Origin of the sequence: Rhizobacter sp. Root1221, assembly GCF_001425785.1 — a bacterium.
GTDB lineage: Bacteria > Pseudomonadota > Gammaproteobacteria > Burkholderiales > Burkholderiaceae_C > Rhizobacter.
Window position 1 is genome coordinate 110,272 of sequence record NZ_LMDI01000075.1, and the last position, 56,132, is coordinate 166,403.

52 protein-coding genes (1 of these 52 running past the window's edge) are annotated in these 56,132 nt (G+C 68.8%); 27 read left to right on the forward strand and 25 right to left on the reverse strand.

All coding sequences use genetic code 11. The features are described from left to right. Positions 1–36: 36 nt before the first annotated feature. Positions 37–972 (forward strand): LysR substrate-binding domain-containing protein, encoded by a 936-nt coding sequence (locus tag ASC87_RS28930; RefSeq protein WP_056671381.1) that lies wholly within the window; start codon positions 37–39, stop codon positions 970–972. Positions 973–1,064: 92 nt separating this feature from the next. Next, on the forward strand, positions 1,065–1,328 hold the full coding sequence (locus ASC87_RS32335) for a hypothetical protein (RefSeq protein ID WP_157604443.1): 264 nt from the start codon (positions 1,065–1,067) through the stop codon (positions 1,326–1,328). Positions 1,329–1,392: 64 nt separating this feature from the next. Here the strand turns inward: ASC87_RS32335 and ASC87_RS28940 are convergent, their stop codons facing one another. From ASC87_RS28940 to ASC87_RS28955, 4 genes are all read right to left on the reverse strand, one after another. Beyond that, complete coding sequence (locus ASC87_RS28940; RefSeq protein ID WP_056671385.1) at positions 1,393–2,520, reverse strand: DUF1615 domain-containing protein; 1,128 nt, start codon at positions 2,518–2,520, stop codon at positions 1,393–1,395. Positions 2,521–2,558: 38 nt separating this feature from the next. Then, positions 2,559–3,806 (reverse strand): serine hydrolase, encoded by a 1,248-nt coding sequence (locus ASC87_RS28945; RefSeq protein WP_056671387.1) that lies wholly within the window; start codon positions 3,804–3,806, stop codon positions 2,559–2,561. Positions 3,807–3,885: 79 nt separating this feature from the next. After that, entirely contained in the window at positions 3,886–4,287 is a 402-nt protein-coding gene (locus tag ASC87_RS28950) for a VOC family protein (RefSeq protein ID WP_056671389.1), read from the reverse strand. Between the two features lie 3 nt (positions 4,288–4,290). Further along, entirely contained in the window at positions 4,291–4,692 is a 402-nt protein-coding gene (locus tag ASC87_RS28955; RefSeq protein WP_056671391.1) for a hypothetical protein, read from the reverse strand. 143 nt (positions 4,693–4,835) lie between these two features. Between ASC87_RS28955 and ASC87_RS28960 the strand changes: the two genes are divergently transcribed. Further along, complete coding sequence (locus ASC87_RS28960) at positions 4,836–5,450, forward strand: TetR/AcrR family transcriptional regulator (RefSeq protein ID WP_056671392.1); 615 nt, start codon at positions 4,836–4,838, stop codon at positions 5,448–5,450. A gap of 320 nt (positions 5,451–5,770) precedes the next feature. Here the strand turns inward: ASC87_RS28960 and ASC87_RS28965 are convergent, their stop codons facing one another. Both ASC87_RS28965 and ASC87_RS28970 read right to left on the reverse strand, forming a co-directional pair. Further along, positions 5,771–6,598 carry an arylamine N-acetyltransferase gene (locus ASC87_RS28965; RefSeq protein ID WP_056671394.1) on the reverse strand — a complete coding sequence of 276 codons (828 nt, stop codon included), beginning with the start codon at positions 6,596–6,598 and terminating at the stop codon, positions 5,771–5,773. A 44-nt stretch (positions 6,599–6,642) separates the two neighbouring features. After that, entirely contained in the window at positions 6,643–7,056 is a 414-nt protein-coding gene (locus ASC87_RS28970; RefSeq protein ID WP_157604444.1) for a hypothetical protein, read from the reverse strand. 70 nt (positions 7,057–7,126) lie between these two features. On the opposite strand from ASC87_RS28970, the gene ASC87_RS28975 reads away from it, so the two are divergent. Next, a complete protein-coding gene (locus ASC87_RS28975; RefSeq protein ID WP_056671398.1) occupies positions 7,127–7,591 on the forward strand; it encodes a hypothetical protein in 465 nt (154 codons plus the stop codon). Between the two features lie 24 nt (positions 7,592–7,615). Next, positions 7,616–8,086, forward strand: a complete 471-nt coding sequence (locus ASC87_RS28980) for a hypothetical protein (protein ID WP_235582340.1) — start codon at positions 7,616–7,618, stop codon at positions 8,084–8,086. On the opposite strand, the gene ASC87_RS32340 is transcribed toward ASC87_RS28980, so the two are convergent. Next, positions 8,070–9,293, reverse strand: a complete 1,224-nt coding sequence (locus ASC87_RS32340) for an MFS transporter (protein WP_157604445.1) — start codon at positions 9,291–9,293, stop codon at positions 8,070–8,072. The two genes, ASC87_RS28980 and ASC87_RS32340, sit on opposite strands and share 17 nt — an antisense overlap. A gap of 81 nt (positions 9,294–9,374) precedes the next feature. Here ASC87_RS32340 and ASC87_RS28990 point away from each other — a divergent pair, with 81 nt between their 5' ends. From ASC87_RS28990 to ASC87_RS29075, 18 genes are all read left to right on the forward strand, one after another. After that, positions 9,375–10,688 carry an alpha/beta fold hydrolase gene (locus ASC87_RS28990; protein WP_162255224.1) on the forward strand — a complete coding sequence of 438 codons (1,314 nt, stop codon included), beginning with the start codon at positions 9,375–9,377 and terminating at the stop codon, positions 10,686–10,688. A gap of 1 nt (position 10,689) precedes the next feature. Beyond that, entirely contained in the window at positions 10,690–11,385 is a 696-nt protein-coding gene (locus tag ASC87_RS28995) for a pseudouridine synthase (RefSeq protein WP_056671402.1), read from the forward strand. A gap of 62 nt (positions 11,386–11,447) precedes the next feature. Further along, positions 11,448–12,359, forward strand: a complete 912-nt coding sequence (locus ASC87_RS29000) for a LysR family transcriptional regulator (RefSeq protein WP_056671404.1) — start codon at positions 11,448–11,450, stop codon at positions 12,357–12,359. 176 nt (positions 12,360–12,535) lie between these two features. Next, entirely contained in the window at positions 12,536–13,369 is an 834-nt protein-coding gene (locus tag ASC87_RS29005) for a putative hydro-lyase (RefSeq protein WP_056671407.1), read from the forward strand. A gap of 48 nt (positions 13,370–13,417) precedes the next feature. Continuing rightward, complete coding sequence (locus ASC87_RS29010; protein WP_056671409.1) at positions 13,418–14,686, forward strand: ABC transporter substrate-binding protein; 1,269 nt, start codon at positions 13,418–13,420, stop codon at positions 14,684–14,686. 22 nt (positions 14,687–14,708) lie between these two features. Further along, positions 14,709–15,575 (forward strand): branched-chain amino acid ABC transporter permease, encoded by an 867-nt coding sequence (locus ASC87_RS29015; RefSeq protein ID WP_056671411.1) that lies wholly within the window; start codon positions 14,709–14,711, stop codon positions 15,573–15,575. A 10-nt stretch (positions 15,576–15,585) separates the two neighbouring features. Further along, positions 15,586–16,638 (forward strand): branched-chain amino acid ABC transporter permease, encoded by a 1,053-nt coding sequence (locus tag ASC87_RS29020; protein ID WP_082569043.1) that lies wholly within the window; start codon positions 15,586–15,588, stop codon positions 16,636–16,638. Beyond that, positions 16,635–17,348 (forward strand): ABC transporter ATP-binding protein, encoded by a 714-nt coding sequence (locus tag ASC87_RS29025; protein WP_056671412.1) that lies wholly within the window; start codon positions 16,635–16,637, stop codon positions 17,346–17,348. Before ASC87_RS29020 ends, ASC87_RS29025 begins: the two co-directional genes overlap by 4 nt. Before the next feature lie 23 nt (positions 17,349–17,371). After that, positions 17,372–18,076, forward strand: coding sequence for an ABC transporter ATP-binding protein (locus ASC87_RS29030; protein WP_082569054.1), 705 nt, complete (start codon positions 17,372–17,374; stop codon positions 18,074–18,076). 88 nt (positions 18,077–18,164) lie between these two features. Beyond that, positions 18,165–19,154 carry a TRAP transporter substrate-binding protein gene (locus ASC87_RS29035; RefSeq protein WP_200954577.1) on the forward strand — a complete coding sequence of 330 codons (990 nt, stop codon included), beginning with the start codon at positions 18,165–18,167 and terminating at the stop codon, positions 19,152–19,154. Between the two features lie 8 nt (positions 19,155–19,162). Continuing rightward, positions 19,163–22,822, forward strand: coding sequence for a hydantoinase B/oxoprolinase family protein (locus ASC87_RS29040; RefSeq protein WP_056671417.1), 3,660 nt, complete (start codon positions 19,163–19,165; stop codon positions 22,820–22,822). A gap of 157 nt (positions 22,823–22,979) precedes the next feature. Next, positions 22,980–23,222: an AbrB/MazE/SpoVT family DNA-binding domain-containing protein gene (locus tag ASC87_RS29045; protein WP_056671419.1), complete on the forward strand. Its 243-nt coding sequence runs from the start codon at positions 22,980–22,982 to the stop codon at positions 23,220–23,222. A gap of 404 nt (positions 23,223–23,626) precedes the next feature. Beyond that, positions 23,627–24,631, forward strand: a complete 1,005-nt coding sequence (locus ASC87_RS29050) for a bifunctional riboflavin kinase/FAD synthetase (protein WP_056671422.1) — start codon at positions 23,627–23,629, stop codon at positions 24,629–24,631. A gap of 85 nt (positions 24,632–24,716) precedes the next feature. Next, complete coding sequence (gene ileS, locus ASC87_RS29055) at positions 24,717–27,548, forward strand: isoleucine--tRNA ligase (RefSeq protein WP_056671423.1); 2,832 nt, start codon at positions 24,717–24,719, stop codon at positions 27,546–27,548. A gap of 28 nt (positions 27,549–27,576) precedes the next feature. Then, positions 27,577–28,083 (forward strand): signal peptidase II, encoded by a 507-nt coding sequence (lspA, locus tag ASC87_RS29060; RefSeq protein WP_056671425.1) that lies wholly within the window; start codon positions 27,577–27,579, stop codon positions 28,081–28,083. Between the two features lie 136 nt (positions 28,084–28,219). Beyond that, positions 28,220–29,743, forward strand: coding sequence for an ATP-binding protein (locus ASC87_RS29065; RefSeq protein ID WP_235582342.1), 1,524 nt, complete (start codon positions 28,220–28,222; stop codon positions 29,741–29,743). Further along, positions 29,740–30,663 (forward strand): DMT family transporter, encoded by a 924-nt coding sequence (locus ASC87_RS29070; protein WP_056671430.1) that lies wholly within the window; start codon positions 29,740–29,742, stop codon positions 30,661–30,663. Before ASC87_RS29065 ends, ASC87_RS29070 begins: the two co-directional genes overlap by 4 nt. A gap of 13 nt (positions 30,664–30,676) precedes the next feature. Next, positions 30,677–33,007 (forward strand): response regulator, encoded by a 2,331-nt coding sequence (locus ASC87_RS29075; protein WP_056671432.1) that lies wholly within the window; start codon positions 30,677–30,679, stop codon positions 33,005–33,007. 119 nt (positions 33,008–33,126) lie between these two features. Here the strand turns inward: ASC87_RS29075 and ASC87_RS29080 are convergent, their stop codons facing one another. The 11 genes from ASC87_RS29080 to ASC87_RS29130 form a co-directional block, all read right to left on the reverse strand. After that, positions 33,127–33,909, reverse strand: a complete 783-nt coding sequence (locus ASC87_RS29080; protein ID WP_056671435.1) for an SDR family oxidoreductase — start codon at positions 33,907–33,909, stop codon at positions 33,127–33,129. A gap of 34 nt (positions 33,910–33,943) precedes the next feature. Continuing rightward, positions 33,944–34,873: a DMT family transporter gene (locus ASC87_RS29085; RefSeq protein WP_056671437.1), complete on the reverse strand. Its 930-nt coding sequence runs from the start codon at positions 34,871–34,873 to the stop codon at positions 33,944–33,946. Between the two features lie 62 nt (positions 34,874–34,935). Beyond that, a complete protein-coding gene (locus tag ASC87_RS33640) occupies positions 34,936–36,825 on the reverse strand; it encodes a hypothetical protein (RefSeq protein WP_056671439.1) in 1,890 nt (629 codons plus the stop codon). Between the two features lie 140 nt (positions 36,826–36,965). Beyond that, complete coding sequence (locus ASC87_RS29095; RefSeq protein WP_056671441.1) at positions 36,966–38,591, reverse strand: gamma-glutamyltransferase family protein; 1,626 nt, start codon at positions 38,589–38,591, stop codon at positions 36,966–36,968. Between the two features lie 75 nt (positions 38,592–38,666). Further along, entirely contained in the window at positions 38,667–40,193 is a 1,527-nt protein-coding gene (locus tag ASC87_RS29100; protein WP_056671443.1) for a tripartite tricarboxylate transporter permease, read from the reverse strand. Between the two features lie 40 nt (positions 40,194–40,233). Next, positions 40,234–40,698 (reverse strand): tripartite tricarboxylate transporter TctB family protein, encoded by a 465-nt coding sequence (locus ASC87_RS29105; protein WP_056671445.1) that lies wholly within the window; start codon positions 40,696–40,698, stop codon positions 40,234–40,236. Between the two features lie 118 nt (positions 40,699–40,816). After that, the gene (locus tag ASC87_RS29110) at positions 40,817–42,616 is read right to left on the reverse strand and encodes a GspE/PulE family protein (protein ID WP_056671447.1); all 1,800 of its coding nucleotides are present in this window, start codon (positions 42,614–42,616) and stop codon (positions 40,817–40,819) included. Then, positions 42,613–43,395 (reverse strand): spermidine synthase, encoded by a 783-nt coding sequence (locus ASC87_RS29115; protein ID WP_056671449.1) that lies wholly within the window; start codon positions 43,393–43,395, stop codon positions 42,613–42,615. The genes ASC87_RS29110 and ASC87_RS29115 overlap by 4 nt, the downstream gene beginning before the upstream one ends. Positions 43,396–43,492: 97 nt before the next feature. Then, entirely contained in the window at positions 43,493–43,999 is a 507-nt protein-coding gene (locus ASC87_RS29120) for a DNA-deoxyinosine glycosylase (protein WP_056671451.1), read from the reverse strand. Further along, complete coding sequence (locus tag ASC87_RS29125) at positions 43,996–44,823, reverse strand: TatD family hydrolase (RefSeq protein ID WP_056671453.1); 828 nt, start codon at positions 44,821–44,823, stop codon at positions 43,996–43,998. Before ASC87_RS29125 ends, ASC87_RS29120 begins: the two co-directional genes overlap by 4 nt. 28 nt (positions 44,824–44,851) lie before the next feature. Further along, positions 44,852–45,562 (reverse strand): glutathione S-transferase N-terminal domain-containing protein, encoded by a 711-nt coding sequence (locus ASC87_RS29130; RefSeq protein ID WP_056671455.1) that lies wholly within the window; start codon positions 45,560–45,562, stop codon positions 44,852–44,854. A gap of 160 nt (positions 45,563–45,722) precedes the next feature. On the opposite strand from ASC87_RS29130, the gene ASC87_RS29135 reads away from it, so the two are divergent. Then, positions 45,723–46,742, forward strand: a complete 1,020-nt coding sequence (locus ASC87_RS29135; protein ID WP_082569045.1) for a DUF2628 domain-containing protein — start codon at positions 45,723–45,725, stop codon at positions 46,740–46,742. Between the two features lie 10 nt (positions 46,743–46,752). Here ASC87_RS29135 and ASC87_RS29140 read toward each other — a convergent pair whose 3' ends face one another. From ASC87_RS29140 to ASC87_RS29155, 4 genes are read right to left on the reverse strand one after another with little or no spacing between them, the layout of a single operon-like run. Further along, positions 46,753–47,985: a M20/M25/M40 family metallo-hydrolase gene (locus tag ASC87_RS29140; RefSeq protein WP_056671459.1), complete on the reverse strand. Its 1,233-nt coding sequence runs from the start codon at positions 47,983–47,985 to the stop codon at positions 46,753–46,755. Beyond that, a complete protein-coding gene (uraD, locus tag ASC87_RS29145) occupies positions 47,982–49,757 on the reverse strand; it encodes a 2-oxo-4-hydroxy-4-carboxy-5-ureidoimidazoline decarboxylase (protein WP_056671461.1) in 1,776 nt (591 codons plus the stop codon). Before uraD ends, ASC87_RS29140 begins: the two co-directional genes overlap by 4 nt. After that, positions 49,754–50,716 (reverse strand): allantoinase PuuE, encoded by a 963-nt coding sequence (puuE, locus tag ASC87_RS29150; RefSeq protein WP_056671463.1) that lies wholly within the window; start codon positions 50,714–50,716, stop codon positions 49,754–49,756. Before puuE ends, uraD begins: the two co-directional genes overlap by 4 nt. Positions 50,717–50,720: 4 nt before the next feature. Beyond that, entirely contained in the window at positions 50,721–51,470 is a 750-nt protein-coding gene (locus ASC87_RS29155; RefSeq protein ID WP_082569046.1) for a GntR family transcriptional regulator, read from the reverse strand. A 76-nt stretch (positions 51,471–51,546) separates the two neighbouring features. On the opposite strand from ASC87_RS29155, the gene uraH reads away from it, so the two are divergent. Together uraH and ASC87_RS29165 are read left to right on the forward strand one after the other, a co-directional pair. Next, positions 51,547–51,900: a hydroxyisourate hydrolase gene (gene uraH / locus ASC87_RS29160; protein ID WP_056671465.1), complete on the forward strand. Its 354-nt coding sequence runs from the start codon at positions 51,547–51,549 to the stop codon at positions 51,898–51,900. Between the two features lie 42 nt (positions 51,901–51,942). Continuing rightward, positions 51,943–53,136: a urate hydroxylase PuuD gene (locus ASC87_RS29165; protein WP_056671467.1), complete on the forward strand. Its 1,194-nt coding sequence runs from the start codon at positions 51,943–51,945 to the stop codon at positions 53,134–53,136. 167 nt (positions 53,137–53,303) lie between these two features. Here the strand turns inward: ASC87_RS29165 and ASC87_RS29170 are convergent, their stop codons facing one another. The 3 genes from ASC87_RS29170 to ASC87_RS29180 are packed head-to-tail and all read right to left on the reverse strand — an operon-like array spanning position 53,304 to position 55,251. Continuing rightward, positions 53,304–53,690 carry a group II truncated hemoglobin gene (locus ASC87_RS29170; protein WP_056671469.1) on the reverse strand — a complete coding sequence of 129 codons (387 nt, stop codon included), beginning with the start codon at positions 53,688–53,690 and terminating at the stop codon, positions 53,304–53,306. Further along, a complete protein-coding gene (locus ASC87_RS29175; RefSeq protein WP_056671471.1) occupies positions 53,690–54,496 on the reverse strand; it encodes a MinD/ParA family protein in 807 nt (268 codons plus the stop codon). Before ASC87_RS29175 ends, ASC87_RS29170 begins: the two co-directional genes overlap by 1 nt. Then, positions 54,493–55,251 carry a GGDEF domain-containing protein gene (locus ASC87_RS29180; RefSeq protein WP_369820810.1) on the reverse strand — a complete coding sequence of 253 codons (759 nt, stop codon included), beginning with the start codon at positions 55,249–55,251 and terminating at the stop codon, positions 54,493–54,495. The genes ASC87_RS29175 and ASC87_RS29180 overlap by 4 nt, the downstream gene beginning before the upstream one ends. Positions 55,252–55,442: 191 nt before the next feature. Between ASC87_RS29180 and ASC87_RS29185 the strand changes: the two genes are divergently transcribed. After that, positions 55,443–56,132, forward strand: the 5' portion of a protein-coding gene (locus tag ASC87_RS29185; protein ID WP_056671475.1) for a CheR family methyltransferase. The gene runs 183 nt beyond the window's last position; only the first 690 of its 873 coding nucleotides appear in the window; it begins with the start codon at positions 55,443–55,445; the stop codon falls past the right edge of the window.

The following is a 56,132-nucleotide window of genomic DNA, read 5'->3' on the forward strand; positions in this document are numbered from 1 at the left end:
CCCTTCGCGTTTTGAGAAGTCCGTAGAATTCCCCGGATGGACAGGCTGATCAATCCGGCGCGAGTCGACTTCGTCACGCTGCGGCTGTTTTGCGCGGTCGCGCAATCCGGCAGCATCACGAAAGGCGCGCAGGCCTGCAGCCTCGCGCTGTCGGCTGCGAGCCGGCGCCTGGCCGACTTCGAGAGCGCATCGGGCACACGGCTGCTAGAGCGGTCCGCGCAAGGTGTGTCGCTGACACCGGCCGGTCATGTGGCGTTGCAGCACGCCGTGCGCCTGTTCCAGGGCTTCGAGCAGCTCAGCAGCGAACTCGGCGACTACTCACGCGGCGTCCGCGGCCACGTCCGCCTGTGGGCCAACATGTCCTCGTTGACCGCGTACTTGCCCGCCTGCCTGAGCGCCTTCATGGAAGAGCAGCCTGACATCCGGGTGGAGGTTGAAGAGCAGCTCAGCGGAGACATCACGCGCGCGCTCGTGGAGGGCCTGGCAGACATCGGCATCTTCGCGGACAACACCCCGACGCACGGGCTCTCGGTGGAGCCATTCCGGGAAGACCTGCTCGTGGTGCTCTGCTCGCGCAAGCATGCATTGGCTCGACGCAAGCGGGTGTTCTTCGCCGAGTGCCTCGATCACGAGTTCGTCGGGCTCAACCGCGGCAGCTCGCTCCTGGAGTTGACCTCGCGGGCGGCGCAGCTTGCTGCCAAGGCCATGAAGCTCCGCGTTCAAGTGCGAAGTTTCGACGCCATGTGCCAGATGATCGAAGCCAACCTGGGCATCGGCGTGTTGCCTGCCGGTGTTCTCAAGCGCCCCTTGCCGAAATCGCTCGCCGTGATCGAACTCAACGAACCTTGGGCGCGCCGACACCTCCTTCTCGGCACGTCGACGGGCCGTGAGCACTCTGCGGCCGCCTCATTGCTCAGGACGCGCCTGCTCGAGTCGGCCCGGGAGACATCATTGCCTGCCCGGCCGATCTGAGCCCTGCCCTTGCGCGCGATGCTGCAGAATCCTCCCTGGGGACCCGCGCACGCAAGCCGGGCCGAGCCTCTCAAGTCAAGCACAGGAGCACCATGTCCGTACCCGAGATCTGCCCCAAGTGTTTCTCCGACTTTTCGGCCCGGAAGGCGCTCCTTTCCGGCGGCGTCCGCTTTGGGTACAGCGCGTTCTCGGACAAGGGTCCGGCGGTCCGGTGCCCGAACTGCTGGCACGTCTTTCCTTCGCGCAACCTGCGACTGTTCGGGTTCCTTCCAACCGATTCCCTTCGCTGGGTGGTGCTGGGCATCCTGGCCGCGTGCTTCATCTTGTCTTTTCTTCTCAAACGCCACGCGTCGTGAGGACCCGGCAAGGATCGGCTTCTCAGCGGTCGCCCCCTCCAGAGTCGGTGGCCCGCCAAGATGCCTAGCGTCGTGTCAGCGTGGCCAAGCGCTCGATGCAACGCCCATGCCGTTCGTCGACGCGTGACGCGAACCATTGTGTCGTGAGCTTGCGCGTGATCTTCGGGCTCTTGAGGTCGATCCGCGGCACCACGGCACGAGGCAGCTTGCGGGCATCGAGTTCCTCTGCATAGGCGAACGTCCGCTGGTACAGCGCGGTGTTCTCGAAGCCCGGCTCGTCGCCCTTTCGCAGGTCGCGTCGCACCTCACCTTCGCCCAGCTTCAAACGGCTCGCGAGTGTCAGCGCAACGCGTTCAGTCTCGCCTGCGTGCGCTTGGGGCGAGCGCGAGATCAGGTCGCCGTCGAGCGCGAGCGACAGGCCCGAGGCAACGGCCAGGGCGTTCTGGAAGGCCGCGTTGCGGCTCGCATAGCGGCCGGCGTTGAAATCGGCGAAGCGATAGATCGGCGCATCGTATGGCGCCTCGTAGCCCAACAGGTGCGCAGCCCCGAAGTAGATGCCGCCGCGCCGGGTGAACACCTCATGGCGGATCGAGTGCCTCACCTCGTAGGGATAGCGCTGCGCCTCGGCGTGCGCTTGCGCGAAGGCGATGCTCACTTGCATCGGCCCGCCGGTGCGCACCGGGTTGTTGTCGGAGAGGAAGCGCTTGCCCAGCGGCACCATGCCGATGAAGTCCTCGAAGATCTCGCTCAGCTGCCGCTCGGTCTTCACGGCGTTGAGCCGCTCTGCATAGGTGCGGCCATCCGGTGAACCCACCGCGAGTGCGGCGCGCACCGCGAGCATGGGCACGCCGGCCTCGTCCGCGCGGCGTTCGATCTCCTTCCACGCGATGGCCGACAGGCCGGGCACCGCCGGGTCGGCGCGGTAGCTCGACTCTTGTTCGATGACCGCCATCACGGCGCAGAGGTTCTGCGCCGTGGAGGGCAAGCCGAGCGTGGCCAGGGCCGCATGGATGTCGGTGGCCCAGCCGTCGGCGTCGGGCGCCTTGTCTTTCAGCACCGTGGCGACCACGCGGCGTGCCTCGGTGGGGCCCATGCCTTCTGGCTTGGGTGCAGGGGTGGGCACGGCGCATCCGGCAAGCAAGGCAACGAGCGACAGCGCACTCAAGGCGTGATGGAAGGCGCTGGACGTCATGTCTTGAAGGGCCTGCTGGAGAAACCGGGAAGAGCCCCTTACCAGTTGCCGTATCGGGCAACGATGCCGCGCAGCAACGCATCGCGTTCGGCGCCGAGATGCGCGCCGCTCGCGTCGCCCGAGGCATCCTTCCCGACGGCAGTGTGCACCACCACGAGTTTCAGCGCCGGGTCGACGAAGATCGCTTGTCCGTGGATGCCCTGGAGGGCGAAACGGCGGTGGCTCCCGGGCAGGATCCAGGTTTGCAGGCCGTAGCCGTAGTAGGTGCTGCCGTGGTACTGCATGTGCCCTGGCCGAAACGCTTCTGGCTGCTGTTGCGCATCGGTCATCGCGAGCACATGTTCTCGCGACAGCACGGCAGCATGGGGGCCCTGCCCGTCGTTGGCCAGCATCAGCCCCAGGCGCGCGTAGTCGCGCAACGTGGCATTGAAGCCACCCTGCGCGAGCTCAACCTGGTCAACCGGGTTGATCAGCCAGGTCGCCTGCGCCTCTGCCCCGATCGCCTGCCAGACCGTCTCGCCGACGTAGTCGCACATCGTGCGGCCCGTGGCGCCTCGCAGCACGAGCCCGAGCACTTGGGTCTGGGCGCCTGCGTAGTTGAAGCGCTGCCCTTCCGGCTCGGCGCGCTCCGTGACGAGGCGCACGGCGTGGGCAATGCCGAGTCGGCGCGCGGCATCGTTGAAGGCGCGCCGGTCGTCGTGCGCGGAATAGTCCTCGACGAAGCGTGCACCGGAGGCCATGCGCATCAGGTGCACGATGCGGGTCTGGCCGTAGAGCGTTCCCTCGAGCTCGGGCGCGTAGGCCTCGGCCCGGTCGTCGAGCGAGCGAATCAGCCCGTCCTCCACGGCCTTCAGGACACCCAGCGCGGTGATGGTCTTTGCCATGGAGTGGGACACCATCCGCATGTCCGCCGTGCGCTGGTAGTTGTAGCGCTCGGCGACGATCTCGCCGTCCTTCACGACCAGCAGGCCGGTGGCACGTTGCCGCTGCATGTAGTCATCCAGCGTGAGCGTGCGGCCGTCGAAGCGATAGCGGATTGGCGGCTCCGTCGCAGCTGTCTTCAGCGGCCATGGCGCCGTTGCCGGAGCCAGTGCACACGACGGATTGAAGCTGTCCATGGCGCTGAACGAGCCCACGATGTAGGGCTCCTGGTAAGCCTGCGCCATGCTGCGCCCGGCGGGATAGCCAGCAGACCTTCCCAACGCCTCTTCGTCGGGTGCTGCAACGACGGCGCCCGCGGCCGCGAAGAACGAGAAGAACAACGCGACCAGGCGAAGAAACTTCATGAACGCGGCATCCGGTGGGGGTGGGCCATTGTCGCATGGCCTGCTGTCATTGCAGTGGCCATGCGGTCGCTGGAGGCCACTACCTGTCCTCGTGACAATTCAGCATCCACTGCACACCAAAGCGGTCGGTCAGCTTCCCGTAGTAGTCCCCCCATGGCTGGATTCCCAGGGGCGTTGTCACGACGCCACCCGACCCCAAGGCGCCGAAGAGCCGGTCGGTGGACGCCCGGTCGTCCATCGCAAGCAAGTGCGCGGAACCCCGCATGGGCTCCGCGTCGTCGTTGTCCGAGGCATGGAAAAGAAGGCCCGGTCCTTCGAATCTGGCGTGCATCACCTTGCCGATCAGCGCTTCGCTCTTTGCCGGCATGCCGCCGACCCCATGACGCAGCACCTCCACCACGCGGCCGAGACCGCATTCCGCGTAGAAGCTCAACGCCTGGTCGCATGTGTCCGTGAAGAACAAGTAGTTCGAGAGTTGCATGGATCAGGCTGCGAGTTGCGCGTTGGTCAACGCCACCCCGCCGATGCCCCAGGCCCCGTCCACGGCATGGACCACGTTGACCCAGATCCGTTCCTTGGGCTGCATTTCACCGGACATCGCATGAATGATGTTGGTGGCCTCCTCGATGTACCCGACTTGAATGTCACGGCTGGCAAACGCGAAAGCCGGGACCGTCCATTCGATGAATGCCACCGAGGCCTCCTTCGATCCGGCGTAAGTGTGTTCCTTCGGAAGAAGGTGGATCGAACCCACGATGTTCGGCGCTACCGCCGGGTTCCCCGTCAAACCATGCCACTTGAGCATGGCATCCGAGAGCCGAGCGAAGGCGACTTTCTCTTGGCCTTCGGCGAGTACGCCTTCGGTGAGGGTCAGGGTGAGCGGCATGGGTTTCTCCAGGTGAGGATGGCGGCTGTCGAGCGTGTGCACCTGCGGCGCAGGCCAATTACATAACGGTCGTTACTCCAATCTACATAACGATCGTTCTCTCGTCAACTACAATCATGAATTCACGAATGGCAGGAGTTCCCATGTCGCGGTCCGAGCAGAAGGTGCAGACGCGCCAGCGCATCCTGGAAGCCGCTGGACGCGTGTTTCGCAAGGGCGGATTTGGCGGCATCGGGGTCGATGGCCTGGCGAAAGAGGCGGGCGTGACCTCTGGTGCCTTTTACGTGCACTTCGATTCCAAGGCCGATGCATTCCGCGAGTCGGTCAAGCACGGAATGGCCGATCTGCGCGGCGGTGTTCTGTACTTTCAAGCCGAGCACGGGCGCGTGTGGTGGCCGGCGTTCGTGCGGTTCTACCTGACGGCCAAACGCACCTGCGACCTTTCGGAGGGATGCACATTGCAGTCGATGCCGGCGGAAGTGGCGCGGTCCGATCAGGCGTCACGAGCGGTGTTCGAGGCTGCGCTGCGCGATGTCGCGCAGGCCGTCGTCGACGGCCCTGTGTCGCCGTCAGCCCCGAGGGACATTGACAGCGCATGCGCCGCGTTGGCCACGCTGGTGGGTGCCGTGACGCTCGCGCGCGCTGTGGACAGCGAAGCCTTCGCGAGTCAGATCGCAGCAGCCACTGAGAACACCTTGCTCGGGGCACAACCTGGGACCCCAGCGCGGGCACGCGCCCGCAAGCCTTCGGCTGAATAGCGCGCGGCGCTGCGCATGGCGTCACGGCGCCCGTGCAACCATCAACCGCGCGAGGCCGCCCAGGCGATACATGCCGTCCGCGCCGCGATACCGCTCTGCCTTGGTCGCCGAGCGCCCGGGGGAGCCCGAAGGCGAGGCACCACCCGATCACGTCGTGCCGACGCCAGGGCTTCGCGAGGCCGGTTGAAGGACTGCCCTACCTGTAGTCCATGCGCCGATCATGCGGCATCGAGCGCTGCGCCCGCTCCCACAAGGGGCAACAGCGTACCAGCCGCTGCATCGGGCGGCAGGTCAATAGGCTTGGGCCCGCCGCTTCCCCCTCACTCGCCAGCAATCAGCCGTTCGATCACCACGCGCAGCCCGGGGTGCTCCGGCACCTGGATGGCGAACTCATCCCGCAGCACCTCAAGCACCGCATCAACGTCCCGCAGTTGCACCCGTTCGCTGGCTTCGCCCAGGCGATGGATGGCGAAGCTGCCGTTGTTCAGGGTCTTGCGCAGACGATGGCCGGTGCGGGCGACGATCAGTTGGCCAAGGAATGGCGAGTCCGGATGGGTGGATACGTACCAGCTGCCGACCGCGCAATCGATGTCCGCCACCACTTGCAGGTCGAACACGTACATCGCCCGCCAGCTCCCGGTCACCAGTGCGCGCAAGGTGTAGGTACCGCCGATCAGAGTGAGTCGGTAAGGCTCGTGTGGGGTGGCTTGCTCCGCTTCGCTGTCCAGCTGCAGCGGGCCGGTCGGCACCATGCCGCCGAAGCCCACATCGGCGATGTAGCGCACACCCTCGAGGGTCACCAGCACCAGCATGTGCGTGCGAGCAGTCTGGGCATCCTCCGGGCCGCCCATCACCACTCGCCCGGTCAGCACGCGCGCCTCGAAGCCCAGCGCCTGCAACAGCAGCAGAAACAGCTGGTTGAGCTCAAAGCAATAGCCGCCGCGCCCCTGGCGCAGCAGCTTGTCCTGCACCGCAGGCGGGTCGACGGGCACCGGGGCGTGAAGCATCGTTGACAGGGTTTCAAAGGGAAACTCAGCGGTGTGCCGCAACTGCAGTTCGCGCAGGGTTTCGAGGGTCGGCGGCGGTGCCGACGGGTAGCCCAGGCGCTTGAGGTAAGTCTCCAGATCCAGCATGAAGGGCTCGCTCATCGACGTGTCTCCTTTTCTACCTGTCGTCCTGATCGGACTCGGCCTCAGCGGCCAACTTCAGTGACGGCCTGGTCGCCCGACCGCCACTCGGCCGCCCCCACCAGGCAGTAGGTGCCCCGCACGCGCCATTGGGTGGCCGCCAGGGCCACCCGTGCGTCCACCCGCGCACAGCCGGCCGCCGCCGGTTCGGCCCGCACGCCGACCTTCGGCAGGTGCGGTGCAGGCGGCTCGTAGGTGAAGGTGTTCGCCTTCGGCTCGAACCCCAGCGCCGCGGTCAACGCGATCACGACGCTGTGCTGCGCCACCTCGGGCAGGCCCTGTTGCGTGAGCGCCGCCAGCAGTGCGGTGTGGGTGGTGTCGGCAAGGCGGGGGGTCAACGGGGTCACGGCCCATCCGGGAAGTGTCCATGCGCCGAGGATGAGGGCGGCGGCGGCAGTGGACAGGGTGAAGCGGGGCATGCGGCGATGTTCGCATGCCCCGTCGCCGTGCGCCAGAATGGCCGCCCCGCCCCTGCCACCCCGGCCCACGATGAAACGACTCACCCTGCTGCTCCTGCTCGCCGCCACCTGCCTGGGCCTGGGCGCCACGGAACTGCCGAAGGGGGAGCGGCAATCCATCCTCGACGCCATCCGTCCGAAGGCGTCGGAAGAGGCCGGCCAGGCCGTGCGGATCAAGGTGGACCGCCTCAACGTCGACGGCGGCTGGGCCGTGCTGGTGGGCGGACTGGTGTCCGCCTCGGGCAAGGGGATGGACTGGGGCCTGGCCAACGGCTGCCACCCCGACCTCGACAAGATGCTGTGGGTGGTGCTGCAGAAGACGGGCGGCGCCTGGCGCGTGAAGCACCTGGACATCTGCGCGTCGGAGCCTCCATACTGGTACATGGAGCAATACGGCGGCCTCGTGTGGCCGTGTGGCGTCTACGCCGGCCTGGGAGAGGGGAGCGAAGGCACCCTCGAGCGCCAGTGCCGGCAGCAGGCCCGGCGCCGGCCCTGAACCCGGCGGCGTGCCATCCGGGCCATGTTGAAGCACACTATGGGCATGCCCAACATCGCATCCGTCCTCAAGGAAGAGATCACCCGCCTGGCCCGCAAGGAGATCCGTGGCGACATCGCCGATCTCCGCAAGGCCCTGGCCACGCAACGCGCCGACATCGCCGAGCTGAAGCGAAAGAACCGGGAACTCGAACAAGCCGTCCGCCGGCTGCAGAAGGCCAGTGGCACGGCGCCCCCGGCGCCGTCCGCCGGGCCGGAGCCCGAAGCGTCCGGCCTGCGCTTCAGCGCCAAGGGCCTGGCCACGCACCGCAAGCGCCTCGGCCTGTCGGTAGCCGACGTGGGCCTGCTGGTGGGCGCGTCCGACCAATCCGTCTACCTGTGGGAGGCCGGCACCGTGCGGCCTCGGGCCAAGCACCTGCCCGCCATCGCCGCGCTCCGAACCCTGGGCAAACGCGAAGCGGCTGCCAAGCTGGCGGCGATCAAGCCGGCCCGGTGACCGCCGCCCGGCGCGACGGCGCCCCCGCCCACACGAACGCTCCCCACGCCAACCCGGCCAGTGCCGCCAGCATCAACAGCAGTTCCCGGTAGCCCGGCACCACCAGCAGCATCCAGGCCCCCGCGATGGGGCCCACCGCGCGCGGCACGAGGGACAGCACCGACAGCACACCGCTGATGCGGCCCACGTGCGCGTGCCCGAAGTACGTGGGCACCACGTGGCCGCGCACGATGGTGACCAGGCCGTTCGCAGCACCGAACAGCACCGCGAACACCAGCAGCACCCACAGGCCGCCGGCCAGCGCGAACAGCAGCAGCGACAGCGGCATTGCGGCAAACACAACGAGCCCGAGCGTGCGGGCCGACCAGCGCTTGCCCGCCCCGAGGAATACCAGCCGCCCGATCACCTGCGACGGGCCGATCCACATCAGCACGGCGAGCGCGTCGCCCTGCGACGTGCCCTTCGACGCGAAGGCGGGCATCACGTGCGCCCAGAACGTGGCCGACACCACCGAATACAGCATGAAGGTGGCCGCAAGAAGCCAGAACGCCGAGTGGCGCAAGGCTTCGTGCAGCGTGGCATCGTCGGCCACGTCCGCGGCACGGGGCGGGCGCGGCGGGTCGCTACCCCGCAGCGCCCAGGCGTTGAGCGGTGCGGCCACGGCCAGCAGCACCGCGCCGATGACCGCAAGCGCCGGGCGCCAGCCGAACGCACCGATCAGCCACAGCGTCACGGGAAACGACAGCGTGCTCGCGAACCCGCCCACCAGCGTGAGCCACGTGATGGCCGAGCCGTACCGGGTGGGGAAGCGCCGGGTGACCACGCTGAAGGCCGGTTCGTAGAGGCACATGGCCATCGCCATGCCGAGCAGGGCCCAGGCCACGTAGAGCAGCTCGATGCGGCCGGCCTGCGACCACACGCCGAACCCGAGCCCCGCGAGCACCGTGCCGCCGGTCATCACCGCACGGCCATGGCCACGGTCGATGGCTGCACCGGCCCCGTAGCTGGCAGCACCCCACACGGCAAGGCCCAGCGTGAACGCCCCCATGATCGCGGACTTGGACCAGCCCAGCGTGTCCCGCATGGGCAGCACGAAGGCGGAGAAGGTGTAGTACAGCGCGCCCCAGGCCAGCAGTTGCGCCGCGGCCAGGCACGCGACGGTGTTGCCGAACGCCGGTGGGGCCACCGCGTCGGGATTTCGAGACATTGTGCGGATTGTGCGTGCGCCGGCGCGGCCCGGCTGTCACCGCAAGCACAGTCGACGGCGCCTTTGCGGGAAAATGGCCGTGTGCCCAGCCCCGACGCCTTCCCCACCGACCGCCCGCCCATCGTGTTCGTCCACGGCAACGGCGACACCGCGGGCCTGTGGATCACCACCGTGTGGCGCTTCGAATCGAACGGCTGGCCGCGCGAGCGGCTGCACGCCATCGACCACCCTTACCCGATGGCCCGCGACGATGACCGCGTGCCGCAACCGGGCCGCAGTTCCAGCGACGACCACGTGGCGTACCTCGCGGCCGAGGTGGACCGCGTGCGCGCGGCCACCGGGGCCGAACGGGTCGCGCTGGTGGCCAACTCGCGCGGTGGTTTTGCGGTGCGCAATTACCTCGCACGGCACGGCGGTGCAGGCAGGGTGTCCCATGCCGTGCTCGGCGGCACCCCGAACCACGGCGTCTGGACATCGGACAGCCACCGGCCGGGCAGCGAGTTCAACGGCGCCGGCCCGCTGCTGTCGCTGCTGAACGTGCCCGGCCCGGACGGCCACGAGGTCACGCCCGGGGTGGCCTGGCTCACGCTGCGGTCCGACGGCAATGACAAGTACTGCCAGCCCCACGGCGCCTGGCTCGGTGCCCCCCACCTCCCCACCGGCATCCAGGCCGACAGCCCCGAACTTCGCGGCGCCACCAACGTGGTGCTGCCCGGTGCCGACCACCGCGAAACCTCCTTCGGCCCGCACGCGTTCGCGCACACCTGGCAGTTCCTCACGGGCGCCCCGCCCGCCTCGCTCGAGATCACGCCCGAGCCCCGCCTGCGGCTGGACGGCAAGGTGTCGGGCTTCGGGGCCGACAACCACCGCGGCTTCGACCCGTCGAACCTGCCGCTCGTGGGCGCCACGGTCGAGGTGTACGCCACCCACCCCGCCACCGGCGAACGGCTCGGCCCCGCCGTGCACCACCACACCGTGGGACCCGATGGGCGATGGGGGCCGTTCGACGCCCGGGCCGGCCAGCCCTACGAGTTCGTGCTGGCCGCGCCGGGTTACGCCACCACGCACCTGTACCGCTCGCCGTTCCTGCGGTCGTCCGGCATGGTCCACCTTCGGGTGGAGCGCTTGCCCCGGCCCGGCACACCGGGGCTCGCCGTGGTGACCCTGAGCCGCCCGCGCGGCTACTTCGACCGCGAGCGCGACCACATCACGCTCGACGGCCTGACCCCGCCACCCGACGTGCCGGCCGGCGTGGCCGGCATCTCGGCGGCCACCGCCCACGTCACCGACCGCTGCCACCGCACGGTGGCCGGCCAATTCAATGGCGAACACATCGCCGGCCGTGCGTGGCCGCTCGCCGAAGGCCACGTCGTCACGCTCGAACTGCACCACTGACATGAAACTCGCCCAGCTGCTCTTTTCCCAAGGTTTTGGCGCCCGCCGCGAATGCGAGGGCCTGATCGCCGCCGGCCACGTGACGGTGGGCGGCACCCGCGTCGACGACCCGTTCGCCGACGTCGATGCACCGGGCCTGCAGTTCACCGTGCGCGGCGAGGCCTGGACGTACCACGAGAAGGCGCTGCTGGTGATGAACAAGCCGCAGGGCGTGGAGTGTTCGCAAAAGCCCAAGCACCACCCGAGCATCTACAGCCTGCTGCCCACCCCGCTGCGCCGCCGCGACGTGCAAAGCATCGGCCGCCTCGACGAGGACACCACCGGGCTGCTGCTGTTCACGGACGACGGCGCGCTGATCCACCGCTTCACGTCGCCGAAGAAGCACGTGCCGAAGGTGTACGAGGTGACCTGCAAGCACCCGGTCACCCCCGACCAGGTCGACCGCCTGCTCGAAGGCGTGAAGCTCGTGGACGACCCCGCCACCGTGCGCGCCGTGGCCTGCGAACTGACGAGCGAACTCACGCTGCGCATGACCCTCGTGGACGGCAAGTACCACCAGGTCAAGCGCATGATGGCCGCCGTCAGCAACCGGGTCGAAGGGCTGCACCGCAGCGGCTTCGGCGCGCTCACGCTGCCCGCCGGCCTGGCCCCGGGCCAATGGCAGTGGCTGGACGGCCCGCAGGCCATCGTGCCCTGACCTGTGCAGAATGGGGGGATGCCCATCGATTCTTTCGATGAGCCCACCCCGGGGCCCTTGCGATGAACCTGCGTTTCGTGGAAGCCTTTCACTGGGCCGTGGCGCTCAAGAGCGTGACACGTGCGGCCGAGAAGCTCAACATCACGCAGTCCGCGCTGTCGAGCCGCATCGCCGTCCTCGAGACCGAACTGGGTGTGCTGCTGCTGGACCGCCGCGACAAGCTGTTCCGCCTGACCGTGGCCGGCCAGCGCTTCCACGACCTGTCGCAGAACCTGCTGGTGATGCAGACGCAGATCAAGGAAGAGATGGGCTCGGCCACGATGCGCTCGCGCGTGTTGCGCATCGGGGCCATCGAGTCGGTAGTGCACAGCTGGCTCGCACCGTGGCTCAAGCACATGCAGGCCGAACACACCGACTTCGAGCTCGAGCTCACGGTCGAAACGAGCCCCATCCTCGTGGACCAGCTGCAGCGTGGCAAGCAGGACATGGTGTTCGCCGCGTTGCCCGCCTCGGGTGAAGGCATCCGCACCCGCACGCTGCCGTCGATGGCGATGAACTTCGTGGGCCACAAGGTGCTGCACGCCCGCCTCCTGTACAAGCTGCGCGACCTGCTCGGGTTCGACCTGCTCACGTTCCAGCGCGGTTCGCAGCCCCACGTGGCGCTGCTGGAACTGTTCCGCAGCGCGGGCAGCGAAACGCCCCGCGTGCACGCGATCCAGTCGGTGTCGGCCATGGTGCAGCTGGTGGAAGCGGGTTTCGGCATCGCCACGCTGCCGCGGGCCGCCGTGGACCACCTGTCGCTGCGCCTGCCGCTGCGCATCCTGCAGACGGACGTGGTGTTGGAACCGCTTCCCGTGCACGCCAGTTACCGCGAGGATCCCACCTCCCACCTCACGGATGCCGCACTGGCGTCCGCCGTGGATCACGCCACCCAGCGCCCGCGCCCCACACGGCGCGCCACCACCGCCGGCTGACCCGAAGCACCGTCTGCAGGCACGGCCGCCCCAAGAACACCCCCGCCGCGCACCGGCGTTGGTCATCAGAAAAATCGATGGGCTGAGCAAGAAATTTCGCGTTGGCGAAGCGGTGTCCGAATTCCCACAATCTCGTCATGCACTCCAAACGCATGACGTGAAGGAAGACGAACACCATGTTAGGTACTAACCCTCAGCCCCGGTCCTCCGCGGTTCCATCGCCCTCCTGGACCGCCGCATCCACCGGCCTCGACGTGCGGCTCGCCGCACGCCGCGGTGCCCTCGACACCCACACCAGCGGCTTTGCGAGCGCCCACGTGCAAGGCAACCTGGTCATCCTGCCGGAGGCCCTGGGCCGCGACTTCCTGCGCTACTGCCAGGCCAACCCGAAGCCGTGCCCGGTGCTGGCCGTGTCCGAGCCCGGCGACCCGGCCATTCCCTCCCTCGGCGCCGACCTCGACATCCGCACCGACGTGCCCCGCTACCGCGTCTGGCGCCACGGGGAACTGGTGTCCGAACCCACCGACATCCGCGACCTCTGGCGTGACGACCTGATGAGCTTTGTCATCGGCTGTTCGTTCTCGTTCGAGCACGCGCTGCTCGCCCACGGCATCCCGCTCCGGCACATCACGCGGGGCCACAACGTGGCGATGTACCGCACCCGCATCGAGACCCGGCCGGCGGGCCCGTTCCACGGCCCCATGGTGGTGTCGATGCGGCCCATGAGCGCGGCCGATGCCACCCGCGCCACGGAGATCACCTCGCGCCTGCCCCAGGTCCATGGCGCGCCGGTGCACGTCGGCGACCCGGCCCTGATCGGCATCGCGGACATCGGCACCCCGGACTACGGCGACCCCGTGGAGATCCTGCCGGGCGAGGTGCCGGTGTTCTGGGCCTGCGGCGTGACACCCCAGGCCGCGATCGCCACCGCGCGGCCCGGCTTCTGCATCACCCACGCACCCGGGGCGATGCTGGTCACCGACCTGCTGAACAGCGAACTGGCCGCCTGACGGGCCATCAACTTCGATCCCAGTCATCTGAGCAACCAAGGAACCATCATGCGTAGAACCTTCATCCGTGCCGTTCTCGGAGCCGCCGTCGTGTCGACCCTGGGGGTCTCGGCCCATGCGCAGACGCAGGAGATTCGCATCGGCGCGATCTACCCGCTGACCGGCGCCGCGGCGTCGGCCGGTGCCGAGATGCGCCAGGCCATGGAACTCGCCGTGGACATCGTCAACAACGGGGCGAAGGGCATCCCCAACCTGCCCTTCGCCGCCGGCGGCGGCCTGCCCGGCCTGAAGGGCGCCAGGATCAAGCTCATCTTCGCCGACCACCAGGGCAACCCGCAGACCGGCGCGACCGAAGCCGAGCGCCTGATCACACAGGAGAAGGTGGTGGCGCTGATCGGCGCCTACAACAGCAACGTCACGGCCACCGCGAGCCAGGTGGCCGAGCGCTACAAGGTGCCGTTCCTGAACGCCGAATCGTCGTCGGCCTCGCTCACGCAGCGTGGCTTCCGCTGGTTCTTCCGCACCACGCCGCATGACGACCTCTTCGTGCACAACGCGTTCGAGTTCATGAAGGAGCTCGAAGCGAAGAAGGGCATCAAGGTGGGGGCGCTCGCCAACTTCAACGAGAACACGCTGTGGGGCAACGAGACCACGAAGCTGCAGGCCAAGCTCGCACCCGAGTTCGGCTACAGCCTGGTCAAGCAGATCACCTACCCGGCCAAGAGCACGCAGCTCACGTCGGAGGTGCAATCGTTGAAGGTGGCCAGCCCGAAGGTGGTGCTGCAGTCGTCGTACCTGGGCGACGCCATCCTGTCGATGAAGACGTACAAGGAACTCGGGTTCATGCCCGACATGATCCTCGCGAACAACGCCGGCTTCACCGACACCGAGTTCATCCGCACGCTGGGCAAGGATGCCGAGTTCGTGATCACGCGCGAGGTGTGGGCCCTCGACCTGACCTCCCGCAACCCGCTCATCAAGCAGGTCAACGACCTGTACTTCGGCCGCACCAAGGCCAACTTCACCGGCAACTCGTCGCGCAGCTTCACCGGCATCATGGTGCTGGCCGACGCCATCAACCGGGCCAAGGGCACCGACCCGGAGGAGATCCGCAAGGCGCTCGCCGCCACCGACCTGAAGGCCGACGGGCTGATCATGCCGTGGAACGGCGTGAAGTTCGACAGCACCGGCCAGAACACCCTGGGCCGCGGCATCCTCGTGCAGGTCATGGACGGCAAGTACAACACCGTGTGGCCGTTCAACATGGCCGCACGCGACGTGGTGTGGCCGATGCCCGGCTGGGACAAGCGCAAGTGACCGTGCGCGAAGGACCTTCCCCATGACCACCGACATCCTGCTGCAGACGCTGGCCTCCGGCGTCCTGATCGGGCTGATCTACGCGCTCGTCGCGATCGGCCTCACCATGATCTTCGGCGTGATGGACATCGTGAACTTTGCCCACGGCGAATTCCTGATGCTCGGCATGTATGCGAGCTTCTGGCTGTTCTCGCTGTACGCGCTGGACCCGGTGTTCACGCTGCCACTCACCGTGCTGATGCTGTTCGGCGTCGGCATGCTGGTCTACAAGACGATCATCCGCCGCATCATCGACGCGCCCATGCTGAGCCAGATCTTCGCCACGTTCGGACTGATGTTCCTGCTGCGCGGCGTGGCGCAGTTCCTGTGGAAGCCCGACTTCCGCTCCATCGAGAACTCACTCGTCAGCGGCGGTGTGAACGTGCTGGGCATCCAGCTCGGGCTGCCGCAGCTCGTGGCGGGGCTCGGGGCGGTGGTGGTCACGGGCACGGTCTACTGGTTCCTGCACCGCACGAAGCTCGGTGCGGCATTGGAAGCCACGGCCGCCGACAAGGAGGCCGCGCGCCTGATGGGCATCGACTCGCACAAGATGTTCGCGCTCGCCTGGGGCATCGGTGCCGCGTGTGCCGGCGCGGCAGGCGCCTTGCTGTCCACCTTCTTCCCCATCTTCCCCGAGGTGGGTGCCACCTTCATCCTGCTGGCGTTCGTGGTGGTCAACCTGGGCGGCTTCGGTAGCGTGGCGGGTGCCTTCATCGCCGGCATCCTGGTCGGGGTCATCGAGGTCATGGGGGGCCTGCTGCTGGGCCCGCAATACAAGATGGCCGTGGTGCTGGCGCTGTTCCTCGCGGTGCTGATGTTCCGGCCCCAGGGCCTCATGGGCAAGGCCTGAGGAGCACGACATGACACATTCCCCTTCCCATTCCCTTCGCCGCCTGTCGCCATGGCTGCTGGCCGTGGCCGCCCTCGTGGTGCCGCTGTTCGTCAGCAACCCGGCGCACCTGAACTTCGCCATCCTGGTGCTGATGGCCGCCCAACTCGGGGTCGCGTGGAACCTGCTGGGCGGCTATGCCGGCCAGGTGTCGCTCGGCCACGCGGCGTTCTACGGGCTCGGTGCGTACACGTCCACCATGCTGCTGCTCAAGTTCGGCGTGAATCCGTGGTTCGGCATGCTGGCCGGCGGGCTCGTGTCCGCGGCCGCCAGCTTCGCGTTCGGCTGGTCGTGCTTCCGGCTCAAGGGGCACTACTTCGCGATGGCCACCATCGCCGTGGCCGAACTCGTGCAGATCGTGTTCACGAACTGGGAGTACGCCGGCACCGCGGTGGGCCTGTACATCCCGATGGCCGAACAGGGCTGGGCCACCATGGTCTTCCCCGACAAGCTGCCGTACTACTGGCTCGCGCTCGGCCTGCTGGCCGCCACGCTCGGGGCCACCTGGTGGATCGAACGCAGCCACGTGGGCTACTACCTGCGCGCCATCAAGGATGAACCCGACGCCGCGCGCAGCATCGGCATCGACATCAGCCGCTACAAGCAGATCGCGTTGTCCATCAGCGCCTTTTTCACCGCGATGGGGGGCAGCCTCTACGCGCAGAAGGAGCTGTACATCGACCCCGGCTCCGTGCTCTCCACCGCGCTGTCCATCAAGATGGCCCTGGTCTCGATCCTCGGTGGCGTGGGCACGCTGTTCGGGCCGGTGGTGGGTTCGGTGGTGCTGACGCTCATCGAGGAGTTCACCCGGGTGGCCTTCGGCGGCACCGGCCGCGGCACCGACACCATCATCTACGCCGCACTGATCATCGCGATCGCCGTGTTCTACCCCACGGGCCTCGTGGGCTGGTGGCGCGAACGGGTGCGCCGGCGCGGGCTGGCCCGGCCCGCCGCCACGGCGCCCGCCACCGATCCGGTGAAACCGGTGCTGCCCCGCTCCACGTCCCAGGGAGGTGTGCTGTGAGCCTGCTCGAACTCCACCATGTGACCAAGCGGTTCGGCGGCCTGGTGGCCAACCAGGACGTGTCCTTCAGCGTCGAGGCCGCCCAGATCGTGGGCCTGATCGGACCGAACGGCGCGGGCAAGACCACCTCGTTCAACTGCGTGGCCGGCTACTGCTCGCCGAACGAGGGGCACATCACGCTCGATGGCAAGACCGTCTCCGGCCTGACCCCCGAGGCCTGTGCCCGGGCCGGCATCGGCCGCACGTTCCAGATCGCCCGCACCTTCACCAGCATGACCGCCTCGGAAAACGTGCTCACCGGCGCGCTGCTGCACCACAAGCGGCTGCCGGCCGCACGCGAGCAGGCTCGCAAGTGGCTGCGGTTCGTGCGGCTGGAGCCCCTGGCCGACCGCCCGTCGGGCAGCCTGACCATCAGCGAGCAGCGCCGCCTCGCCGTGGCCCGTGCGCTGGCCACCGAACCCCGGTTGCTGCTGATGGACGAGGTGATGGCCGGCCTCAACCCGTCCGAGGTACGCGAGATGGTGGACGTGGTGCTGCAGATCCGCAGCCAGGGCATCGCGTGCCTGATCGTGGAACACGTGCTGGAGGGGATCATGCCCATCGCCGACAAGATCGTGGTGCTGGACCGTGGCGCGAAGATCGCCGACGGCACCCCGGCCGAGGTGTCGGCCAGCCCGGCCGTCATCGCCGCCTACCTGGGAGACGCCTGATGAACGCGATGTTGAAGGAACCCATCCTGCGGGTGGCGGACGTGTCGGTCAGCTACAGCGGCGTGCAAGCACTGCAGACGGTGAGCCTGCGGGTGATGCCGGGGCAGATCGTCGCGCTCGTGGGGGGCAACGGCAACGGAAAGTCCACCACGCTGCGCGCGGTGGCCGGGTTGAACGAGGTCGATGCCGGCGAGATCCACTTCCAAGGCCAGCCGGTGCACGGCCTGCCGGCCCACAAGCGGGTGCCGCTGGGCCTGTCGCTGGTGCCGGAAGGCCGCCGCCTGTTCCCGCGCCTGACCGTGTTGCGCAACCTGGAACTGGGCGCGTACACGCGCGACGACCGCCAGGAGGTGAGCGACGGCATCGAGCAGATGCTCGCGCTGTTCCCCATCCTGAAGGAACGTGCCACCCAGCTGGCCGGCACCATGAGCGGCGGCGAGCAGCAGATGCTCGCCATCGCCCGCGGGCTGATGGCGCGGCCGAAGCTGCTGATGCTCGACGAGCCGTCGTGGGGCATCGCACCGAAGTTCGTCAGCAAGGTGCTCGACGTGATCCAGCGGGTCAACGAAACGGGGGTGTCGGTGCTGCTGGTGGAACAGAACCTCCACAAGGCCCTGTCCATCGCCCACCACGGCTACGTCATCCAGACCGGCCGCATCGTGCTGGAGGGCAGCGGCGATGATCTCCTGCACAACGAGGACGTCAAGAAGGCTTACCTCGGACTCTGAAGCCCCGTGCGCCCACGGCCATCCGACCCGCACGGCGGGCATCGGCGGGAACAGTGCACGCCTCTTTTCCAACGAAGGAACAGGCAACATGATGCAGCGTAGAACCTGGATCGCCGGCGCAGGGTTGGGCCTGGTCCTCGGGCGGGCCCGTGCCGCACGCACCTGGCGCATGGCCTCCGGCTACTCCTCCGACGCGTTCCAGACCCGGAACCTGAAGGCGTTCGCGGAAGACCTTGGCCGCGAGAGCGCCGGGGCGTTCCAGCTCACCGTGTTCGAGAACAACACGCTCGTGCGCATGCCTGACATCGCGCAGGCAGTGCGCGACCAGCGCGTCGACCTCGGCGAGGTAATGATGAGCAGCGGCCTGCCGAAGGAAGTCACGGCGGCCGGTGCCGATGCCGTGCCCTTCCTGACCCGCACCCCCGCCGACGAAAAGCGCCTGTGGGACTGCCAGCGGCCCGTCCTCGAGCGGCAACTCGCAGCCGTGGGCCTGAAGGCGCTGCTGGCGGTGCCGTGGCCGCCGCAGTGCCTGTACTCGGCGGTGCCCCTCGCACGGCCGCAGGACCTCGCGGGCCTGCGCATGCGCACCTACAACCCCACCACCGAGGCGATCGCCAGGCTGCTCGGGGCCACCCCGGTGGACGTGCTCACCGTGGACGTGAAGCAGGCGCTGGCGCAGGGCCGCTTCGACACAATGATCACGTCGGCGGTGACCGGCGTGGACCAGGAGGTCTGGGGCCGCATGAAATACCTGTACCTGATCAACGCCTGGTCGCCGAAGAACCTCGTGCTCATGAACGCGGCCACCTGGGCCGGGCTCGGCGCGGCGCACCAGGCGCTGCTCACCCGCGTGGCCGCGCGGGCGGAGGCCCGCGGCTGGGCCGCCAGCGCCGAGGCCGCCCGGTCGTCGGTGGACCAGCTGCGCGCCCGCGGCATGGTCATCGAGATTCCGTCGAGCGTGCTCGCCACGTCGCTGCGCCGCCTGGGCGAACGGTTCTCCCGCGACTGGGTGCGCACGGCCGGCACCGACGCCAACCAGATCTTCGTCCCCTATTACGCCGATCACACTCCCGTTTGAGGATTCCCATGTCACATCCGACCCCCCTCCATCCCGACGCACGCTGGCAGTTCTGGATCGACCGCGGCGGCACCTTCACCGATGTGGTGGGGCGTGCGCCCGACGGCGGCCTGCACACGCTGAAGATGCTGTCGGAGAACCCCGAGCAGTACCGCGACGCCGCGGTCGAGGGCATCCGCCGGCTGCTGCAGCTCGGCGCGGGCGAGCTGATCACGCCGGCGCGTGTGGAATGCGTGAAGATGGGGACCACGGTGGCCACCAACGCCCTGCTCGAACGCAAGGGCGACCGCACGGTGCTGGTCACCACGCGGGGCTTTCGCGACGCGTTGCGCATCGCCACCCAGGCCCGCCCGCGCCTCTTCGACCGGCACATCGTGCTGCCGGAACTGCTGTACGACCGCGTGGTCGAGGCCCACGAGCGCATCGATGCCCACGGCACCGTGGTGCAGCCGCTGGACGCGGCTGCGCTGCGCACGGCCCTGCAGGCCGCCTTCGACGACGGCATCCGCGCGTGCGCGATCGTGTTCATGCACGGCTGGCGCCATGCCGGCCACGAGCTGGCCGCCGAGGCCATCGCCCGGGAGACCGGCTTCACCCAGGTGTCGGTGTCGCACAAGGTGAGCCCGCTGATGAAGCTCGTGCCCCGCGGTGACACCACCGTGGTGGACGCCTACCTGAGCCCCATCCTGCGCCGCTACGTCGACCAAGTGGCCGCGCAGATGCCCGGCGTGCCGCTCTTTTTCATGCAGAGCTCGGGCGGGTTGACACAGGCCGAGTCCTTCCAGGGCAAGGACGCCATCCTGTCCGGGCCGGCCGGCGGCATCGTGGGCATGGTGCGCACGGCGGTGGACGCCGGCCACCACAAGGTGATCGGGTTCGACATGGGTGGCACGTCCACCGATGTGTCGCACTACGCGGGGGAGTTCGAGCGCGCGTTCGAGACCCAGGTGGCCGGGGTGCGCATGCGGGCGCCGATGATGAGCATCCACACGGTGGCGGCGGGTGGCGGGTCGGTGATCCGCTTCGATGGGTCGCGCCTGCGGGTGGGCCCCGAGTCGGCCGGCGCCAACCCCGGCCCGGCCAGCTACCGGCGCGGCGGGCCGCTCGCCACCACCGATGCCAACGTGATGCTAGGCAAGATCCAGCCGCGCTATTTTCCGAAGGTGTTCGGCCCGAAGGCCGACCAGCCCCTCGACCGCGACGCGGTGGAACGGCGCTTCGCCACGATGGCGACGGAGATGAGCGAGGCCACCGGCCGCGCCACCACGCCGGAAGAAGTGGCCAGCGGCGCGCTGCAGATCGCGGTGGCCAGCATGGCCAATGCCATCAAGCGCATCTCGGTGGCCCGCGGCTACGACGTGACCCAATACACACTCCAGTGTTTCGGCGGAGCCGGCGGCCAGCACGCCTGCCTGGTGGCCGACGCGCTCGGCATGACCACCGTCTATGCGCACCCCTTCGCCGGCGTGTTGTCGGCGTTCGGCATGGGGCTGGCGGACCAGACCGCGATGCGCGAGACCGCCGTCGAACGCCCGCTCGATGCCGCGGGCCTCGACGCCGCCACCCGCACCGCCGCGCAGCTGCGCGACGAGGCCGAGGCCTCGCTGCGCGGCCAGGGCATCGACGCCGCCCACCTGCACACCGTCTTCAAGCTGCAGGTGCGCTACGACGGCACCGACACCGCGCTGCCATGCGACCTGCCGGCGGGGATGTCACCCAGCCAGGCGATCGCGGCCATCCGCGACCAGTTCGAGTCCGCCTACCGCCAGCGCTTCGCGTTCCTGATGCCCGACCGCTCGCTGGTCATCGAGGTGGTGTCGGTGGAGGCCATCGGTGCGGGCGAACGTCCCGCCCGCACGGCCACGACCGCCACCGGGAAACCCCACGTGCCCACGCCGGTGGACGCCGTGCGCATGTACTGCCAGGCCGACGAACAGCCGGCCGGCTGGCGCGACGCCTCGCTGTACACCGTGGAACTGCTGCAGCCGGGCGCCACGATCGACGGGCCCGCGGTGCTGGCCGAGCGCAACGCCACCACCGTGGTGGAGCCCGGCTGGCAGGCGCGGGTGATGGCCCATGGCGTGGAACTGCACCGGGTGCGGCCGCGGGTGGCCCTGCATGCGGTGGGCACCGAGGCCGATCCCGTGATGCTGGAGGTGTTCAACAACCTCTTCATGAACATCGCCGAACAGATGGGGCTGCGGCTGCAGAACACCGCGTACTCGGTGAACATCAAGGAGCGGCTCGACTTCTCCTGCGCGCTGTTCGACGTGGACGGCAACCTCATCGCGAACGCCCCGCACATGCCGGTGCACCTGGGGTCGATGAGCGAGTCCATCAAGACCGTCATCGACGGCAACCCGCAGATGCAGCCGGGCGACGTCTTCGTGCTCAACGACCCGTACCACGGCGGCACGCACCTGCCCGACATCACGGTGGTCACGCCGGTGTACCTGGACACGGCCGACACCCGGCCGTCGTTCTACGTGGCCTCGCGTGGGCACCACGCGGACATCGGCGGCATCACGCCGGGGTCGATGCCCCCGTTCTCGTCGTCCATCGTCGAGGAAGGCGTGCTGATCGACAACTTCCAGCTCGTGGCCGGCGGGCGCCTGCGCGAGGATGCCATGCGCGCGCTGCTGGCGAGCGGACCGTACCCGTCGCGCAACCCCGAGCAGAACCTCGCCGACCTGCGCGCGCAGGTGGCGGCCAACGAAAAGGGGGTGCAGGAACTCAAGGCCATGGTGGCCCAGTTCGGCCGTGCCACGGTGGCGGCCTACATGCGGCACGTGCAGGACAACGCCGAGGAATCGGTGCGCCGCGTCATCACCGCGCTGAGCGACGGCGAGTACACGATGCCGCTGGACAACGGCGCGCAGATCCGGGTGCGTGTCGAGGTGGACCAGGTGTCGCGCCGTGCCACGGTCGACTTCACCGGCACCAGCGCCCAGCTCGACAACAACTTCAACGCGCCCAAGGCCATCACGATGGCGGCCGTGCTGTACGTGTTCCGCACGCTGGTGGACGACGACATCCCGCTCAACGCCGGCTGCCTGAAGCCCATCCAGGTGGTGGTGCCGGAGGGCTGCATGCTGAATCCCCGGCCGCCCGCGGCCGTGGTGGCGGGCAACGTGGAGACGTCGAGCTGCGTGACAAACGCGTTGTACGGCGCCCTCGGCGTGATGGCCGCGAGCCAGTGCACGATGAACAACTTCACGTTCGGCGACCACGCGTACCAGTACTACGAAACCATCTCCGGCGGTTCAGGCGCTGGCGCGGGGTTCGCCGGCACGAGCCTGGTGCAGACCCACATGACCAACTCCCGGCTGACGGACCCGGAGATCCTCGAATTCCGCTACCCGGTGCGGCTCGACAGCTACGAGATCCGCGCCGGGTCGGGGGGCAAGGGCCGGTGGCGTGGGGGTGACGGCGGCGTGCGCCGGGTGCGCTTCTTGCAGCCGATGACCGCGTCGATCCTCAGCAACGGCCGCCTGCACGGCGCCTTCGGCATGGCCGGGGGCCAGGCCGGTGCGGTGGGGATCAACCGCGTCGAACGCGCCGACGGCCGCCACGAACCGCTCGGCCACATCGGCCAGGTGGAAGTGGCTGCTGGCGACGTGTTCGTCATCGAAACCCCCGGCGGCGGCGGGTATGGCCACGCCGTCTGACCGCCCCACCCTACACCGGAGAACCCACGCCCCATGTTCGCCAGCGGAGGGCTGTACTTCTGACGACCCCCTTGGGGGCCGTCAGGCCAGCGGGACTCGCACTGTGTGCACCCGATGATTCCTTACCTTAAAGTGGGGAACATCAGGAGCGCAGCAGATGACTACCGCGACCATCACGTCAAAAGGCCAAATCACCATCCCCGCGGAGGTGCGCAATGCGCTCGCCGTTGACGCGGGGGATCGGGTTGAGTTCGTTCAGATCGAGCCCGGCCAGTTTCTGTTCGCGGCCGTGAATCGGTCTGTGAAAGAGCTGAAGGGCATGTTCAGCGAGCCCGCCAAGTCCGTGTCCATCGAGGACATGAGTCGAGCCATGGCGACCCGCAGAGCGTCCGCACGATGATCGGATTTCGCTCGCTGCGCATCGCGCAAGCGATGTGCGCGCCTTCAAGCACGAGGCGAAGCGAGCCGAGTGGAAACTCCCCCGTAGGAGGCGTCGAGGAGCGCAGCGGCTTGGGGGTTGCCGCCGCGCAGCGGCGGTCGAGCCCACTTGTTTGAGCCGCAGGCGAGTTGTGGGCTCGCCCCCAAGACGCGAGCACCGCAGAGCAGTCCCGGGCGGCGAAGCCGACTGGGACCGCCTCCTCCGGGGGGCGCTCTTTGCCTACTTTCTGGCGCGCCAGAAAGTAGGTCGGCTGCCGGGACGAGACCCGGCGCGGCCTCGCCAGAGAGAAAACGCGACCCGCAGCAAGAAAGGCGCACAGTGGGCCTCACCCGCCAATTGCCCGCGGTGGGGCAATAATCTGACCCATGCAAGTTTTCCGCGGCTTCCACCATCCCGGCATCGCCCCCGCCTGCGCCCTGACCATCGGCAACTTCGACGGGGTCCATCGCGGCCACCAGGCCATGCTGGCGCTGCTGCGTTCCGAAGCCCAGCACCGCGGCCTGCCGTCGTGTGTGCTGACTTTCGAGCCCCACCCGCGCGACTACTTCGCCCGCAAGGCCGGCAAGCCGGAGCTCGCCCCGGCGCGCATCGCCACGTTGCGCGACAAGCTGAGCGAGCTGGAACGCTGCGGCATCGACCAGGTGGTGGTGCTGCGCTTCAACGAGGCGCTGGCCACCCAGGCCGCCTCCGCCTTCATCGACGAAACGCTGGTCGCCGGCCTGGGCGCGCAGTACGTCCTGGTGGGTGACGACTTCCGTTTCGGGGCGAAACGCACGGGTGACTACGCGATGCTGGACGCCGCCGGCGCCGAACGGGGCTTCGACGTGGCCCGCATGAACAGCTACGAGGTGCATGGCCTGCGGGTGTCCAGTTCGGCGGTGCGCGAAGCGCTGGCGGCCGGCCACCTGGAGCAGGCTGCCGCATTGCTGGGGCGCCCCTACAGCATCAGCGGCCACGTGGTGCACGGCCGCAAGCTCGGCCGCGACCTCGGTTTCCGCACGCTGAACCTGCGGTTCCACCATGCCAAGGCGGCCTCGATGGGCATCTTCGCCGTGCGCACGCACGGGCTCGCACCCGAACCGCTGGACGGGGTGGCCAGCCTCGGCGTGCGCCCCACCATCGAGGACAGCGGCCGGGTATTGCTGGAGGTGCATTGCCTCGATTGGCCCGCCAGCCTGGCCCAGGAGGGGGGGTACGGTAAACTCGTGCGTGTGGAACTGCTGCACAAACTTCGCGACGAAGCCCGTTACGACGGCCTGGACGCCCTGAAAGCCGCCATCCTGAAGGATGCGGCCGATGCACGCGCGTACCTTGCGTCCGCAGCGCCCCACGCGGCCATGGGCCGCCAGACCACGCGCGACCGAATTTAGCGCTCGCCCCGTCCCCCCTGACGCGAGCCCCGGCGCCCCTGGCCGGCCCCACCCCCTGAAGCGCGCCCTGCCGCGCCCCTGCGCCATGACCGACAAGACCACCGACTACCGCGCCACGCTGAACCTGCCCGACACACCGTTCCCGATGCGCGGCGACCTGCCCAAGCGCGAACCGGGCTGGGTGCAGCAGTGGAACGAGGAAGGCCGGTACAAGCGCCTGCGCGACGCCCGCTGCGGCGCACCGAAGTTCATCCTGCACGACGGCCCTCCGTACGCCAACGGCCAGATCCACATGGGCCACGCGGTGAACAAGATCCTGAAGGACATGATCACGAAGGCCCGCCAGCTCGACGGGTTCGACGCGCTCTACGTGCCGGGCTGGGACTGCCACGGCCTGCCCATCGAAAACGCCATCGAGAAAAAGCACGGCCGCAACCTGAGCCGCGACGAGATGCAGGCCAGGAGCCGGGCGTATGCCACCGAGCAGATCTCCCAGCAGATGGCCGACTTCCAGCGCCTCGGGGTGCTGGCCGAGTGGGACCACCCGTACAAGACGATGGACTTCGCCAACGAGGCCGGTGAGCTGCGCGCGTTCAAGCGCGTGATCGAACGCGGTTTCGTGTACCGCGGCCTGAAGCCGGTGTACTGGTGTTTCGACTGCGGCTCGTCGCTGGCCGAGTTCGAGATCGAGTACGCCGACAAGAAGAGCCAGACGCTCGACGTGGCCTTCAAGGCCCACGAGCCGGCGAAACTCGCCGCCGCGTTCGGGCTGCCATCGCTCGCGAAGGACGCCTTCGCGGTGATCTGGACCACCACCGCGTGGACCATCCCGGCGAACCAGGCCATCAACCTGAACCCGGAACTCGACTACGCACTCGTCGACACCCCGCGCGGCCTGCTCCTGCTGGCGGCCTCGCTGGTGGAAGCCTGCATGACCCGCTACGGCATCGAAGGCACGGTGCTCGCCACCACGAAGGGCGGGCAGCTCGATGGCCTCGAGTTCGAACACCCCCTGTACGACGTGGACGCCGGCTACCGCCGCCTGTCCCCGGTGTACCTGGCCGACTACGCCACGGCCGACGACGGCACGGGCCTTGTGCACTCGTCGCCCGCCTACGGCGTGGACGACTTCAACTCCTGCGTGGCCCATGGGGTCACGTACGACGACATCCTGAACCCCGTGCAGGGCAACGGCGCCTACGCGCCCGATTTCCCGCTGTTCGGCGGCCAGCACATCTGGAAGGCCGTGCCGGTCATCCTGCAGGCCCTGTCGGACGCGGGCCGCCTGCTGCACACCACCACCATCACCCACAGCTACCCGCATTGCTGGCGCCACAAGACGCCGGTGATCTACCGCGCCGCAGCCCAGTGGTTCATCCGCATGGACGAGGGTGACGGGGTCTTCACGAAGGACAAGGCCCCGAAGACGCTGCGCCAGACCGCGCTCGAGGCCATCGAACAGACGAGCTTCTACCCCGAGAACGGCCGGGCCCGCCTGCACGACATGATCGCCAACCGGCCCGATTGGTGCATCAGCCGCCAGCGCAGCTGGGGCGTGCCCATCCCGTTTTTCCTGCACAAGGATTCGGGCGAGCTGCACCCGCGCACGATGGAGATCCTCGACCAGGCGGCCGACATCGTCGAGAAGGGAGGCATCGAGGCCTGGAGCCGCGTGACCACCGAGGAGATCCTCGGTGCCGCCGACGCCCCGAGCTACACGAAAAGCACCGACATCCTCGAGGTGTGGTTCGACTCCGGCAGCACGTTCTTCCACGTGCTGCGCGGCACGCACGCCCCGCAGTTCCACGAGACCGGCCCCGAGGCCGACCTGTACCTCGAAGGCCATGACCAGCACCGCGGCTGGTTCCACTCGTCGCTGCTGCTCGCCTGCGCGCTCGAAGGCCGCGCGCCGTACAAGGGCCTGCTGACCCACGGCTTCACGGTGGACGGCAAAGGCATCAAGCAGAGCAAGTCGCTAGGCAACGGCATCGATCCCCAGGACGTCAGCAAGAACCTCGGGGCGGAAATCATCCGCCTGTGGGTTGCCGCGAGCGACTACTCGGGTGACATCGCCGGCGACAAGAAGATCCTGGACCGCGTTGTCGACGCCTATCGCCGCATCCGCAACACGCTGCGTTTCCTGCTGGCCAACACCAGCGACTTCGACATCACGAAGGATGCGGTGCCGCTGTCCGAGCTGCTGGAGATCGACCGTTATGCGCTCAGCCGCGCGTCGCAGTTCCAGGCCGAGATCCTCGCGCACTACCAGGTGTACGAGTTCCACCCGGTGGTGGCCAAGCTCCAGGTGTACTGCTCGGAAGACCTCGGCGCGTTCTACCTCGACATCCTGAAGGACCGCCTGTACACCAGCGCGCCAGGCTCACACGCCCGCCGCAGTGCGCAGACCGCGCTGTGGCACATCAGCCAGGCCATGCTCCGCTGGATGGCGCCGTTCCTCAGCTTCACGGCCGAGGAAGCGTGGCAGTTCGTCGGCAACGGCGAATCCATCTTCACGCAGCGCTACTGCGACCTCGGCGCGCCCGACGAGGCGCTGCTCGCCAAGTGGACCCGCCTGCGCGAGATCCGCGACGTGGTCAACAAGGACATCGAGACCGTGCGTTCGGCCGGCCAGGTGGGTGCGTCGCTGCAGGCGAACGTGACCATCGCCGCCACGCCGGATGACCTGGCGCTGCTCGCGTCGCTGGGCGACGACCTGAAGTTCGTGACCATCACCTCGGCGGCCCTGGCCGTGGCCGGCGAGGCCCTCGCAGTCACGGTGACCCCGTCCACCGCCACGAAGTGCGAGCGCTGCTGGCACTACCGCGACGACGTGGGCCAGGACACCGCGCACCCCGCGTTGTGCGGCCGCTGCACGTCGAACCTGTTCGGCGCCGGCGAAGTCCGCTCGGCGGCCTGATCGTCTTCCACCTTCCGACCCCAACCGCATGGCCGCCACCCGCCCCGCTTCGTCCTCGCCTTCGTCCAGCCTGCTGCCCTGGCTGGGCATCTCCCTGATCGTGATCGTGCTGGACCAGCTCACCAAGACGCTGGTCCTCCAATACTTCCAGTACGGCGACAGCCGCACCATCACTTCGTTCTTCAACCTCGTGCGGGCACATAACACCGGCGCGGCGTTTTCGTTCCTGGCGGGTGCATCGGGCTGGCAGCGCTGGTTCTTCGTGGGCCTGGGCGCGGTCGCCGCGGTCTTCATCGTCTGGATGCTGAGCCGCCACGGCGGACAGAAAGTGTTCGCCTGGGCCCTCGCGCTGATCCTCGGCGGTGCGCTCGGCAACGTCATCGACCGGCTGCTGCACGGCTACGTGGTCGACTTCGTCCAGGTGCACTACGCCGGGTGGGCGTTCCCGTCGTTCAACGTCGCCGACAGCGCCATCACGCTGGGCGCCATCCTGCTGATCGTCGACGAACTGCTGCGGGTGCGCCGGGCGAAATGACCGGGGGGCACGCCGGCCGCGCCACACACAAAACTGTGGTGAACGTGCACCGCGCGTAACGCGATGTAGCGGGTTGGGGCATGATCGGGGTAGCACCGTTTCTCCCCTTCCCACCACGATGGTCGATTTCAGTTGCTTGCCGTTCTACGAGTGGCTCGACGTGCCCATCTGGGTGTTCGACGCCGAGCGCCTGCAAGCGACCTGGGCCAACCGCGCCGGGCTCACGTTCTGGCAGGCCGACTCGGTGGCCGAACTGCAGGCCCGCGATTTCTCCGACGTCAGCGAAGGGGTCCGCACCCGGCTCGACTTGAGCACCCAGGCCCACGCCCGCGGTGAAGTCACGCGGGACTCATGGACGCTGTACCCGAACGGCACGCCGTTCACGTCGGTGTTGGTGTCACGCGGCATCCTCCTGCCCGACGGCCGGCAAGGCATCCTGTTCGCGTCCGAACCCGTCAGCGCCCAGCTCGATGGCGACGCACTCCGCGGCGCCGAGGCCATCGCCCATACCACGGTGCGCGTGGCGTTGCATTCGCTGCCCGACGGCCTGGCCCTGATGCGCAACCCGGCCGCGGTGCAGGCCTTCGGCCCCATCCCCCCCGGCGACGCGCCGCGGCCGTCCGACTTCGACGGCTTGTTCCCGGACCCGGCCGTGGCCGCACGCATCATGGCCCAGGTGCGCAAGGGCCAGACCTTCAGCGCAGAACTCGAACTGGCGACGCTCGGGGGCCTGCGATGGCACGGGGTCGACGTGCGGCCGGTGGTGGATCCGGTGACGGGACGCCGCGCCATGCAGGTCAATGCCCGCGACATCGCCGACCTGAAGGCCACGCAGAAGGCGCTCGAAGGCGCGCGGGTGGCGGCCGACAACGCCAACATGGCCAAGAGCGCGTTCCTGGCCAACATGAGCCACGAGATCCGCACACCGATGAACGGGGTGCTGGGCCTCACCGAACTCGTGCTGCACACGGAGCTCAACGCCAAGCAGCGCCAGTACATCACGCTGGCCAACCAGTCCGCCAAAGGGCTGATGGTCATCATCGACGACCTGCTCGACGTCGCCAAGATCGAGGCCGGCCAGATGGTCATCGAACACCGGCCCTTCGCGGTCCGCAAGTGCCTCGAGGAGGCGCTGGCGCCGCTGCTGCTCACCGCGCAGCAAAAGGGCTTGCGGCTGGCCTGGCAGGTGGCCGACAGCATCCCGGCCACGCTCGTGGGTGACGCGGTGCGGTTGCGCCAGGTGCTCATCAACCTGGCCGGCAACGCCGTCAAGTTCACCAACCAGGGTTCGGTGCAGGTCACGGTGGAACCCGTGCTCGACGCCCCGCCGGGCGGCGTGCCGTTGCGGTTCACCGTGCGCGACACCGGCATCGGCATGTCCCCCGAGCACCTGGATCGGGTGTTCGAGCCGTTCGTGCAGGCCGACAGCAGCATCACCCGGCGCTACGGCGGCACCGGCCTCGGGCTGGCCATCGTGGCCCGGCTCGTCAAGCTGATGGGCGGCGAGATCGCCGTCGCCAGCACCGAGGGTGTCGGCAGCTGCCTGAGTTTCACCGCCCTCCTCGCGCTGCCCGGTGGCGGCGGAACTGATCCGGAACCCCCTTCCTCCATGTCCTCGAGCGCTCCGCTGCCGTTGCACGGCCTGACCTTCTTCCGATGACCCACCGCCTGACCGTTCGTGTCGCGCTGGTGCTCACCCTGCCGCCCCTGCTCTGGGCCGGCAACGCCGTGGTGGGCCGCGCACTCGTGGGGAGCGTGCCGCCCCTGACCCTCAACGCGATGCGCTGGGCGCTCGCCTTCCTCCTGCTGCTGCCGCTCGGCTGGCGGGCACTGACCCGCCCCGGCGAGATCCTGGCGCGCTGGAAGTACCTGCTGGTGCTGGGCGGGCTCGGTGTGGGCAGCTACAACGCGCTGCAGTACATGGCCGTGCGCACGTCCACACCCATCAACGTCACGCTGATCACGGCGAGCATGCCGCTCTGGATGCTCGGCGTGGGGTTCCTCTTTTTCGGCGAACAGGCCCGGCGCCGGCAGCTCGCGGGGGCGGCGCTGTCGCTCGTGGGGGTCGCGTTCGTGCTGTCGCACGGCCACCCGGCCACCCTGCTCGAACTGCGCCTGGTGCCCGGCGACCTGCTGATGCTGCTGGCCGCCGCGCTCTGGGCCGGTTACAGCTGGATGCTGGCCCGGCCGCCGGCCGCCATGCTCGGCGAGGCGCGTCCGGCGTGGAACTGGGCGGAGTTCCTGCTGGTCCAGGTCGTGTTCGGCGGGTTGTGGGCGGCCGCATTCGCCGGCATCGAGCACGCCTTCTTCGACCCCGCCCCCATCGACTGGACGTCCAAGCTGCTGTTCGGCTGGGCCTACGTGGCCCTGGGCGCCTCGATCGTGGCCTACTGGCTGTGGGGGGTCGGGGTGGCGGCCGTCGGGCCATCGGTGGGTGCCTTTTTCATCAACCTGACCCCGCTGTTTGCCGCTCTGCTGTCCGCCGCCCTGCTGTCGGAACCGCCGCGCTGGTACCACGGCGTGGCTTTTGCGCTGATCGCCGCGGGCATCGTCGTCACCTCCCGCGCCCGCAGGAACTGACCCACAATTCACCATGTGCCGACGCCTTCACCTCCAGTCCTGGCAAATCGCCTACGCGGCGGCGGCACTGCTGATCCTGCTGGTGGTGGGTGCTGGCGAATACCTCGGGGCGCTCGGCACCGACCGCTTCGCGCAGTCCATCGAGATCGACCGCCAGTGGGCCCAGCGCTCCGCGGCGCTGGCCGACCTGCGCAAGCTCGCCGGCGACGTCAACGCCCCGGCCAACGACATCTTCACGTCCCACCAGGTGAACCACGAGCGCGAGCGGCTGGGTAACGCCATGGCGCGGTTCGCCGTCGGCATGACCGCTGCCATCGATCTGTTCGGCAACCACGAGGTGGAAAGCCAGCGCGACCTGATGGTGCAGGGGTTGTCGGAGGCCTCCCGGGCCATGCACTCGATGGTGGAACACGCCGAGCAGACCCTGGTGCAGTTCCAGGCCGGCCACATCGAGGCGGCCACCCGGTTGATGGCCGAATCCGACCGCGACTACACGCAGATCCAGGACCGCATCCGCAGCGTGGGTGTCACCGCGCGCACCGTGCAGAAGGCCGAGTTCGACGAACTCACCGCCGCGGTGGTCCGCTACCGCCGGTTCGAGTTCATCAGCATGGGCATGGTCACGCTGATCACGCTCGGCATGCTGGTGTACGGCTTTCGCATCCGCCAGCACATGGAAGGCGCCGCGGTCGAGAAGGCGCGGTTCACCGCCGAGCTGCAGGCGGCCAAGGAAGCCGCCGAAGCGGCGAGCCTGGCCAAGTCGCAGTTCCTCGCGAACATGAGCCACGAGATCCGCACGCCCATGAACGGCGTGCTCGGCATGACCGAACTGCTGCTCGGCACCCCGTTGAACGACCAGCAGCGGCGCTTTGCCGACAGCGCGCACCGCTCGGCGCAGGCGCTGCTCGGGGTGATCAACGACATCCTCGATTTCTCGAAGATCGAATCGGGCACGTTCGAGGTCGATTCGATGCCGTTCAACCCGTGCGAGGTGGCCTACGACGTGGCCGAGCTGCTCGCCGTGCAGGCCCACGCGAAGGGCCTCGAGGTGATCTGCCAGGTGGGCCACGACCTGCCCGTCCGCGCGTTCGGGGACGCCGCCCGCCTGCGCCAGGTGTTGATGAACCTGCTGGGCAACGCGGTGAAGTTCACTGAACGGGGCCAGGTGGTGATCTCGGTGAACCGGCTGCCGGCCACCAGCGCCGCCCAACAGCATGCGGCGCTCGTCGAGTTTTCGGTGTCCGACACGGGGCCCGGCATCTCGCCCGCCGACCAGGCCCGCGTGTTCGAGGCCTTCACGCAGGGCGACAGCACCCGGACGCGCCGCCACGGCGGCACCGGCCTCGGCCTCACCATTTCGAACGAACTGGTGGCGATGATGGGTGGCAAGCTCCAGCTCGACAGCGAACCCGGCAGCGGCTCGCGCTTCTGGTTCTCCCTGCCGATGCGGCTCGTGCCCGAAACCACCACGGTGCTGACCGACCGCGAGGCCGCCACCTTGCACGGGCGCGACGCCCTCATCGTCGACGACAACTCCACCAACCTCGACATCCTGCGGCACCAGTTGCTCGCCTGGGGCCTCCGCGTGGAAACCGCCAGCAGCGGCGCGCAGGCGCTCGACCTGCTGCTCCACAGGCCCACGGTGCACGACCTGGTCATCCTCGACGTGCACATGCCCGAGATGAACGGCCTCGCGCTCACCGAGCGCATCCGCGCCACGAGCCGGCTCGACGAACTCAAGATCGTGATGCTCAGTTCAGCCGGGCTCGACATGCCGGCCACGGGCCTCGCCCGGCTCGGCATCTCGCGCTGGTTGGCCAAACCCGTGCGCAAGCTCGAACTCCGGCGCGCGCTGGTGGAGCTGGTGGACTCCCTGTCGGCCTACCCGCTCCCGCCGGCCGGTCCACCGCCGGCGTTCTCCCCCGACAGCCCCACGCCCTTGCCAGTGTCCACCGGTGCCCGCATCCTGCTGGCGGAGGACCACGCGGTGAACCAGGAAGTGGCCGCGCAGATGCTGCGCATCGCGGGTTACGAGGTGCGTGTGGTCGGCGACGGCCGGGAGGCCATCGACGCCGTGCGCGAAGGCGGCGTCGACCTCGTGCTGATGGACTGCCTGATGCCCGTGATGGACGGTTTCGAGGCCACGGCCCGCCTGCGCGAGCTGGAACACGGCACCGGCCACCGCCTCCCCATCGTGGCCCTGACCGCCAATGCGATGACGGGCGACGTCGAGACCTGCCTCGCCGCCGGCATGGACGATCACCTGGCCAAACCTTTCACGCAGACCCAGTTGATCGCGGTGATCGAACGCAGCCTGAGCGCACGGCGCAAGCTGCCAAGCTGACGAACAGGTCCCTCAGGCAAGCGCAGCGAAGCCGCCCATCAAGCCACCCGCGAGGACCGGCTCCGCCGGCCGACCCGGGGTCGCCCCCCGGGGGCAGGAGCGAAGCGACTGGGGGGCCTTCAAAATGTGCCGGGGTAGGTACCGCCGTCGAGCAAGATGTTCTGCCCGGTCAAGTAACCCGCATGCTGGCTGCACAGGAACGCACACACCGCGCCGAATTCCTCCGGGGTGCCGAAACGCTGGGCAGGGATGGTGCGGCGGCGCGCATCGGCCGCGGCTTCCTCGTCCTGTCCCGTCGCCTTGGCGCCCGCACGCAGCGTGACACGCAGGCGGTCGGTGTCGAACGCCCCCGGCAGCAGGCCGTTGATGGTGACATTGCGCGCGGCCAGCGGGCTGCGCGCGAGGCCGGCGACGAAGCCGGTCAGGCCGCTGCGGGCGCCGTTCGACAGGCCCAGCACACCGATGGGTGCCTTCACCGCGCCCGACGTGATGTTGACCACGCGGCCATAACCGCGGCTGGCCATGCCGTCCACGGTGGCACGGATCAGTTCGATGGGGGTCAGCATGTTGGCGTCGAGCGCCTTGATCCAGGTGTCGCGGTCCCATTGGCGGAAGTCACCGGGCGGCGGGCCACCCGCGTTGTTCACGAGGATGTCCACGTGCGGACAGGCCGCCAGCGCCGCGGCCCGGCCGTCCGGCGTGGTGATGTCACCCGCCACGACACGCACTTCACCGCCGCCCAGCGCGCGCAGTTCGGCCGCCGTGGCCTCCAGCGCTTCCACGCCACGCGCGGTGATGACGACGTTGGCGCCCTCTTTCACCAGCGCCTCGGCGCAGCCCCTGCCCAACCCCTTGCTCGCGGCGCACACCAGTGCCCACTTGCCTGTCAGTCCCAAGTCCATGTTGTTTCTCCGATGCGTTGGTTGGTTTGCGTGTTCAAGCCGTGCGTGCGCGGGCCAGCATCCAGATGCCCCCCATCACGAGCGCGGTGCCGGCAGCCACCCACAGGGTGAACGGTTCGCCGAGGATCAGGATGCCCATCAGGATGGTGGACAGCGGACCGATCATGCCCACCTGGGCGGCAGCACCCGCCCCGATGCGCTCGATGGCCATCATCACCATCAGCACGGGGGCAAAGGTGCACAGCGTGGCGTTCAGCACGGACAGGCCGATGACTTCCGGCGCCACCACGGCCGCCGACAGCGGCCGCAGCACCGCGAACTGCACCAGGCACAGCACGCAGGCGACCGTGGTGGCCAAGCCGGCCAGGCGCATGGCGCCGAGGCGGCGCACCTCCTCGCCGCTGAAGGCAAGGTAGAGCGCATAGCTGACGGCACTGCCGAACACGAGCAGGGCACCGAGTGCGGCATCGGCGCCCATCAGCGTCACCTCGTGACCGAACACCAGCAGCACGCCGGCATAACTGACGGCGAGCGACAGCACCTGGTTGCGGCTCACCCGCTTCTTGAACAGCACCACACCCAGCGCCAGCACGATGGTGGGATTGAGGTACAGGATCAGCCGCTCGAGGCTGGCGGTGACGTAGGCCAGGCCGGCGAAGTCGAGGAAGCTCGCGAGGTAGTAGCCGGTGATGCCGAGGAACACGACGATGCGCCAGTCGCGCCCGGTGAGCGCGGGCTTGCCTCGCCCCGCCCACCACGCGAGGAACAGGAACAGCGGCAGCGCGAACAGCATGCGGTACATGATCAGCGTGACGGCATCCACCCCGTGGCGGTAGGCGAGCTTCACGATGATGGCTTTGCCGGAGAACGCGATGGCCCCCAGCGCGGCAAGCAGCAGGCCGGGCCAGACGGCGCGCGAAGATGCAGTGGCGAGCCCGTCGGCGGCGGCAGTAGAGGAACCCATCGCGGGATTCTAAGGAGCGACGGCCCCCCGTGCTTGCCGTGGGACAACGGACTCGGCGAGGGTCAGTCGCGGTTCTCGGCCCGGAACTGGATGCACTGCGGGTGCCGGGAGAAGCGCTGCAGGCCGCATTGGGTTTCCATGCAGCGGTAGAGCGCGAAGTTGGACCGCGTGCCGCACGCGGCCTTCGGGTTGTTGGCCGGCGGCGCGTCCGGGTCGCCCGCGGGGGCGGCGGCGGCCACCTCCTTCCTCGGTGCCCGCTTCGGTTCCGCCTTCGGCTTGGGCGGGGGTTCCACCACGGCCACTGGCGCTGGCGGGGGTAACGGCGCAGCTTCGGCGACCGGCGCGGGGGCCGGTGGTTCGACGGCCACCGGCGCCGGGGTCGGGCCCGCGGCAGGCGGGTCGTTGGCGAGCACCGCTTCCACCGGTGCAGGCGCGGGTGCAGGCGCGGGTGCAGGTACAGGTGCAGGCGTGGGGGCCGGTGCGGCCGTGGCCGTCCGGGGCGCCGGGGTTGCCGCGGGTTCCGTGGCGGGCACACCGAGCCAGGCGGCCACCTGGCCGGGGTTCTCCATGGCGTACCAACCGGCCATGCCGGCACATGCCAACAGGCCGAACAGCGCGGCGGCGAACCGGCCGGGGGGCTTGCGCGGCGCCGCCTTGCGCTTGGCCGGGCCCGGCATCACGAATTTCTGCGGGCCGAGGCTGGGCTCCCGGGGCACGTTGCGGCCGGGCTGCGGCTTGAACCCCGGCGGCTCGGCCGACAACGTGGGCTCGCGTTCGTTCGCCCAGGGCAACGACGACACGGCCATCGCGATGGCCGCCGCGGCCGCGGCATCGACCTCGGTTTCGGGGCTGTTGTTGGGGGTGACCTCGGGTTCCGCCGCCGGCTCTGGCGGCTCCGGGGGTGCGATGTCGGCCGCCGGCCGGGGGGGCGGAGGCAGCATCGACGTGAGCACCGGTGGTTCGGGCCGCGGTGCTGCCGGTGCCGGGACGGGCACTGGTGCCGCCACCGCCGGCGCCTCGAGGCCCAGCAGGCGCCGGAAGGCACCCAGGTCCTGCGGGCGGTTCTCGGGCCGCACCGCCAACGCGCGGTCGATGGCCGCGATGAGCGCAGCCGAGGGCAGCGGTGCGGTCGAGCGGCCGGGCCCCCGGCGCGCCAGTCCTTCGGACAGCGGTGCGTGGATGTCGTTCGGGCCCAGCACGGCCGCCGACAGCGGAGGCCGCCCAAGGAGTGCGTGGTGCATCACGGCACCGAGGCTGTAGATGTCGGTCCACGCGCCCACCGGAAACGCACTGCCGTGGGCGAACAGCTCGATGGGGGCGAACTGCCGGTCCACGCTGTCGGACACCGTGCGCTGCGCGGCCGGCGCGGCGCACGACAGGTCGAACAGCACCGGGCGGCCGTCGGGCTGCACCCAGATGCTGTCAGGTGACAGGCCCAGGTGGAAGACCCCCCCGGCGTGCATCGGGGCCAGCGCGTCGCACAGGGCGCCCACCAGCGCGCGCAGCTTGGTTTCGTCAGCCCAGCCGGCGTGCCGCTGCGCCGACGCGAGGGACTCCCCCTCGTAGAGCGGCATCATCAGGTAGGCGGTGCCACGCTCCTCCCACACGCGCAGCGCGCGGCCGATGGACGGGTGATCGAAGCGGGTGAGCCAGCGTGCACCGCGCAGGAACCGGGCGAGCGCCGCCTCGCGGGCCGACGGGTTGCTGCCATTGACGAGCAGCACCTCGCCGGCATCGCCGCGCGCGGCCAAGCCCTGGGGGAAATGTTCGCGCACGAGCACGTGCCGCTGCAGCAGGGCGTCATCCACCACATACAGGATGCCGCCATCGTCCTGTGCGATGGGCTCGAGGATCTGGCAGCCGCCCACGCGTACGCCGGGGTGCAGCAGGTCACGGTCGAGTTCGGAGATCGTCGGCATGGTGCTGGGGCCGAAATCGCGGGTGGCGTCCATCGTGGGCATGGGTCAGGCAGGAAGTGGCAGGAGCCACCCGGCCCGACGGACGAAACCGCAAGACCAGGCGCCGGGCCATTCGAGCAATCTGCGTGCCCAGTCTACGCCCGGACCACGTTCACCGGGCGGTCACTGCACCGTCACCAGGCGGCGGCCAACCCGTCGCGCCGGCTGTCGCTGGCGGCCACGTACCCCGCCGACGCCGGGTCCCCGAGCCGCCAGATGAACTGGCCGGCGCCGAAATCCTGGTAGCTGTCGTTGATCACCTCCAGGCGGTGCCCACGGGCCGCCAGCCCGGCCACCGTGGCCGCGGGCATGCTCGCCTCGACGTTCACCGACAGCCCCTCGTTGTAGCGCCAGCGCGGTGCATCACACGCCGCCTGCGGATGTTGACGGTGGTTCAGCAGGCGCACCAGCGTCTGCACATGGCCCTGCGGCTGCAGGTTCGCCCCCATCACGCCGAACGACATCACCGGCTGGCCGTCGCGGGTCAGAAAACCCGGAATGATGGTGTGGAAGGGCCGCTTGCCCGGCGCCACCACGTTGGGGCTCGCCGGATCGAGACTGAACGCGTGTCCACGGTTCTGCATCGACACGCCGTACCCGGGCACCACCACGCCGGACCCGAACCCCATGTAGTTGCTCTGGATGAAGCTGACCATCATCCCGTGTTCGTCAGCCGCCGTCAGGTAAATCGTGCCACCCTTCACCGGGTTACCGGCACCGAAGTCCTGCGCGCGCGCCGGGTCGATCAACCGGGCCCGCTCGGCCAGGTACGCCGGGTCGAGCAATTGCGCCGTGGTCACGGTCATGCTGCCGGGTTCGGCCACGAAACGGTACACGTCGGCGAACGCGAGTTTCATCGCCTCGATCTGCAGGTGCTGCGACTCGGGGCCATCGACGGGCAACGCGGCCAGGTCCACGTGGCGGAGGATGCCGAGTGCAATCTGCGCGGCAATGCCCTGCCCGTTGGGCGGCAGTTCGTGCAGCCGGTGGCCCGCGTAGTCGAGCCCGATGGGGTCGACCCACTCGGGCCGGTAGCCTGCGAAGTCGGCCACCGTGATGGCCGCACCCGACTCGCCCGCGTGCCGCACCGCGGCCTCGGCGATCTCGCCGCCGTACAGCGCGGCACCCTTCGTGCGCGCGATCAGGTCGAGCGACCGGGCCGCGTCCGGGAAACGGAACAGCTCGCCCACCTCGGGCGCGCGCCCGCGCGGCAGGAAGGCGGCCGCATAACCCGGCAGGTCCCTGAGCAGCGGTGCAGCCGCCGCCCACTTCTGCTGCACCACCACCGGCACCGCGTACCCGCGGGTGGCCACCTCGATGGCCGGCGCCATCAGGTCGGCGAACGGCAGCTTGCCGAACCGCTCGCTCAGCGCCACCCACCCCGCCACGGCACCCGGTACGGTGGCACTGTCCCAGCCGCGCTGCGGCGGCGTGGCCGCCTCACCGTACTTCGCGCGGAAGTGGGCCGGTGTCCAGGCGGCCGGTGCGGTGCCCGACGCATTGAGGCCGTGCAGCCGTTCGCCATCCCACAAGATGCAGAACGCATCCGACCCGAGGCCGTTGCTGACCGGCTCCACGATGGTCATCACGGCCGCGGCGGCGATGGCCGCGTCCACCGCATTGCCGCCCTGGCCCAGGATGCGCAGGCCGGCCTGCGCGCCAAGCGGGTGCGAGGTGGACACGACGTTGCGGCCGAACACCGGGAGCCGCGGGCTCGGGTAGCCGGCACGCCAGTCGAACGGGGTGGAGGAGGAAGTCATGGGCATCACCTTCATCGGAGGACCGGGAACGACAAGGCCGCCCGGAGGCGGCCTTGTGGACGAAATGCAGGTCGGTCAGTCGGCGTCCTGGAACGCCACCTCGCGCTTGTTCTTGATGGATGGCAGCAGCACCACCACGATCAACAGTGCCGAGGCGACCAGCAGGCCGGCCGACAGCGGTCGCGTGGCGAACGTGCTCCAGTCGCCGCGGGACAGCAGCAACGCCCGGCGCAGGTTCTCTTCCATCATGGGGCCCAGGATGAAACCGAGCAGCAGCGGCGCCGGTTCGCACTTGAGCTTGTAGAACAGGTACCCCACCACCGCGAAGATGGCCGTCATGTAGACGTCGAAGTTGTTGTTGTTCAGCGTGTAGGTGCCGATGCAGCAGAACAGCGTGATGGCCGGGAACAGGAACCGGTACGGCACCGTCAGCAGCTTGATCCAGATGCCGATCAGGGGCAGGTTCAGGATCACGAGCATCGCGTTGCCCACCCACATGGAGGCGATCAGGCCCCAGAACAGTTCCGGGTTGCTGGTCATCACCTGCGGACCGGGCTGGATGCCCTTGATGGTCATCGCACCCACCATCAGCGCCATCACCGCGTTCGGCGGGATGCCCAGCGTCAGCATCGGGATGAAGGAGGTCTGGGCACCGGCGTTGTTGGCCGATTCGGGGCCGGCCACGCCGCGGATGTCACCCTTGCCGAAGCGGCCGTTCGGGCCGGCGATCTTCTTTTCCACCGTGTAGGCCGCGAACGAAGCCAGCAGCGCACCACCACCCGGCAGCACGCCGAGCAACGAGCCGAGCGTGGTGCCACGGAGCACCGCAGGCCAGGCTTCCTGGAAATCCTTGCGGGTGGGCCACAGGCCTTTCACTTCCTTCGTGAAGACCTCGCGGTGTTCGGCCGGCTGGCCGAGGTTGGCGATGATTTCACCGAAACCGAAAACGCCCATCGCGATCACGACGAAACCGATGCCGTCGGTGAGCTCGGGGAAGTTCAGCGTGGTGAACGGCAGCTCGGAGTACCGCGGCACGCCGGAAATCACGTCGGTGTTGATCTGCGCGAGCAGCAGGCCCAGGATGATCATCGAGATGGCCTTGACCAGGGAACCGGACGCCAGCACCACGGCACCGATCAGGCCCAGCACCATCAGGGAGAAGTATTCGGCCGGGCCGAACTTGAATGCGAGTTCGGTGAGCGGCGGCGCGAAGGCGGCGATGATGATGGTGCCCACGCAGCCCGCGAAGAAGGAGCCCAGGCCGGCCGCGGCCAGCGCCGCACCGGCCCGGCCCTGCCGGGCCATCTGGTAGCCGTCGATGGCGGTCACCACCGAGCTGGATTCACCCGGCACGTTGATCAGGATGGCGGTAGTGGAACCGCCGTACTGCGCGCCGTAGTAGATGCCGGCCAGCATGATGAGGGCGGGCGTGGCGTCGAGCGCGTAGATCGACGGCAGCAGCATCGCGATGGTGGCGACGGGGCCGAGGCCCGGCAGCACACCGATCAGCGTGCCGAGTACGCAGCCGAAGAAGGCGTACATCAGGTTGTTCAGCGTGAAGGCCACGCCGAACCCCAATGCGAGGTTGTTGATCAGGTCCATGGGCAACTTTCCGATGCGGTAGGTTCAGTGCGGGCGGCGATCAGCCACCCATGGCGGCCGGCCACATCGGGATCGTCAGGCCGAGGCCCTTGACGAACACGAGCCAGGAAAAGACGGTGAGCACGACGCTGGAGATCAGCACGCCGAGCCATTTGAATTCGTCCCCGGCGGCGCTGACGATGATGATCAGGATGGGCACCGTGATCACGAGGCCCGCGCGCGGCAGCAAGGCCCCGAACAGGGCGATGGCAAACACGATCACGGCGAGTGGCCGCCAGGCGATGTCACCGACGGGCTCGCCGCCTTCCACCTCGATGGTGAGCGACGTGAAGATCACGACCGCCCCGAGGATGGCCATCAGCACGCTGAGGATCATGGGGAAGTACCCCGGCCCCGGGCGCGCGGCAGCCCCCATGCTGTAGTCGGTGGCACCGTACGCGAACGCAAGGCCGACCACCAGGAACATCAATCCGGAAAAGAAATCGCGCTGACTCTTGATCTTCACAAAGGTACCCCTCACGTGTGCTGCGACGTTGTGTGCGATTCTAGGCAGCGGCACCTGCCATGCGTGTGTGGTTTACACGTAGCAGATTCACGGGGACTTGCAAGTTCGGCCGAGCCGGTCAACCTTCCCACATGGGTGTGGAACGCAGCACTTCCTCCGCCGTGGTCACGCCTTCGGCGATTTTCATGGCACCGGCCAGCCGGAGCGGGCGCAGGCCGTCCTTGAGCGCCTGCCGGCGCAGCGCACCCACGTCGGGCACCGGCGAGACGGTGTTGCGGGCCGAGTCGGTCAACTCGAGCAGTTCGTACAGCCCGGCACGGCCGCGGTAGCCGGTCATGCGGCACTCGAGGCAGCCCACCGGCTTGTACGCACGCACCTTGCCACTCAGCGTCCACGGCTTGATGAGCGTGTTGAGCGCGTCGGCCGTGACGGCCTCGTCGGGCTGGCGGCAGGCCGGACACAGCGTGCGCACGAGCCGCTGCGCCAGCACACCGATCACGGTGGCACCAATGAGGTAGGGCGGCACCCCCAGGTCCACGAGCCGCGTGATGGCCGAGGCCGCATCGTTGGTGTGCAGCGTGCTGAACACGAGGTGGCCCGTGAGGGCGGCCTGGATGGCCATTTCGGCGGTTTCCAGGTCGCGGATTTCACCCACCATGATGATGTCGGGGTCCTGGCGCATCAGGGCCCGCAGCCCCTCGGCGAAACCGAGGTCGAGGGCGGGCTGAACCTGCGTCTGGTTGAACGCGGGCTGGATCATCTCGATCGGGTCCTCGATGGTGCAGACGTTGACCTCGTCGGTCGCGAGCCGCTTCAGCGTGGAGTAGAGCGTGGTGGTCTTGCCGGAGCCGGTGGGGCCCGTCACGAGGATGATGCCGTGCGCACGTGCCGTGAGCGATTCCCAGCGCTGGGCGTCATGGGTGCCGAAACCCAGGGCATCGAGCTGCTTCACGGTGGTGTCGGGATCGAAGATCCGCATCACCATCTTCTCGCCGAACGCGGTGGGCAGCGTGGACAGCCGCATTTCCACTTCGTCGCCGGTGGGGTTGCGCGTCTTGATGCGGCCGTCGAGCGGGCGCCGGCGTTCCACCACGTCCATGCGGCCCAGCAGCTTGATGCGCGCGATCATCGCGTTCATCACGCCGGGTGGCAGCTGGTAGACGGTGTGCATCACGCCGTCGATGCGGAAGCGGATGACACTCAGCTCGCGGCGGGGTTCGAGGTGGATGTCGCTCGCGCGCTGGTCGAACGCGTACTGCCAGAGCCAGTCGACCACCTGCACGACCCCCTGGTCGTTGGCGTCGAGCTGCTTGTTGGATCGCCCGAGCTCGACCAGTTGCTCGAAGCTTGCGGACGCGGCCATCTCGCCGGTCTTGACGGCGTTGCGAACCGACTTGGACAGCGTGTAGAACTCGGTGGTGAACTTCGCGATCTCGATCGGGTTGGTCACGACCAGCTTGAGCGTCTTGCGGGTGTGGGCCTCGATCTCGGGCACCCACGCCACGTCGAACGGCTCGCTGGTGGCCACGATCACCTCGTGCGCCCCCACCTGCAGCGGCAGCGAACGGCGGCGTTCGGCGTAGTTGATGGACATCACCTCGGACACGCGGCCCACGTCCACCTTGAGGGGGTCGATGCGCTGGTACGGCAGCCCGCAATGCCTGGCGAGCCATTCCGTGAGAAGCTCGGTGTCGAGCGCCTTGCCGGTACGGGCGTGGTTCAGGCCCGCGCTGCCCAGGCGCACGAGCGGGTGCTGCTTGCTGTCGGCCGCGGCAAAGCGCTTCTCGACGGTGTCGTGGTCGGACTCGGAGATCATGCCGTCGTCGCGCAGCCACTTCAGCAGGCGCCGCCAGTCGAGCCGCCCGGCAGGATGAGAACTGGCGGGCTTGGGGGATGCTTTGGGGGTAGCAGTGTTCATGTCGCGGGGGTGCGGGGAGCGGCCGGCAGCGCACGGAGCATGCGCAACCACTTGCGGGCGGGCAGGTCGAACCGAGTTTCGATGTTTTCCGCACGCCGGGCAAGTTCGTCGCGGTCAAGAATTGCAAAGGCCTTGCAGGCCACCACGATGGTGTTGCCCTCCTTCGTGGGGCGCAGGCTGCGCAGCGTGTCGTGGCCGAACACCGCGGCGATGCGGTCGGCGCTGCGCTCGAAGCTGGCGTCGCGGCCGAACAGGTTGACCGTCATCACGCCGTCGTCGGACAGCAACGCACGGCAATGGCGGTAGAACACCTCGTCGTCGAGCACCGGGCTCGCGGCGTCGTGGTCGTACAGGTCCACGTTGAGCACCTGGGCCGTGCCGTGGTTCGCCGGGTCGGCAACGAACTGCGCGGCGTCGGCGTTGAGCACGGTGAGGCGGGCATCGTCTTCCGGCAGGTGGAACCACATGCGGCACGCGGTGATGACGGTGGGGTTGAGTTCCACCGCCGTGGTCTTCATGCGCAGGTTGCGGTGGCAGAAGCGCGTGATGGCTCCGGCGCCCAGGCCCAACTGCACGGCGTGCCCCTCGGCCACCTCGTCCGGGTGGCGAAACAGCATCCAGGCCATCATGCGCTGGATGTACTCGAGTTCGAGGGTGTGGGGCTTGCGCACGCGCATGGCCCCCTGGACCCAGGGTGTGCCGAGGTGCAGGTAGCGCACGCCATCGGCCTCCGACATGGTGGCCGGGGCCAGTTCGATCTTTCGTTTGCGGGTGGCCATCGGGGATTCGGGAGATTCGGGGCAACATGACAGTCTGCCAGACGCCGGACGGGCACCACCCGTCCAACGCATTCCGTATCAGAAGGTTCGCACCTTCTCAGGCCACGCCGTGGGCCTCGAACGCGGCCCGCCACGCCGCCAGCTTGCGTTCGAAGGACCACGAGGCATTCGCCGGGCTCGTGGACGGCAGGCGCACCACCTCCACCCCGAGCGCCGCGGTGTGCCGCATCGAGCGGGCCGACTCGCCCCCGTTGTGCGCGATGGCGGCCAGGCCCGGCGCCCGCGAGCGGAGGCCGGCGAGGTCGTTGAGCTGGGCGTCCTCGATCGCGGTGTCGAGGCTGCCTTCGCGGCGGCAGTGGGCGTAGACGTCCCAGAGCCCCACGCCGTGGTCCCTCATGGCGCCGAGGCGCTCGGCATACGGCAGTGCGCGCAGGTCGACGCCCCACAGCGCCGACAGCAGCGGCCAGAACTGGTTGCGCGGATGGGCGTAGTACTGGCCGGCCGCGAGCGACGCGCCGCCGGGGAAACTGCCAAGCACCACGAGCCGCGTGCGCGTGTCGATCACGGGCGGCAGGCCGCACAGGAGCGGGCTCTCACCGGTCATCGGGGCGCTGCACCCATCAAGGCGGCCAGGCGGGGCAAGGCGGCGAACGCGTTGATGCGGCACACGTGGGCGGTGTGCGCGAGCGTCCACCCCCGCAGCTCGGCCAGCGTGGCCGCGATGCGGGGCAGTTCGGCCGGTTCGTTGCGGGAGGTCTCGCCCGCCTCCCGCTGCGCGGCGGTGCGGTAGAGCCAGTGCGGCGGGATGTCGGGGGCGTCGGTTTCCAGCACCAGCGCGTGGTCCGGCACGGTGGCCGCGAGGTGGCGGATCTGCAGCGCGCGATCGAAGGTCATCGCACCGCCGAACCCGAGGCGAAAGCCCAGGTCCACGAACACGGCGGCCTGCTGGTCGCTGCCGTTGAACGCGTGGGCGATGCCACGCACCGGCACACGCCGCAGGTGCTTGAGCAGCGCATCCGCCGACCGGCGCACGTGCACGATCACCGGCAGGCCGAACTGCTGGGCGAGCTTCAGCTGGGCCGCGAAAAAACGCTCGCCGCGCGCCAGGTCGAGCCCGGGCACGAAGTGGTCGAGGCCGATCTCGCCGATGGCCACGAGGCGCGGGTCGTCGCGGTGGCGTTCGAGGTGCCGGGCCAGTTCGGCGAGGTCGTCGTCGCCCGCCCGGTCCACGAACAGGGGGTGGATGCCGAGCGCGTACGCGAACCCGTGGGCGTGGGCCAGGTCGCGCACGGTGTCGAAATCGAACGCGCCCACGGCCGGCAACACGATGCCGGACACACCCGCCGCCCGGGCCCGCGACACGACCGCGTCGCGGTCGGGGTCGAACTCGGGCGCATCGAGGTGGCAGTGCGTGTCGATCCAGGGCATGACGGGATGATGCCAGCCCGGCGGCGCCTCAGGTGCCCGGACGCGGCGGGATGTTGAGGCCGCGGGCCACCGCCGGCCGGGCGAGGAACGCCTTCAGCACGCGGTCGACGTTGACGAACTCGTTGTAGCCCACCAGGCCGCCTGCCTCGTAGAAGCCGACGAGGTTGTTGACCCACGGGAAGGTCGCGATGTCGGCGATGGTGTACTCGTCACCCATCAGCCACGCGCGGTTGGCCAGGCGCTGGTCCAGCACACCCAGCAGGCGCTTCGATTCGGCCACGTAGCGGTCGCGCGGGCGCTTGTCCTCGAAGTCCTTTCCGGCGAACTTGTGGAAGAACCCGAGCTGGCCGAACATGGGACCGACACCCCCCATCTGGAACATCACCCACTGGATCGTCTCGTAGCGCCGCGCCGGATCGGCCGGCAGGAACTGCCCCGATTTCTCGGCCAGGTAGATGAGGATGGCACCCGACTCGAACAGTGGCAGCGGCTGGCCGCCCGGCCCGTTCGGGTCGAGGATGGCGGGAATCTTGTTGTTCGGGTTGAGCGACAGGAACTCGGGGGACAGCTGGTCGTTGGTGTCGAAGCGCACCAGGTGCGGCTCGTACGGCAGCCCGGTTTCCTCCAGCAGGATGGACACCTTCACGCCGTTCGGCGTGGGCAGCGAGTAGAGCTGGATGCGGTCCGCGTGCCGGGCGGGCCATTTCCGGGTGATCTCGAAGCGGGACAGGTCGGTCATGGTCGGGGTGGGTCGGAGTGAATGCGAGCTGCATTCTCGGCGGCACCCGAAAGCCTCGGGTTTCGTGTGGCGAAGACCGTGACAAGCGCCTCGTTTTCGGCCGGGACACCCGCGCGCGGCCGACCTATAGTGCGCGGACAAAAAACAGGGAGAGGGAAAAATGAAAACGTGTCATGGCTGCGGCCGGTTGAACCCGGACGCTGCAGCGTCGTGCGTGAAATGCGGCCACGCGCTGTCCGCCGAACCCCTGCCGGTCGCCCCCGACCTGCCGGTGCCCCGCGCGGCGGAGGAAGCGTCGCCGTTCCTGCCCACGCAGCCGCCGGTGGACCTGAGCCCCGCCAAGGCGCCGCGCGCCGCGGTGCAGGACGACTTCGACGAAGAGGCGTGGCGTGCCGTCATCGGACCGAAGGGGCAGGACCACTACCTTCCCCGGTTCCGCGAGATGGCGGCTGCGGGCGGTGAGTTCCAGGTGGGTTGGCACTGGCCTGCGCTGTTCCTGGCGGGGTATTGGCTGCTGTACCGCAAGGCCTGGCTGGCCACGGTTCTCTACCTCGTGCTGTCGACCGTCCTGGCGTTCGTCGTGGGCCTGTTCGCCGGTGCGATCGGCACATCCTCCGATGTTGCCGGCGTGCTCGCCGTGCTCGGCGTGGTCGTCGCGCCCCCGCTCATGGCCCATTGGGTCTACTTCCGCAAGTGCCGCTCGGTCGTCGACAGTGTGGTGCCCGGCGAATCGCGCGAGCGCTACCTCGAACGGCTCGCCCGGCGCGGCGGCACCAGCTGGGCACCGGTCGTCCTGATCGGCATGGTGGCCGTCATCGGGATGCTGGCCGCGGTGGCGCTGCCGGCGTACGTGGACTACACGAACCGGGCCAAGGTGTCGGCGGTGCTGCTGGACGTCTTCCCGCTGGCGCACGCGGCCGGCGAGGAGTTCCAGCGCACCGGCGTGATGCCGCCGCTGCCAGCCGTCCCCGCCAGCCCGGCCTTGCGGCCGGTCGAATCGCTGACCAGCGACCCCACGTCGGGCACCATCGAGATCCGCCTGGTGCTCGGGCCCTCCGGCCCGGCCGGCTCGATCTTCCTGGTGCCCAGCGCCGACGCCGCGCGGCACGTCAGTTGGGCCTGCCAGGTCACGCCGCGGCTGCTGAAGGCCGCCCCGAGGCACTGCACCGCGGTGCAGTGACCCCGCTTCTTCACGAACCGAGCAGCGTGAACAGCGTGCGGGCCACCACCTTCGTGGCCTTGCGCAGGTCGTCGAGCACCACGTGTTCGTCGGCCCGCTTGGCATTGGACTCGAGCAGCGTGCGCGGCCCGGCCCCGTAGATCACCGCGGGGATGCCCCGCTCGCCGTACAGCCGCGCGTCCGCATACAGCGGGGTGCCCGACTCCGGGATCGGTTCACCGAATACCACCTCGCCGTGGCGCTGGAGCGCCTCGACAAGCGGCCGGTTGCCCGGCAGCGGCTTGAGGGGGTTGGCCAGCAGCAGGCGGCGGATGTCGACGGTGATGCCAGGGTACGTGGCGGCCGCGTGCAGGATCACGCGGCGCACGTCGGCCTCGACGTCGCCCGGCACCTCTTCGGGAATCATGCGCCGGTCGAGCCGCAGCGTGACCCGGCCCGGCACCACGTTGGTGTTGGTGCCGCCGTCGATGCGGCCCACGTTCAGGTACGGGTGGGTGATGCCCGGCACGGCCGACACGACATGCCGGTACAGCGTGTTCTGTGCGTACAACGCCTCGAGGATGGCCACCGCCCCCTGGAGCGCGTCGATGCCGGTGTCGGGGATGGCCGCATGCGCGGGCCGCCCGTGCACCGTCACCTCGAACTGCAGGCAGCCGTTGTGCGCGGTCACCACCTGGTAGCTGAAGCCGGCGGCGATCAGCAGGTCGGGTTTCGTGAGGCCCTGCGCCAGCAGCCAGCCCGGGCCCATCTCGCCGCCGAACTCCTCGTCGTACGTGAAGTGCAGCTCCACCCCGCCCTTGAGCGGCACGCCGAGCGATTCGAGCGCGCGCACGGCGAACGTGAAGGTGGAGAAATCGCTCTTGCTGACCGCCGTGGCACGGCCATACAGGCGGCCGGCCTCCACCTCGGCGCCGTACGGGTCGCGGGTCCAGCCGTCACCAGGCGGCACCACGTCGCCGTGGGCGTTCAGCGCCACGGTGGGGCCGTTGCCGCCGTACGGCCGCCGCACGATCAGGTTGGTGATGGACTGCAGCCCGTACGCCTGCACGTCTGCCGCGGGTACCGCATGGCGTTCGGCGGTGAAACCGAAGCCCGCCAGAAGTTCGGCAGTGCGTTCCGCGTGCGGTGCGTTGTTGCCGGGTGGCGTGTCGGTGGGCACCTGCACGAGCTGCTGCAGGAACTGCACCTGCGCGTCGAAGTGCGTGTCGATCCACGCGTCGAGCCGGTCGAAGGAGTTGGTCATGGAGTGGGAAGGGCCTGAGCGAGTTGATCGACGAGATGCTGGAAGGCTTCGACGCCAAGCTGGGCGTCGTCGCTCGTGATGACTTCCAGCGGGTTGTGGCTGATGCCGCCGTTGCCGCCCCGCACGAACAGCATGGCCTGCGGCATCACCTCGTGCAGCTTCATGGCGTCGTGGCCGGCGCCGCTGGGCAGGCGGAACACGGTGGCGCCGGTGGCCACCACGGCCGATTCCCAGCGCAACTGCCACGCGGTGGCGCTGGGCGCGGCCGACGCACGCATGGTTTCCTCCAGCGTGTGGTGCAGCCCGCGGCGCGCGACGATGCGTTCGAGCGCGGCCAACACGTCGGCCACCAGCGCATCGCGCGATTCGTCGGTGCCGGCGCGCAGGTCGAGGCTGAACTGGCAACGGCCGGGCACCACGTTGATGGACCCCTCGGGCACGTTGAGCATGCCCACGGTACCCACCACGCCGGGTTGCGCGGCCGCACGCAACTCCACGTACAGCGCCAGCTCGGCCACCGCGGTGGCGGCGTCGCGGCGCCGGTCCATCGGCGTGGTGCCTGCGTGGCTGGCCTGGCCGATCACCTCACCCACGAACCGCACGCTGCCGTTGATGGAGGTGACCACACCCAGCGGCAGGTCGAGTTCGGTGAGCACGGGTCCTTGTTCGATGTGCACCTCGACGAAACCCAGGTAACGCGCCGGATCGCGGCGCAACGCGGGGATGCCGGCCGGGTCGAGCCCGGCGGCGGCCATGGCCTCGGCCATCGAGATGCCCCCGGCATCACACTGGTCGAGCCAGCGCCGGTCGAACTGGCCGATCAGCGCGCCCGACCCGAGGAACGTGGCCTTGTAGCGCTGCCCCTCTTCCTCGGCGAAGCCGACCACCTCGATCGCGAACGGAAGGCGCCGGCCCTGCTGGTGCAGTTCGCGCACGGCCACCATGGGCACGAAGATGCCGAGGCGGCCGTCGTACTTGCCGCCGTTGCGCACGGTGTCGTAGTGGCTGCCCGTGAGCAGGCGCGGGGCGTCGAGGGTGCTGCCGTGGTACACGCCCACGACGTTGCCCACGGCGTCCACCGACACCTCGTCGAACCCGCAGTCGTTCATCCAGCGCACCAGCTGCACCTGGCACGCCTGATGGGCCGGGGTGAGGTACGTCACGGTCAGCTGGCCCAGCGCGTCGAAGCCCGGGTCGGTGTGCAGCGCCAGCAGCTCGGCGCAGTCCCACACCTGGTGGCCCAGCACCGGCTCCACGCCGAGCTTGTCGTTCAGACGCAGCTCGGCGATGCGGTGCACCTGGCGCAGGCATTCGCCGAACTCGGTGTCGGGGTGGGCGTCGAGCCGGCGCTCGAAGGTGGTGATGATCTCGGCACGGGTGAGGCCGGTGCCCCGCGGGCCCCGCACGGCCACGATGAACGGCCAGCCGAAGCGGGCGAGGTACGCGGCATTCAGCTCGCGCAGCCGGGCCAGTTCCTCGGGCGAACAGGCTTTCAGGCCGGCACGCAGTTGTTCGCTGGTGGATTCGGCCGTGAGTTCACCACGCTCGGCCAGCCGGCCGGCGAGTTCCGGGTGGGCGCGCAGCAGCGCCAGCTGCAGGTCGCGCGGGGCCTCGCGGACGGCCTGGGCCATCAGGTGCTTGAGCTGGGCGGCGCTCGCGAACGGGCGGCGGTCCACCACGGCGTCGGCCACCCAGGGCGAATGTTCGTACAGGCCGTGCAACCAGTGCAGCGCTTCATTGCGCGAGGCGTCGTTCAACAAGGCGAGGCTCATGCGGTGGCCCCCGGGGCGGGGTGTTCGGCACGCCAGTGGCGTGCGATGTCGATGCGGCGGCACACCCACACGTGCGGGTGCGACGCGATGTGGTCGAGGAAACGCACGATGGACTTGAACCGCGCCGGCCTGCCCAGCAACCGCGAGTGCATGCCGATGCTGAGCATCTTGGGGCGGTCGAGGCCGGCCGGGTCGCCCTCCTCGTACAAGACGTCGAAGGCGTCCTTCAGGTACTGGAAGAAGTGGTCGCCGGTGTTGAACCCCTGTGGCGCGGCGAACCGCATGTCGTTGGTGTCGAGCGTGTACGGCACGACGAGGCGCTGCAACACGGTGCCGTCGGAGCGGGCGACCGGCATCCAGAACGGCAGGTCGTCGCCGTAGTAGTCGCTGTCGTATTCGTAGCCGCCGTGGTCGGCCACGAGCCGCTTGGTGTTGGGGCTGTCGCGGCCGGTGTACCAGCCGAGCGGCCACTGGCCGCCGGTCATCTCGCGGATGACCTGTGTGCCCCGTGCGATGTGCTCGCGCTCCTCGGACTCGGGCATGTGCTGGTAGTGGACCCAGCGCCACGAGTGGTTCGCGATCTCGTGCCCGGCGTCGACGAAGGCCTGCGTGAGTTCCGGGTGGCGCTGCAGCGCCATGCCGACACCGAAGATGGTGAGCGGCAGCCCGCGGCGTTCGAATTCGCGCAGCAGGCGCCACACGCCGGCGCGGGAGCCGTACTCGTAGATCGACTCCATGCTCAGGTGGCGGGCCGGGTACGCCTGCGCGCCGATGATCTCGGACAGAAAGGTCTCGGAGGCCGCATCGCCGTGCAGCACGCTGTTTTCGCCCCCCTCCTCGTGGTTCAGCACGAACTGCACCGCGATGCGGGCGCCGCCCGGCCAGCGCGCGTGCGGCGGGTTGCGGCCGTAGCCGATCAGGTCGCGGGGGTAGGGTCGGGTCGGCGAAGGGGTGGTCATCGGGTCAGGTCTCCGGGCGCAGCACGGCCGACAGGTCGGGCACGCGCGGCAGCGTTTGAAGGTTGTGTTCCACGTGCTGCAGGTGTTCTCCCATGAGGCGCACGGCGGCACGGGCGTCGCGCCGCTCCAGCGCGTCGACGATGGCCACGTGCTCGAGGTACGAATGTTCCGCCGAATGGGCCGATTGGTACATCAGTGAAATGAGGGAACTGCGGGACAGCAGGTCGCGCAGGATGTCAGCCAGCGTGTCGTTGTCGAGCATGCCCGCCAGCACCACGTGGAAATCGGCCAGCAGGCGGGTGCGGCCCGACACGTCGGTGCGCTGCACCGCGGCGCGTTCGTCTTCCAGGTGGGTGCGCAACCGGGCGATGTGGGCCGGCGTGAGTTCGAGCGCGGCGCGCCGGATCATCGACGACTCCAGCATGTGCCGCACCTCGAACACCTGCCTCGCCTCCTCGACGCTCGGCTGGGCCACCCGCGCGCCCCGCGCCTTCTCGAGGGTGATGAGCTTGTCGCGGCTCAATTGGTGCAGCGCCTGCCGCACGATGGTGCGCGAGACCTTGAAGATGTCCGCGATCTTCTGTTCGGCCAGCTTGGTGCCGGGCATCAGCCGCCGCTCCACGATGGCCGTGGTGATGGATTCGATGATCCGCTGCGCCGTGTCGACGGGTGCCACCGGTGTGGCGGACACCGCGCGCGGAACTTGCTTTCGGGGTGGACGGATCGGTCGGAGGGCGGGCGTGGAACGCGGCATGGCTCGAAGCTTGCGTGAATGGCTAAACTGTATACACTTTTGCCTGTCCTGCAACTTCTTTTTCCGGCGGCGCCCCATGGGAAAACTCACCACGCACGTGCTCGACACGATGAACGGCTGCCCCGCGGCCGGCATGCTCGTCGGGCTGTACCGCCTGACCGGTGACCAGGCGTCGCTGCTGCGCCAGGTGGCCCTGAACCACGACGGCCGCACCGACGGCCCCCTGCTCGACGACACCACCTTCGCCACCGGCCGCTACCGCCTGGTGTTCGAGGTGGCCGCCTATTTCCGCGGCCGCGGCGTGGTGCTGCCGGAACCGGCGTTCCTCGACGCGGTGCCTGTCGAGTTCGGCCTCTCCAACCCGCTGCAGCACTACCACGTGCCGCTGTTGACGAGCCCGTGGGCATACTCCACCTACCGCGGCAGCTGACCCCTTCCTTTTGTATACAAACACCCTCTCCCCGGATCCCTGATGGATGTCTACCTGCTGGATTGGCTGAACCTGCTGCTGCGCTGGGCCCATGTGATCACCGCCGTGGCCTGGATCGGGGCCTCGTTCCATTTCGTCGGCCTCGACAACAGCCTCACCCCGCCGGAAGACCCGGCCGACCGCGACAAGGGCATCGGCGGCGAACTGTGGGCCGTGCACGGCGGCGGCTTCTACCACCAGCAGAAGTACCCGGTGTCACCGGCCCGGCTGCCGGAGCGGCTGCACTGGTCCATGTGGGAGAGCTACTCCACCTGGCTCACCGGGTTCGGGCTGTTCACGGTGCTGTACCTGTTCAACGCCAGCACCTTCCTGATCGACAAGAGCCTGTTCGACTGGTCGCCGGCGGCCGCCATCACCGCATCACTCGGGTTCCTGGCGGCCTTCTGGGTCATCTACGACGGCATCTGCCGCATCTTCGGCCAGCGCCGGCACGGCGACGTGGTGGTGGGTGCGCTCGTGTTCGTGTTCGTCGTGTTCGCCAGCTGGCTGTCGTGCCAGCTGTTCGCCGGGCGCGCGGCCTACCTGCTCGTGGGCGCCATGCTGGCCACCACGATGAGCGGCAACGTGTTCTTCGTCATCATCCCGGGCCAGCGCAAGGTGGTGGCCAGCCTGCGGGCCGGCACCCCGGTGGACCCGGTGTTCGGCAAACGCGGCAAGCAGCGCAGCTTCCACAACACCTTCTTCACGCTGCCGGTGCTGATCGCGATGCTCAGCAACCACTTCGGCTTCCTGTACGCCGCCCCTCACAACTGGCTGTGGCTCGTGCTGGTGATGTTGGCCGGCGCGCTGATCCGCCTGTCGTTCGTGCTGCGGCACAAGGCCCTCGCGTTCGACCAGCCCGTGCCCTGGCGCTACGCCGTGGTGGGCACCCTGATGCTGGCCGGTGTCATCGCCGCGATGGCCCCCACCCCGAAACCCGCCGCAGCCGTGCCCCCGCCGGCCCCCACCCTCGCCGAGGTGCAGGCCGTCGTCACCCAGCGGTGCGCCATGTGCCACAACGAGGCCTTGGCCAACAAGGGCGTGAGGCTCGACACCCCCGAACTCACCACACAGCATGCCCAGCAGGTCTACCAGCAGGCGGTGGTGCTGAAGCTCATGCCCCTGAACAACGCCACCCAGATCACCGACGCCGAGCGCGACCTGATCAAGCGGTGGTTCGAGGCCAGCACAAAATAGAAGCAGAAGCGAAGCAAGGGCGAGCAAAGCGAAGCGAGCAAAGCCCCGAAGCGCGAACGCCAGGAAAGCAAGCGAAGCGAAGCGCCAGACCAAGCCACCCGCGAGGACCGGCTTTGCCGGCCGACCCGGGGTCGCCCCTCGGGGGCAGGAGCGAAGCGACTGGGGGGCTAACGATTCCTCATGAAGTCGGCCGTCTTGAAGAACGAGTCGTTCAGCCGGACAACGAGTTCAGGGTCCATCTCCAGCTCGGTCATCGCCTGGTTCATGCACGCGAGCCATTGGTCGCGTTCGGCGATGCCGATGGAAAACGGGTGGCGCATGCGCAGGCGCGGGTGGCCAAAGCGTTCCACGTAGTGCTGCGGGCCACCGAGCCAACCGCACAGGAACCAGAAGAACTTCTGGCGCGAGTCGTCGAGGGATTCGGGGTGCATCGCGCGGATGCCGGCGTAGGCCGGCTCCAGGTGCATCAGGTCGTAGAAGCGATCGGACAGCGCCCGGACCGCGTCCTCACCGCCCACCCAGTCGAAGGCGGTGGCGTGCGGGACGGCCGACATCAGGGCGCCGCCATCCGGACGGCCACGGCGCTGACCCCCTTGGCCGCTTCGCTGCCCGGGAACATCTCGAGCAGCAGCTGGCGCTTCTGCACCGCCTCGCGCACCGCGATGTCGGACGGGATCTCGCCCACCAGGTCCAGGCGGACCGCCACGGACGGGTCGGCCATGGTGGGGGTGACGAAACGGTCTACCACCTGCTGCAGCTGGCCGCGGATGATCCGGCCTTCGCCCGCGCGGCTGACCTGGTTGACCACGAGCGACACCGACGTGCGCTGCTGCTGCGTGGCCAGCACCTTGATGGTGGCGTAGGCGTCGGTGAGCGAGGTGGGTTCGGGCGTGGCCACCACGAGCACCTCGTGCGCGAGCGACACGGCGTACAGCACCACGTCGGAGATGCCGGCGCCGGTGTCGATCAGGATGCGGTCGAAGCGCGGGGCCACCGTTTCGATGATCTCGAGCAGCTTGTCGCGCACCTCGGGCGTGAGCCTCGAGTATTCGACGAGGCCGGAACCGGCCAGCAGCACCGAAAAGCCGCCCGGCGCCGGGAGGATGGCGTCGTCGAGCTGGGCCTTGCCGGTGAACACGTCATGCAGCGTGATCTTCGGGAACAGGTTGAGCACCACGTCGAGGTTGGCAAGGCCCAGGTCGGCATCGAGCACGAGCACACGCTCGCCCAGGCGGGCCAATGCGGCGGCCAGGTTCGCGGACACGAACGTCTTGCCCACGCCACCCTTGCCGCTGGTGACGGCCACGATGCGCGCCCGCTTGCCCGCGGGTGGGCTGGTGGAAGTGAAAGGCGTGCTCATGGGGTGGGTTCGATGTCCTGGAATTGTGAGGTGCCGAACAACATGCCTTTCTCTTCGGCGCTGACCATCGACACCGTGGGCTGCTCCAGGCAGGCACGGTTGCGGCCCTCGGCCTTCGCGCGATAGAGCTGCTGGTCGGCCCGCTCGATCCACAACGTGGCCGACGAACGAACCCACTGCGGCGCGTAGGCGCCGCCAATGCTGATCGTGAAGGACAGCAACTGCTGCAGCGCAGTGGTGACCACGCCCTGCTCCACCTTGCGGCGGATGCGCTCAGCCACGGTCTGCCCGAAAGCCGGTGGGCAGTTGGGCAGGATCACCGCGAATTCCTCGCCGCCGAAGCGGGCCACGGTGTCCATGGGGCGAACGCACTCCAGCAGGGCCGATGCGACGAACTGGATCACCAGGTCGCCGGCCGCATGGCCGTGGGTGTCGTTGACGGATTTGAAGCGGTCGATGTCGACCATCAGCACCAGCGCCGGTTCACCGACACGGGCCACCCGGTCGATTTCGCGGGCGAGTGCCAGTTCGAAGTGGCGGCGGTTGGCGAGGCCCGTGAGCGGGTCGCGGCTGGAGAGATCGCACAACGCGTCGATGACCGCCTGCAGCCAGGCGGTGGAACCGGCCTCTTCGAGGACCGGCAACCGGTGGCCGGACTGGGAAAGCAACTGCAGCGCCGCACCCATGTTCAGCCGGGCGGGTGCGCCGTCGACGGACGCCGGGGTGGGAGGGATGGAAGGGACGGAACTGGACACGTTGCAAGCCTGTTGACGACAGTCTAGCAGTGGGGCCCCCCTTGCAAGAAGGGATATGGGTGCCCATTTCGGCGCATCTCCCCCGATTCGGATGCCTCAAGGTTTGCAGACTGGGAACCGATAAACCCCACACGCCCTGCCCGGCCACCCCTGGCTGCGGGGGTGTACCCGAAGATCCAATTGGAGTGTCCATGAGCGCTGCCTCTCCTGCCGAACTGGCCGCCCTGCGCAGCATTGCCCAGCCTGCGACCGAGCAGGAATTCGCCTTTGGCGCGGACGATTTCGAACGCGTCCGCGAACTGATCTACCAGCGTGCCGGCATCAGCCTGCACGCGGGGAAGCAGGCCATGGTCTACAGCCGGCTCTCCCGCCGCCTGCGCGAGACCGGCCAGAGCTCGTTCGCCCGTTACCTCCAGTGGCTGCAGGGCGCATCGGGCGCCGGGGCGGACGTCGAATGGCAGGAGTTCATCAACTGCCTGACCACGAACCTGACCTCGTTCTTCCGCGAGGAACACCATTTCGTGTCACTGCTCAGTGACCTGAAAGCCCGTTCAGGCCAGAATTTGCGCATCTGGTGCAATGCCGCCTCCACCGGCGAGGAGCCGTACACGATCGCGATGACCTGTGCGGAAGCGCTGGGTGCCAATGCCTCGGTCAAGATCGTCGCCAGCGACATCGACACCAAGGTGCTGGCCACGGCGAGCCGCGGCGTCTACTCCGCCGAATCGCGTGGCCTGTCGCCCGAGCGCCTGCGGGCGCACTTCCTGCGCGGCAAGGGCGACAACAGCGGCTCGATCAGGGTGAAACCCGAACTCGCCCGCCTGATCGAGTTCCGCACCCACAACCTGATGGACCAGCGCTGGTCCCTCGGCGACCCGTTC

What these genes read in the sequence shown, in the direction of transcription:
- ASC87_RS29070 (WP_056671430.1), top strand. Translation starts at nt 29,740, where the DNA reads ATGACCCACCGCCTGACCGTTCGTGTCGCGCTGGTGCTCACCCTGCCG.
- ASC87_RS29085 (WP_056671437.1), bottom strand. Translation starts at nt 34,873, where the DNA reads ATGGGTTCCTCTACTGCCGCCGCCGACGGGCTCGCCACTGCATCTTCG.
- ASC87_RS29125 (WP_056671453.1), bottom strand. Translation starts at nt 44,823, where the DNA reads ATGCCCTGGATCGACACGCACTGCCACCTCGATGCGCCCGAGTTCGAC.
- ASC87_RS29175 (WP_056671471.1), bottom strand. Translation starts at nt 54,496, where the DNA reads ATGAGCACGCCTTTCACTTCCACCAGCCCACCCGCGGGCAAGCGGGCG.
- uraD (WP_056671461.1), bottom strand. Translation starts at nt 49,757, where the DNA reads ATGAGCCTCGCCTTGTTGAACGACGCCTCGCGCAATGAAGCGCTGCAC.
- ASC87_RS28930 (WP_056671381.1), top strand. Translation starts at nt 37, where the DNA reads ATGGACAGGCTGATCAATCCGGCGCGAGTCGACTTCGTCACGCTGCGG.
- ASC87_RS28940 (WP_056671385.1), bottom strand. Translation starts at nt 2,520, where the DNA reads ATGACGTCCAGCGCCTTCCATCACGCCTTGAGTGCGCTGTCGCTCGTT.
- ASC87_RS29000 (WP_056671404.1), top strand. Translation starts at nt 11,448, where the DNA reads ATGAACCTGCGTTTCGTGGAAGCCTTTCACTGGGCCGTGGCGCTCAAG.
- ASC87_RS29020 (WP_082569043.1), top strand. Translation starts at nt 15,586, where the DNA reads ATGACACATTCCCCTTCCCATTCCCTTCGCCGCCTGTCGCCATGGCTG.
- ASC87_RS29010 (WP_056671409.1), top strand. Translation starts at nt 13,418, where the DNA reads ATGCGTAGAACCTTCATCCGTGCCGTTCTCGGAGCCGCCGTCGTGTCG.
- ASC87_RS29005 (WP_056671407.1), top strand. Translation starts at nt 12,536, where the DNA reads ATGTTAGGTACTAACCCTCAGCCCCGGTCCTCCGCGGTTCCATCGCCC.
- ASC87_RS29155 (WP_082569046.1), bottom strand. Translation starts at nt 51,470, where the DNA reads ATGCCGCGTTCCACGCCCGCCCTCCGACCGATCCGTCCACCCCGAAAG.
- ASC87_RS29015 (WP_056671411.1), top strand. Translation starts at nt 14,709, where the DNA reads ATGACCACCGACATCCTGCTGCAGACGCTGGCCTCCGGCGTCCTGATC.
- ASC87_RS32335 (WP_157604443.1), top strand. Translation starts at nt 1,065, where the DNA reads ATGTCCGTACCCGAGATCTGCCCCAAGTGTTTCTCCGACTTTTCGGCC.
- ASC87_RS32340 (WP_157604445.1), bottom strand. Translation starts at nt 9,293, where the DNA reads ATGTCTCGAAATCCCGACGCGGTGGCCCCACCGGCGTTCGGCAACACC.
- ASC87_RS28950 (WP_056671389.1), bottom strand. Translation starts at nt 4,287, where the DNA reads ATGCAACTCTCGAACTACTTGTTCTTCACGGACACATGCGACCAGGCG.
- ASC87_RS29140 (WP_056671459.1), bottom strand. Translation starts at nt 47,985, where the DNA reads ATGACCAACTCCTTCGACCGGCTCGACGCGTGGATCGACACGCACTTC.
- ASC87_RS29120 (WP_056671451.1), bottom strand. Translation starts at nt 43,999, where the DNA reads ATGACCGGTGAGAGCCCGCTCCTGTGCGGCCTGCCGCCCGTGATCGAC.
- ASC87_RS29135 (WP_082569045.1), top strand. Translation starts at nt 45,723, where the DNA reads ATGAAAACGTGTCATGGCTGCGGCCGGTTGAACCCGGACGCTGCAGCG.
- ASC87_RS28995 (WP_056671402.1), top strand. Translation starts at nt 10,690, where the DNA reads ATGAAACTCGCCCAGCTGCTCTTTTCCCAAGGTTTTGGCGCCCGCCGC.
- uraH (WP_056671465.1), top strand. Translation starts at nt 51,547, where the DNA reads ATGGGAAAACTCACCACGCACGTGCTCGACACGATGAACGGCTGCCCC.
- ileS (WP_056671423.1), top strand. Translation starts at nt 24,717, where the DNA reads ATGACCGACAAGACCACCGACTACCGCGCCACGCTGAACCTGCCCGAC.
- ASC87_RS28960 (WP_056671392.1), top strand. Translation starts at nt 4,836, where the DNA reads ATGTCGCGGTCCGAGCAGAAGGTGCAGACGCGCCAGCGCATCCTGGAA.
- ASC87_RS29075 (WP_056671432.1), top strand. Translation starts at nt 30,677, where the DNA reads ATGTGCCGACGCCTTCACCTCCAGTCCTGGCAAATCGCCTACGCGGCG.
- ASC87_RS29115 (WP_056671449.1), bottom strand. Translation starts at nt 43,395, where the DNA reads ATGGCCACCCGCAAACGAAAGATCGAACTGGCCCCGGCCACCATGTCG.
- ASC87_RS28965 (WP_056671394.1), bottom strand. Translation starts at nt 6,598, where the DNA reads ATGAGCGAGCCCTTCATGCTGGATCTGGAGACTTACCTCAAGCGCCTG.
- puuE (WP_056671463.1), bottom strand. Translation starts at nt 50,716, where the DNA reads ATGACCACCCCTTCGCCGACCCGACCCTACCCCCGCGACCTGATCGGC.
- ASC87_RS29170 (WP_056671469.1), bottom strand. Translation starts at nt 53,690, where the DNA reads ATGTCGGCCGTCCCGCACGCCACCGCCTTCGACTGGGTGGGCGGTGAG.
- ASC87_RS33640 (WP_056671439.1), bottom strand. Translation starts at nt 36,825, where the DNA reads ATGGACGCCACCCGCGATTTCGGCCCCAGCACCATGCCGACGATCTCC.
- ASC87_RS29040 (WP_056671417.1), top strand. Translation starts at nt 19,163, where the DNA reads ATGTCACATCCGACCCCCCTCCATCCCGACGCACGCTGGCAGTTCTGG.
- ASC87_RS29095 (WP_056671441.1), bottom strand. Translation starts at nt 38,591, where the DNA reads ATGACTTCCTCCTCCACCCCGTTCGACTGGCGTGCCGGCTACCCGAGC.
- ASC87_RS28980 (WP_235582340.1), top strand. Translation starts at nt 7,616, where the DNA reads ATGTTGAAGCACACTATGGGCATGCCCAACATCGCATCCGTCCTCAAG.
- ASC87_RS29050 (WP_056671422.1), top strand. Translation starts at nt 23,627, where the DNA reads ATGCAAGTTTTCCGCGGCTTCCACCATCCCGGCATCGCCCCCGCCTGC.
- ASC87_RS28945 (WP_056671387.1), bottom strand. Translation starts at nt 3,806, where the DNA reads ATGAAGTTTCTTCGCCTGGTCGCGTTGTTCTTCTCGTTCTTCGCGGCC.
- lspA (WP_056671425.1), top strand. Translation starts at nt 27,577, where the DNA reads ATGGCCGCCACCCGCCCCGCTTCGTCCTCGCCTTCGTCCAGCCTGCTG.
- ASC87_RS29165 (WP_056671467.1), top strand. Translation starts at nt 51,943, where the DNA reads ATGGATGTCTACCTGCTGGATTGGCTGAACCTGCTGCTGCGCTGGGCC.
- ASC87_RS29110 (WP_056671447.1), bottom strand. Translation starts at nt 42,616, where the DNA reads ATGAACACTGCTACCCCCAAAGCATCCCCCAAGCCCGCCAGTTCTCAT.
- ASC87_RS28975 (WP_056671398.1), top strand. Translation starts at nt 7,127, where the DNA reads ATGAAACGACTCACCCTGCTGCTCCTGCTCGCCGCCACCTGCCTGGGC.
- ASC87_RS29080 (WP_056671435.1), bottom strand. Translation starts at nt 33,909, where the DNA reads ATGGACTTGGGACTGACAGGCAAGTGGGCACTGGTGTGCGCCGCGAGC.
- ASC87_RS29100 (WP_056671443.1), bottom strand. Translation starts at nt 40,193, where the DNA reads ATGGACCTGATCAACAACCTCGCATTGGGGTTCGGCGTGGCCTTCACG.
- ASC87_RS28955 (WP_056671391.1), bottom strand. Translation starts at nt 4,692, where the DNA reads ATGCCGCTCACCCTGACCCTCACCGAAGGCGTACTCGCCGAAGGCCAA.
- ASC87_RS29130 (WP_056671455.1), bottom strand. Translation starts at nt 45,562, where the DNA reads ATGACCGACCTGTCCCGCTTCGAGATCACCCGGAAATGGCCCGCCCGG.
- ASC87_RS29045 (WP_056671419.1), top strand. Translation starts at nt 22,980, where the DNA reads ATGACTACCGCGACCATCACGTCAAAAGGCCAAATCACCATCCCCGCG.
- ASC87_RS29035 (WP_200954577.1), top strand. Translation starts at nt 18,165, where the DNA reads ATGATGCAGCGTAGAACCTGGATCGCCGGCGCAGGGTTGGGCCTGGTC.
- ASC87_RS28970 (WP_157604444.1), bottom strand. Translation starts at nt 7,056, where the DNA reads ATGCCCCGCTTCACCCTGTCCACTGCCGCCGCCGCCCTCATCCTCGGC.